We start from the raw sequence: 57,671 nt of genomic DNA, 5'->3' as shown, positions 1-57,671 counted from the left end.
GATTTATATCAGCAAAATCCTGATTTAGTGGGGATTTTGGAGGTAGTAGATACAGACATCAACTACCCTGTGATGCAGACAGTAAGCGAACCAGAGTATTATTTGAGACGGGATTTCTATGGAAAGAATAGTACAAAAGGTACTTTATTCGTTGATTATCGTTGTGACATAGTAAATCCTACTACAAACACCATCATTTACGGACACAATATGCGTTCTGGAGAAATGTTTGGTGGGTTAAAGCGTTTCTTGAAAGAGGATTACTATCAGTCGCATAAAACGATAATCTTTAAAACTCTATATGAAGAGCAGGAGTACGAAATTGTAGGCGTGGGCTTATCGGCGGTAGGCTATGATGACGATGAAAACTACAAATACTACAATTTCATCAACGCAGTAACAGGCAGCGAGCTTCAGGAGTTCCTAGACAATATCCAAAGTTTATCAGTTTATGACGAGACAATCGACATAAGTGCGACTGACAAGATACTGACTCTCAGTACTTGCAACACCTACACCGAGGATGGACGAATGTTTGTTGTGGCCAAGAGAGTCAGATAACAACACTAGCGTCTATAAACTTGGGTTAAGGGTGAAAGCTATGGTGAAAAAGGGATTTTTAAAAAAGACAGGATGTATTCTTATTAGCGCATCTATTATTCTCACAGGAGTCATGTTCTATGGCAGTTCTACCTCTGAGGCAGATTTAGAGGAAGAGCCTGTTTTGCAGGAAATTGCCGCTGAACCAGTTCCAGGGGCTGAGGTGATTGAGGAGAATTTAGAGCCTGAAAGAGAAATACTTGAGGAAGAGATACAAGAGGCTGTAGAGACACCTTCTGAGCCAGTAGTAGAGGAAGCTGTTCAGCAGCCAATAGTTAAAGCAGATGCTTCCGATAGTACAGAAGCAGAATATGAAGATGGAGGAGCTACCTTAAAGAAGGTTCCAGCAGGAGCAGGTGAGGATTTTACAGTGCCTGAAACTGTAACAAGAATTGCTCAGGATGCTTTCAGTGAAAGTAGTGTAAACGTTCTTCGTTTTGCAGGTTCAAGAGGTGGAGACCAGATTACATCATTTGGTACACAGGCAAATAAATGGCCAGCTAATAATACAGTGGTTTACTGCTTAGGATCCACAAGTCAGGAGCAATCAGTAGTTTCCCAGTTTTTCCTTGCAAGAGAGACAGAAACCAGACATATTACCATTTATTATTCAGAGTCAGATATAAATCCACCTACCCCAACTCCTACCGAGACTTATGCACTTCAATATAGATTAATAAAAGCAAGTGGTGAAACTAGTGGCACTATTGATGGAGGAACAACAACAGCAGTTCCAACAGCTCCAGTTTTAACAGTGCTGACAGACGAAAACGACATCACCTACAAATGGGATGAGAAGGCACCAGTTGTCACAGACAAGACCTACACATTTACCTTTGTTGAGCAGGCAAGCTCAAGTGATCCTTTGGTAACTATCACAGAGGAATTCTACGACAGCAAGGGCGTGACAAAGGTTTCGACTAATGTGGGTCAAGCTAATCATTACAAGGTAGGTATAATAATAATTCCTGTAACACATAATGGTTACAAGGTATTTGGTGATACTACAAAATATGAGGTTACAAGTGCAGCAACTCAGAATGTAACCTTCAAATATAAGGCAACAGGCTCTACTCCTGCACCAACACCTGGAGGAAATACTGAAGGCGGTAGCAGTAGTAGCAGTGCTTCAGCAACACCAGCAGTAACAGGTAATCAGCCAGTATTAAAGAGTGAGATTGATTCATCACTTATGGCTAAATACCAGGTTATTGAGGGAGCTAATCAGACAATAGTTAGAGAGAATGGACCAGTCAAGATTGTTTGCAACGGCGAAGTTAGCAAGCTTACAGGTATTTTCGTGGATCAGGTTAGAATAGATCCAAATAGATATACCATTGCTTCTGGTTCCACTATCCTTACTTTTACAGGAGGATTTGTTAAGCTGTTTTCCATTGGCGACCATATAGTCAGATTTGAGTATGTGGATGGATATGCAGAGACAATTCTTAGGGTAACAGAGGGCAAGACAACAACTACAGTTACCTATAAAGTAAGCAGTGATGGCTCTATTTCAGCTGGTCACGTAAAGGATACAACACCAAAAACAGCGGATGGCTTTGATAGCAGATATCTTCTTTGCCTTGCTATCTTTATGCTAGGTGCAGGTGCTATCCTTTTAGGTAATCAGAGAAAGCTTGAAGCAATAATATCAGGGAGGAACGATGACGAATAGTCAGGTGGAAAAATGATTATAGCAGAAACTATTATTTATGTAGCACTTATAATTGCATTATTTGCTGTATGTGATAATAGATATTCAAGGAGATACTACGTCCCTCTAAAGGTGGTGTGTAGCATCTCCTTTTTGGTGATTTTCTTTTTGAATTATTACTACAGTGAAAAGCTGGGACTTCTGATATGGGCCCTTTTAGCATGCTTTGTGGGAGATATTCTGATGGGCTTGTATAATACCTATCTTAGAAAGCAGTTTATGGTTCTTGGAATCATAGCGTTTATGTTGGGACATGTGGGTTTCCTTAATTATATGTGCAGAATTAGCGATAAAACCAGCGCCATGGTGTATATCTTCCCAATAGTACCATGTCTCATATTAGTAGGTATGAGGCATTGGTGTCATTTGCACATGGGCTCCCTATTTGTTCCATGCCTTATCTATTGCTATTTTGTATCTACAATGACCTTAAAGGCCGTAGAATGTGGCTTGAACGGGCTGCCATGGCTTGGAAGAGCAGGTGTGCTGTTTTTAATCAGTGATTTCACAATATTATTTTTATATTTCTATCATTTTAGTCATATAAAAAATAAGCGCGGGGTCCACTACCTGAACCTCGCGACTTATTATGTAGCAATATTATTATTTATCTATAGCCTTTAGATGAGTAAGTAATTAACAAGCTTTAATGATTCCTAAGCGAATAATCTATGAGCGTGGAATTATTAAGCTTGTTAATGTAACTTACGGACTAAATTATTTGATATAAGATACAAATACGTTTCCGAAGGTTGAGAAATATTCAGTGGCTTCGGTGATGCCCATTTTACCGACAGAGCTGGTAGTAGGATTGAAGTAGGAGATAGATGAAGCATCATATCCTACGATGAGCACTGCAGTGTCTTCACCAGTGTAAGCATATACCGGGATGCCCTGGTTTACGTAATATAGCACCTGTGTAAGGCTGGCACCAGTTAAATCTAAAATATCATAATCCTTAAGAGTCTTTCTTAGGATGGAGATAGGTGTTTCTCCAGATTCTAATAGTGTGTGAACCTGCACATTTTCCCCAGCATTTACAAGCATTGCCGATAGTGCCTTGGCAGAGCCTGAAGCCTCGGAATCGCTTGAGCCTACAGCAATATCTGAAATTGAATTCTGATAAGCCTTACGGCCTCGTTTCCATATATATTTAGGGGTATTATCTAATACTATTCCCATTTCTTCATCTGCAAGGGTAATTGCAGATAGTAAATCGTCTGTTGCGATGGCAACCTTATTTCCAACATATACATAGTACTGAGTTGAGCTGCTTGCTGAAGATACAGAGATGTTTCTGCCTGCATCAGCTAGCACAAGTCCTGTAATATCATAATCGATTCGGCCCAGCTTTTCGTCTTCAGCTAAAGGTGCCATTGTAAGGGTTACAATCTGCTGTTTAACATCATCTGTAGCAAGGGCTATATCAACAGCCTTGTTCTGTTCTCCGGCGCTATTTTTGATGGTATCAGGGTCTGCAGCAGTAATAATGCCATCCTGACCAATCTGGATTCTTTCCAGGTAAATAGTGTAGGAATCGATTGAAGTATCAGTAATATAGTAACCACGCTTCTGGTAGGTCATAAGCTCGCGACTGTTACCCTGAGAAACATCGGCAATGGTGAGCTTGTACATAGGGTAAATAGTAGAGCCTGCACCGTCAGTAGTAATATCGTTTTTATTTAGAGTACCGTATATTAAATCATCATCCAAAAATTCAAGTGGCTTTAGAAGCTGTCCGTTGCCTGCTGTAATATCGAAGGAAGAGCCAGTCTCCAAATCCATGATATGAATGGTATCGGACATGTTTTCCTCATCCATCCAGGCGAAATATCTGCGGGAGCCGGACACAGCATATTTAGCATCATCCAGGCCTGTCATAAGCTCCTTGGTGGTCAGCTCGTTTAGAGACATGTAAAGGAGTGTGCCGTTGACCATGATGTAGAAATCGTTATCCGCTGTTTCATACAAAAGCTCTGAGAAGTTGGCGTTCAAAATCTGGTAAGAGCTTGTAGAGGTGATGAAAACCTGCTCGGTAGAGGTATCCTCGATGGCATCATAGTGGAACAAATTGATACCGCATTCGCCTTCGTGACTGCCTGAATTCATGTATCCGTATACGACGTAATCCATGGTTCCGCTTTCATCTATATTTAATAGAAGAATCTGATGCTGGTCGTAAACGGAACGGATATCAGTGGCATCATCAATAAAGCTGAAAATCTGCTTAATCTTGCGGTCTGTCTGATTGTATTCGTAAAGTGAGCCGTTCTGAACGAAGGAAACAATAGTACCTGTTTCGTTTGAAAGATACTGTAAATCAGGATTGGTAATGCCGATTGATAGCACATTATCGGCAAAATCCACAGAATTGGCATCCAAAATCTGATTCATGGTTCTGTCGTAGGCCAGCAGATAAATTCTATCGGAGGTGTAGCGAATACGGAAGTCTTCTGAGCAAGAATAATATTCCTTCTTATCAAAATTGTCTCTTGATAACACATAGGAAAGAGTAAGGCTTACGTAATTGGTACTGATATCGGTGAGGGCGATGTTGCAATCACCTACCTGCTGTCCGTCAAAGGTACCGTAGGAAACCTGAGATAGATTTGAATTAATGGTTACATGGTTCAAATCATTGCTTTCAGTAGATTTTGGCTCGATATAGGTAGCAAGGTCTGTAGCGTCCTCTGAAAGGGCTGTATTATGGAAATACTGGGCGAAATCAAGTATCTCTTCCTCGTGGCATCCGTCTGGCTGCATTATACGGGTGTAATAGTAGATTTCCTTGTCTCCACTGGTGAGAGTAATGATAAGAAGATACTCTTCATTCTTTTCGATAAGATTTTCCGCCTGGAAGCTGGCTGTGATTATGCCATCTTCGGTGGTGTAATCTAAATCGTTGTTGGAGATGTTTCGCTGAGTATCAAGTGAGCGTATTTCATAGGAAACATTATCTATATCGTATTTTTTGGCGTCTATAGATAATGAAACTGTACGATTGGCATCCAGTGGGATTATGGCATCACGCATGTAAGCTGGGTCCATTTTTGAAACATAGCCGTGAAGCTGACTGGAAGCATCCTGCAGATAATTAACAGAAACAATAGGAAGGGAAGGCTTGGCTAGCTTGGTAACCTCCTTTGTTTCAGTAATGTTTGTGATTATTTCAAAGAAGATTACGGCACAGATAAAAATGGCAAATAAAATGCCAGATCTTTTGATAATTTTGGTAGGTATGCCTTTTTTATAGAACTGTAATTTCATATAATCTCGCTTTCTTGCTTATTAAAAAATAAAGTGTTATAATCCGTTAGACTTTCGATATTTATTAAATCGGAGTAAATTTTATTGTAACACTATTTTTTCATACTGTCTTAGGTTTTACGGAGGATTCATGAAAAAATTATTAACGAAAATCAAAACCGGCTTTAGCTGGTTGGGGAAAGTTATAAAAATACCTTTTGTAAAATTTGGTAATTCCAAGTTGGTGCAGGGCTATCTTAATAGCAAGTTACACAAGACATGGATGATGCTTTGGAGCGACTACGCCTTCCCAATGCACATACCACTTGCTTTACTCATAATATTTGTTATGGAATGGATGTCCAGACACTCATTTGCAGCAGCCTGCGGATTCGTGGTAGACCACACAGGTCCTTACCTATTTAATTCATATTGCGTGTTTGTTGCATTATCAATTGTCTTTCTTAGCAAAAGGCGAGGCTGGTGGCGAGTATTCGTCAGTATGTTCTTTATAATACTTGGTATTATAAATTGCATCATTCTGTTGAATCGTGTTTCACCATTCGGTTACACCGACCTCTACATGATTGGCGATTTGCTTACAATGCAGGATTCTAATTACTTCTCTGCACAGGAAGCCATGATAGCGGTCATTGCGCTTGTTATTTACATTATATTAATGTCTATTTACATGGCAAAGGGTCCTAAGAAGGCCAATCCAAAGCCATTTTGGCAGAGGCTTATATTAGTAGCAGCATTGTTCATATCTCTCTATCCATCAACAATATTGCTTAGACAGTCAGGTATCATGACATCCTACTTCGGCAATCTTGCTCAGGGATATTTGGATTACGGATATTTGTATGGCTTTTCAACATCAGTCCTTGATAGAGGAATGAACAGACCATTTGGATATTCAAAGAATAAGATTGACGATATCATAGAGAAGGATGCTTCCTATGTAAACACTATCGAGATTCCATCGGAGGATAAGTCACAGCCTAACATCGTAGTTATGTTGCTGGAATCCTTCTACGATGTATCTGAATCAGAGTTTTTGGAGACAAGCGAGGATCCAATCCCATTCATCCATTCGTTGGAGCAGAATTATTCAACAGGTCACTGTATCGTGCCTGTAGTTGGAGCTGGTACATGTAATTCTGAGTTTGAGGTGCTTACAGGTATGAGCTGTAGCTTCTTTGGACCAGGTGAGTATCCACAGAAGACCATCATCAAGGAAACAGATTGCGAAAGCTACGCCGATGTTCTTTCCGACAATGGCTATAGCACTCACGTAGTTCACAATAATGGTGGTAATTTCTATTCACGTGCCAACGCCTTTTCAATGATGGGCTTTGATACCTTTACATCTAAAGAGCTTTTGGATATTACAGATTACACACCACTTGGCAACTGGCCTACAGACGACATCCTAATCGATGCCACTGTAGATGCTATGGATTCAGATGATAATCCTGATTTTGTGTACACTATCACAGTTGAGGGCCACGGCGCTTATCCTACTTATCCTGTAGAAGAGGACCCAGTCATCAAGGTTAATGCAAAGGGTAAGACAGAAGAAGAGCAGAATGCTTGGAGCTATTACATTAATCGTATCTACAACGTAGACGATTTTGTTAAGAAATACATCGAAGCACTTGATGCAAGAGGCGAGGATACACTTGTAATCATGTTTGGTGATCACCTTCCTACAATGGGACTTACAGATAGCGAGGTAGCTACTGGTGATCTTTACAAGACAAAATACTTCACCTGGAACAACTTCGGTATGGAAAAGGTGGATGAGGATTTAGCTGCATATCAGCTTGTATCAGAGTTTTTAAATCGCCTGGATGTACATAATGGTAATATAAACGCTTACCACCAGACAGCTATGGCAGAGGGTAAGAAATATGGTTCTAGCGACTATATGAACAATCTTAAAATGCTTCAGTATGATATCCTATACGGAGATAGATATACTTATGAGGACGGTACTAAGTACGAGCCATCAGACCTTGTGATGGGCGTAAATGATGTTGTAATTGATAGCGCATACTTCTTTAATGGAAGGCTGCACATATACGGTGATGAATTCACCAAATGGTCTAAAGTATTTGTAAACGGCGAACAGGTGCCTACAAAATACGAAAGTGGCCAGGTACTTTCAATAAACATTTCTGATGTAGCTAATGGGGACACCATTGAGGTATGTCAGATGGGAAGCTCTAACACAGTATTTAGGGAGTCAAACGAATATAAGGTTTACGATCCTAATTACGTGGAAGAGGAACCTGAAATAGAAGAAAGTGAAGAAGATGCAGAAGAATAAAAAAAGGCTTCTCCCTATGGGAGAAGCTGTCACCGAAGGTGACTGATGAGGGAACACCTCATCCGACCCTTCGGGCCACCTTCCCCTCGAGGGGAAGGCTTTTTTAATATTCGCCGTTTTTGTAACGAGTAATAAGCTTTTCGATACGTCCGTATGGATTGAGAAGCTCTGAAATTGAGCACTCATGATTAAGAGTATCGATGATGTAAGCGATGTACTTAGACATATCGCACTTGATGAAGTAGTCCTTATTCTGAACTTCTTCTGGAAGGTATGTAAGGTTTGTTGTAACAACGCGGTAAATGATACCGTCTTCAACAGCCTTATCGAATTTAGCCATACCATTTGTGAAGAGTCCGAATGTAGCTACTACGAAGATACGATTAGCATTACGCTTCTTAAGCTCTGTAGCAACATCTATCATAGACTCGCCTGAAGAAATCATATCATCAACGATGATTACGTCCTTACCAGCAACATCATTTCCAAGGAATTCGTGAGCGACGATAGGATTACGTCCATCTACGATACGGCTGTAATCACGACGCTTGTAGAACATACCAACATTAACACCTAAAACAGATGCCATATATACGGCACGCTTTGTACCACCTTCATCAGGTGAAATAATCATAAGGTTATCATTATCAAGCTTTAAGTCCTTGCAGTTCTTAAAGATGCCCTTAAGGAACTGGTATGTAGGTGAAACTGTCTCAAAGCTGTGAAGAGGAATCGCATTCTGAACACGTGGGTCGTGAGCATCAAATGTGATGATGTTATCAACACCCATGTTAACGAGTTCCTGAAGTGCCATAGCACAATCAAGGGATTCACGAGCACTTCTACGATGCTGTCTTCCTTCATAAAGGAATGGAATAATAACAGTGATACGCTTTGCTTTTCCCATAGCTGCAGCGATGATACGCTTAAGGTCACAGAAAATATCATCTGGACTCATGTGGTTCTCATGGCCACAAACAGTGTAAGTGAGGCTGTAATTTGTTACATCAACAAGGATGTATAAATCAAGTCCACGAACAGACTGTTTAATAATACCCTTTGCTTCGCCTGAACCGAAACGTGGGCAATCAGCATCAACAATGTAGGAATCACTACGGTAACCTGCTAAAGTGATGATAGACTGGTCGCTTTTGCGCTCCTGTCTCCACTTAAGAAGGTAGTCATTAACTCGCTCCGAGATGGCTGTACAGCTCTTGTGTGGAATTAATCCAAGCTCAGCCATAGGTGGTGTGTTTTCCAACACGATTTCATTATTTGGCATGTTTTGCTCCTTGATACTATTAAATTATTATTTTGATATTACTTTTTTCATACGAATATCATTACCTATGAGCTTAATCACATCATAGTTTGAAAATACTCGTGAAGTAATACGTTCGCTGTAAGTGTCTCTCAATTCTTTTAGAGAGAGATTTGTGGAAATAATTGTTGATTTGTTACGAAGTAATCTTTCGTTCAAACATTGAAATAGGCGGGCTGTAGTGAATGAATTCTGGAACTCTGTGCCTAAATCATCGATTATTAATAAATCGCAATCAAAAATATGATTGTGAAGCTCTGCTACGTTAGCATTCTTCTTAAATGTTTGTTCTTCAAAAACTCTAAACAGTTCGCTTGATGTGAAATAAATAACCGAGATACCCTGGTCTAGTAGAGCTTTTGCGATGCAGTTAGACAAGAAGGTCTTACCACATCCTGTCTTACCAAGCAACAAGAGATTACCACCTTTTTGCTTAAAATTCTGCACAAAATTAGTGGCTCTTTCTAGTGCTATTTCAGCATTAGACCGAGCACTAAGCTCAGAATCTGGCTCATAATAGTCATCATCGTACATATTGAGGTCAAACGCCTCGAAGTTTTCTTTTGATAAAATGTTGCTGATATTAGACTGACCATAGACTATATTAATGGCAGCCTGCTTAAAGCAGTGGCAGCGCTTTCCATTAACATAGCCTGTGTCTTTACAATCTGGACAATCGTATGGAGGCTCAAGATAATCCTCTGGGAAACCAGCGGCCTTCATGAGCTCGATACGTTTATGTTTAAGAGCTTCAAGCTTTATCTTTGAATCGGCAGAAGCAGAAGCTACATCCTTGCCTTCAAAGATAGATGTGATAGAAGATATAGATACTTTAGAAACCTCTTCATCAAGTGAAGAGAGTGAAGGTACGGCAGAATACAATTCCTTAGTACGGAAAGATACAATTTGATTGTTTCTAGATTGCTTATGATTATATTCTCTCATAAGTGCATCATATTGCTCATTAGTGAGTGCCATATAGATACCTCCCTTTTAGTTTCCAAGTAATTTTTTCTCCAAAGCATTAAAGTCGTAATTCTGACGCTGTTCGAAGTTTAAAAACTTGTTGTTTGATTTAGCTCTGGCAGATGTATTGGCGTTTGAAGCAGCCTTTAATCTTGCCTCAGAGAGTCTTGCAACGGAAGCCTTTGTGAATTCCTGATCAAGAAGGGCAATATCATCAAGTGTTCTAACGGATGCCTTGTTCCAGCTTGATAAAATAGAATCTGCATATTTGAAGCTTGGCTTATTTGTAGCTGCAATAGTGCGTTCACAAGCCTCTAATATGATATCAAGGCTAAACATGTAGGTGTTTGCCCATTTGTCGATATAGTTGAGCTCAGACTCAACCAACTCTCTGTTTCCAATGCCAAGAGCCTTCTTGATAGAGTAAACAGTGTTTGTATGAGCGCTAGATGATTTTCTAGCATCCTCTACTGTGGTAATACCATCTTCAGTCCAATTTCTAGCAACGGTATCCATGTAATGGAAGCTTGTGTGTCCATTATCAAGGCATGTCTCGATGAGATACTGAATTAAATCAACAGACATGTGTAAACCGTCATACCAGAATAACAAGGTGTTTGTATCAGATGTTGAAAGTGGTCGTCCAAGGTAAGTCTGTGTGGCGAAGATTAAGTCTGATACTTCGTCCTCCTCCTTGAAGGCGTCCAATTCGTCTGGTGTGTAGCTTGGTTTAAATGGAACTGGTATTGGTATATTTGAAACTGCAGGCATAGTAGCAGTAATAGCAACGTATGGTGCTGCAGAATTGTTTACTGATGTGAATGATTTCTTGCCATTCACATCCACTAGACAGATTCCAGTAAGTTCATTGTCCTCAGAGTACTCAAGACGGAGCAATCCCACTTTCTCCCAATAAGTGAAAGCTCGCATGATATCCTTTTCTGTGTGGTCTAAGCAGTCCGCCAACTGTGAGATGGAAAAATCATAATCCTCTCGATTTAGACAACGCAGTAAGTAAAGGTAAATCTTTACGTACTCTCCATTGGCATCTTTCATGAAATCGTCAATAAAAGTATTAGAAATGCAAGTAAAACCAGAATTAGTACTGGTATGTAGCATGATGTCAGCCATAATTATTATCCTCTCCCTCAAAACTGAGTCAAATTATAGCAAAGTAGAATTGAAATGAAAAGAGGTCGAAGGGCCGGAAGCCTTGTAAATAAAGGGTTTGTGGCTAATGTGGATAATGTGGATAAATATTACGAGCCCTTGAAAAAATGGCAAAAAAAAATCCACACTTTTCCGTGAATAAAATCCGTGGAAAAATGTGGATAATGTGGAAAACTAGTTAGCTAATAGATGCTCTCCTACTAAATACACGTCTCCGGCACCCATAGTTATCAACAAGTCGTTGTTCAAAAGATTTTTTTGTAAAAATTTTTCGCAAGCCTCAAAAGAGCCTAAATAGTGAACTTCCGTTCCTATTTTTTCGATTCTATCGGCAATGTCTTTTGCACTTACACCATAAATGTCTGGCTCTCTTGCAGGATAGATATCTGCAAGTAATACTATATCAGCCACGCTAAGAGCCTGAGCGAACTCGTCAAGGAAGCTAAGTGTACGTGTGTAAGTATGAGACTGGAAGCAAACAATCAATCTGTTATGTGGATAGTTTGCTGCAGCTGCAAGGCTGGCAGAAATCTCTGTTGGGTGGTGTGCATAATCATCAATAACAGTGGCACCGTTGTAGGTACCCTTGTATTCGAAACGTCTGTGAGCGCCGCCAAATTTAGCGAGACCAGCAAGTATATTCTGGTAAGAAATACCCATCTCGATAGATAAAGCGATGGCTGCAAGAGCGTTTGAAATGTTGTGAACACCAGGTACGTTAAGGGTAACCTTATCGTAAGCCTTGCCGTGATATACAGGTACAAAGCTTGCACAGCCCTTTTCGTTGTATTCAATATCTGAAGGATAAATATCTGCATCCTTGTTAAGTGAGTAAGTGATAACCTGGCACTTAAGTCCTTCAGTAAAGTAAGCTACATCATCAATTTCGTTGTTAATAATCAAGATACCGTCATCAGCAGTGTTGCCTGCGAACTTCTTGAAGGAAGCGCGATAGTTCTCAAGATTCTTGAAGAAATCAAGGTGGTCTGCCTCTACGTTAAGAATGATGTTGTACTTAGGGAAGAAGGAGTGGTAGGAATTTGTGTACTCACATGCTTCTGTAATGAAAACATCACTGTCGCCAACATGAACATTGCTGTGGATGGCATCAAGAATACCGCCTACAGAGATAGTAGGATCATCAGCAGTTTCAAGTATAATCTGGCTAATCATTGATGTGGTAGTGGTCTTGCCATGTGTGCCTGCTACAGCGATTGAGCGGGCGTAGTTTTCCATAATCTCACCAAGGAGCTCTGCTCTTGTAAGCATTGGCTTGCCAGAAGCCTTGGCAGCTACGAACTCTGGGTTATCCTCATGAATTGCAGCAGTATAAACGATAAGGTCGATATCTTCAGTGATATTTGCTGCCGCCTGTGGATAATTTACGATGGCGCCGAGAGCTTCAAGATGTTTAGTAAGGTCTGAAGCGTCACGGTCAGAGCCGGAAATAGTAAATCCTGCACCAAGAAGGATTTCAGCAAGACCAGACATACTGATGCCGCCAATTCCTATGAAGTGCACATGTATTTTGTTGTTAAAATCGATTTTATACATAAGTGTTCCTTCTTTAATTATATATTTACAAAATTTTACCTACATAACTCTACCCCCAAAACGTGTCACATGCAAGTTGAAAAGACGAAATTGTAGAATTTGACAGTGAATTGTCAAACAATTAACAATGGTTTGGTAAAAATTATTAATAATATTGCAGTAAATAGTGGCATTTGCTATACTAATGTTACAAAGGGGAGTGCTATGGGTTATTTTATGGGCACATCCTTGACTGACACCACGAGAAAGGCAGATGATAGGATGATTAGAAAAGAAATGATCGCAATGCTTCTGGCTGGCGGGCAGGGAAGCAGACTAGGAGTATTAACCTCCGACGTAGCAAAGCCAGCAGTTTCTTTCGGGGGAAAGTATCGTATTATCGATTTTCCTCTTTCAAATTGTATCAATTCAGGCATTGATACAGTTGGCGTACTGACTCAGTATCAGCCATTAGTCCTTAATTCTCACATCGGAATTGGTATTCCTTGGGATTTGGACAGAAATAATGGCGGAGTAACCGTTCTTCCTCCATACGAGAAGAGCGATACAAGTGAGTGGTATTCTGGTACAGCCAATGCAATTTTCCAAAACCTTAAGTACATGGAGAACTATAATCCAGAGTATGTGCTTATCCTTTCAGGAGACCACATCTATAAAATGGATTATGAAGCCATGTTAGATTTTCATAAGGCTAAGGGTGCCGATGTTACAATCGCTGTTATTCCAGTTCCTATTGAGGAGGCATCACGTTTTGGAGTAGTTATTGCTGATGATGAAAAGCGCATCAGTGAATTTGAGGAGAAGCCAGCTAATCCACGAAGCAACCTTGCTTCAATGGGTATTTACATCTTTAGCTGGAAAGCATTAAAGGAGTCATTGCTAGCCCTTAGAGACCAAAGCAACTGTGATTTTGGTAAGCATGTACTTCCTTATCTCCACGAGAAGGGGGCACCAATGTATGCCTACGAATTCAATAGCTATTGGAAGGATGTAGGAACACTTGGATCATATTGGGAAGCCAATATGGAGTTGATTGATTTGATTCCAGAGTTTAACTTATACGAAGAATTTTGGAAAATATACACTAATCAAAATATCATCGAGCCACAGTTCATTGCTGGCACAGCGATAGTTGAAAAGGCTATTGTTGGTGCAGGAGCACAGATTTATGGCGAGGTTTATAATTCAGTTTTAGGCGCTGGCGTTGTGATTGATGAAGGCACGGTAGTACGTGATTCAATCATAATGGAAGGGGCTATCATCGGTAAGAATTGCGTAATAGATAAATCGATTATTGCAGAGAACACTGTTGTTGGTGAAGGAACAAAGATTGGTCAAGGCGAAGAAGCAGAGAGCAAGCTGAATGCAAGCATCTACTCATTTGGACTTGCAGTTATCGGAGAGAATTCCGTAATACCAGCAAACGTTACTATTGGCAAAAATACAGCTATCAAGGGCGAGACTAGCGAGGCAGATTATCCTGACGGACAGTTAGCTAGTGGCGGCTACATTATCAAGGCAGGTGATCGATTATGAAAGCATTAGGAATTATACTAGCAGGTGGTAACTCAAGCAGAATGCAGCAGCTTACAGAAAAGCGCGCTATTGCAGCGATGCCAGTGGGCGGAAGCTACAGATGTATCGATTTTGTTCTTTCAAACATGACAAATTCACACATCCAGACAGTAGCAGTACTTTCACAGTACAACGCACGCTCATTGAACGAGCATCTTAACTCATCAAAATGGTGGAACTTTGGTAGAAAGCAGGGAGGTCTCTTCCTTTTCACACCAACAGTTACTACTAATAATAGCTGGTGGTACAGAGGTACTGCCGATGCCATTTGGCAAAATATTGATTTCTTGAAGAAGAGACACGAACCTTATGTTATAATCGCAAGTGGTGATTGTGTTTACAAGCTGGATTTCAATAAAGTTTTAGATTATCACATCAAAAAGCAGGCTGATATCACAGTAGTATGTGCAAAGCTTCCTGAGGGAGACGACATCAACCGCTACGGTGTAGTAGAGATGGATAGAGACGGCAGAATCGTTGAATTTGAAGAGAAGCCAATGGTTGCAAATTCAGATATCGTTTCAGCAGGTGTCTATGTCATCCGCAGAAGAGCTCTTATCGATTTGTTGGAGGAATGCAATAGAGAGGGCAGATACAACTTTGTAACAGATATTCTCATTAGATATAAAAACATGAAGAAGATTTACGGCTACAAGATGGAAGGTTATTGGGCTAATCTTGCAGACGTAGATAGCTATTTCAAAGCTAACATGGATTTCCTTAGAAAGGATGTTAGAGATAGCTTCTTCCATACCGAGCCTGGCGTATTTTCCAAGACTCACGACCTGCCACCTGCTAAATTTAATACAGGTTCTAAGGTCACAAATTCACTTGTTGCTGGTGGTTGCATTATAAACAGCACAGTAGAGAATTCTGTACTATTTAAAAAGGCGTTTGTAGGAAACAATTCAGTTGTTAAAAACTGCGTCATTTTAAATGGAGCATACATTGGTGATAACGTACATGTAGAGAATTGTATTGTTGAAAGCCATGAGACATTGCTCAGCGGATCAACATATATTGGGGAGAATGGTATCCGCATCGTAACCGGTAACAAAAACAGATATGATATGCCAGTTGGGGAGGTATAACAAAATGCAAATTACAGACATTAGAATTCGCAAGATTGAGAAGGAAGGCAAGATGAAAGCGGTTGTTTCTGTAACAATCGACGAGGAGTTTGTAATTCACGACATCAAGATTATTGAAGGAGATAAGGGACTATTTATAGCAATGCCTTCAAGACGTGGTTCTGAAGGTGGTTACAAGGACATTGCTCATCCAATCCGTTCAACAACAAGAGAGCAGATGCAGACAATGATTCTTAACAAGTACAAGGAAGAGTTCCCAGAGTAAAGTTTTATGTATTTAATAGTTGGTCTAGGTAATCCAGAAAGAAAGTATGAAGGAACCCGACATAACGTTGGGTTTGAGGCGATAGACGCCCTTTCAAAGCATTTTGGAATTGATGTGAATCAAAAAGAACAAAAGGGCATTGTTGGAAAGGGCATAATAAATGGCCATAAAGTAATTTTGGCGAAGCCTATGACCTATATGAACCTTAGCGGTGAATGCGTACAGCCACTTGTTGATTACTATGATGTGGATCCAGAGACAGAGCTAGTCATCATTTCAGATGATGTATCTCTGTCAACAGGTAACATCAGAGTAAGAAAGAAGGGCTCTGCTGGTGGTCATAATGGTCTTAAAAATATTATTGCGAGACTAGATAGCAACGTATTCCCAAGAATCAGAGTGGGAGTAGGAGAGTGCGAAAACGGTGATATGGTAGCTCATGTTTTGGGTCGCTATAATGCCGAGGACCGTGAAAAGGTAGATGCATCATTTGACAAGGTAATCGGAGCGGTAGAGATGTTCCTTGAAGGAGACATGGATGCTGCAATGAATAAATACAATGTAAAAGAAAAAATTGATTAGAAAGTGGCCTGCATAGATTCTATGCAGGCTATTTTTTAATTTAGTTATTTACAATAACGTTTTGTTATTCTATACTAAAAAATGTAATGATATTGAACTATATTATATAAAATAATTAATAGAGAAAAAGGGAGAGCCATGTACGAACCAAATGTAATTTTTAAAGCTAATTTTTTAGGAACCGTGGATATTTCTTGTAAGGATGTACCTATCGTCTTAGAAAGAAATAACACAACAAAGGTTAATCAGCTATTCCAGATGTTACTTTATCATCAGAATGGAATAGCAAGAGATCAGGTTATCTATAATTTGTTCCACAACGAGGAAATAGCTGATGAGTCAAACAGCCTTAGAGCTATCGTGTTTAGACTTAGAAAGGCACTTCTTAGTATCGGAATCCCAGATGAGGATTACGTATATATTAAAAGAGGTACTTATCGAATTAATCCTAATGTAAAGGTTGAGTGTGATGCTGTACTTTTCGAAGAGACTGCCAAGAAGGCTCTTAGCGCAGAGGATGTTAGCGAGCAGCAGAAGCTTTTAGAGGAAGCTCTAGAGCTTTACAACGGTGATTTCCTACCTACACTTAGTGGGTACGAGTGGGTTGTTACCACACAGGTTAGATTAAAGAAGCTTTTCGACAGATGCTTAAAGCAGCTCCTTGAAATGTACAAGGTACAGAAGGATTATGCAGATATGTACAAGCTCAGCCATAAGGCTAACAAGATTTATCCTTATGATGGATGGCAGACATACGAAATGGAGGCTCTCATCGAAGAGGGTAACACAAAAGATGCTCTTAAGCTTTATGAAGATACAGAGACTCTTATGTTTGAGGAGCTTGGTGTATCTGTATCTGCAAGTATGGCAGAGCAGCTTGAGAAACTTGGCGAGCAGGTTAAGAATAATACAGATATGATTAGCGAGGTTAAGAAGAACCTTGATACTTCAAAGGAAGATATCGAGGGCGCCTTCTACTGCACATACCCTGTATTTGTTGAAAGCTACAGATATATAAAGAGAGTTATTCGCCGTTCAGGACAGGCTGCATGGCTTATGCTTTGCACAATCACTGATGGCAAGGGCTTTGCTCTTAACGAGTCAGACAGATTAGATACTCTTGCTGACGAACTATCTGAAGCAATCCGCACTTCTGCAAGAGGTGGCGATATGTATGCCAGATACAGCAATAATCAGTTTGTAGTACTCCTTCTTGATATCACTCAGGAGGATTGTGTATTGGTTCAGACACGAATCAACGAAAATCTTAGCAAGGAATCAAGAAAGAGATACATTAAGTATCATTTGGCGCCTGTTAATCTTGCAAGTGCAGGCACAGACAACGACACCGATGAGCTGCAGGATATTGTAAGAGGTGAGGAATAATGGCAATTTCAGATAGAATGAAAAGAATGCACAATTGTGTAGGTATTACTCTTAAGAATGAAGGCTTTAAGGGAGAGCTTTACAATTGCTACGAAAATGAGCCAGAAGAATTTAATGATGTAGATGATTTCTTTAATATAGTTAATTCTTTTTTGGACGCATTGGAATATCCTGCTCAGAAGATTAAGTATAGATCCTTCAAAAAGACCTTACCTACACTTAAGCTTGTAGATATTGATCCAAAGGAAAAGCTTTTTGACACAGAAAAGCTTTTGGATTTATGCAAGAGAAAGGCTTATATCATTATGGTTACAGGTAGAGATAACGCTACCTGGCAGGGAATGATTTACAGTAAATCAGAAGATAAGGAATATAGCTTTAACAGCGAAGTGGAGCTTGTTAGAATATTAAATAAATAAAACGGGCAGTGAGCGGAGGAAGCAAATGAGAAGATTACACTATTTGCTTTCACTGATTGTTCTGAGTCTTAGTGTGACTTCTTGTCAGGATAATGACGTGGCAGCAAAGATTAATGGCCAAACTGTCACGGAATCTGCATCCAATGAGGCGGTGGCTAAGGAATCAAGCGGCAAGCGAGGCAATGGTATCCAAGTATTGGTGCCAGAGGCCTCGGGAGTGGATGTGCACGGCAACAGTGATGCATCCATTGATTCCAGCAATGCCAAAGATGGATACGTGATGGTGAAATACACAGGAAGCGCAGCTAAGGTAAGAATGCTTATTGAAACGCCAGCAGGAAACACCTACAACTACCTGATGGATTTGGACGGGCAGTACGATGTTTACCCTCTATCAGAAGGTAGTGGAACCTACAAAATCGGCGTGTACGAGAACCTACATGATGACCAGTATGCAGCAGCATTTACTCAGTCAGTGAACGTAACCCTAAAAGATGAATATAGCATGTTCCTGTATCCAAATGCTTATGTTGATTTTAATATCAACTCAAAGGCGGTGCAGAAGGGACAGGAGCTGGCGGCGGGAGCCAACACTGATATTGAGGTGGTTCAGAACGTCTATCATTACATCACCAAGAATGTAACCTACGACTACGACAAGGCCGAAACAGTGCAGTCGGGCTACATTCCTACGGTTGATGAAACCTTGGCAACAGGCAAGGGAATATGTTTTGACTATGCATCCCTTATGGGAGCCATGCTTAGGTCACAGGGGATTCCTACCAGACTGGAAATCGGCTATGCGGGAACGGAATATCATGCATGGATTTCGGTATACACTAAAGAGACTGGCTGGATAGACAAGATTATCCAGTTTGATGGTAAGGAATGGACGCTGATGGATCCCACACTTGGATCTTATGCAAGTAACAGCACAGTTAAGAAATATAGGGAAGATGATACATACTATCAACTGAAATATAAATATTAAGGGTGTTATTATGGGTGAAAATATTAGAAAAAAGCTAACTTCAGAGGAGTTATACGCATTCTCGGACGAAATGGGAATGATGATTAGCAGTGGTGTTTCATCAATACAGGCAATCACTATGATGCTGGATGAGTCCCAGGGTGGAGAGGAGAAAGAGCTTCTCACACAGATGGAGCAGATTGTAGGAGAAACAGGTTCTCTTTCAAGGGCTATCGAGCAGGTGGAGGTTTTTCCAGATTATTTTGTAGAGATGGTAAAAATGGGAGAAACCACAGGTAAGATGGATACAGTGCTTACTAATCTGGCCGCTCATTATTCAAGAGAAATGGCTATCAGCAATGCAATACGCAGCGCTGTAACCTATCCTCTTATGATGGTGGTGATGATGCTTGTGATTATCATTGTGCTGGTTACAGAAATCATGCCAGTATTTAACAGAGTATTTAAGCAGCTTGGCGGTACCATGGATGGTCTGTCTGGAGGCTTTTTAGCTGTGGGATTGTTTATGAAGGCACATGGGGTGCTGCTTCTTATCATACTTCTCGCAGTGATTATATATGTAATCGCACTTAATAAGAGCGAATGGGGCAAGAGCAGAAGAATTACTCTTTTGTACAGAAGCCGTCGCTTCAAATCAATTCATTCAAAGATTTCTACCAGCAGATTTGCATCTGCCATGGCAATGACTTTATCAAGTGGTATGGATGTAATGCAGGCGCTTGATGTAAGTGGAAGAATCGTGGACGCCCCAGAATTTGAGACAAAGATTGAAAAGTGCAAGGATGCCTTTGCTGAATCAATGGATATAGGAAAGGCCTTTTCGCTATCAGGTATATTTGGTGGATTATATGGAAGAATGGCTATTCTTGGAGCTAAAACTGGAAATATGGAAACAGTTCTAGAGAAGGTAGCCAGCACCTATCAGGAGGAGGCTGATGATGAGATAAACGATTTCATCGCAGTGGTTGAGCCTACTCTTGTAATAATTCTTTCTGTAATCGTTGGTATCATTTTACTTTCAGTAATGTTGCCACTTCTTAACATTATGTCGGGGATGATTTAATATGGGAAGAACCAGATTTGGAAGCCTTGATGGCATTCATGAAATTAGAAAGAAATATGGTGTGGAAAGCACCATTATATCGGTTGTGATATTTATCATAATCTTCGTTATATTTTTGTTTGTGGTAAGTCAGACTACAAAGGGTTCCGCCAAGGAACAGCAGCAGAGTCTTTCAGATGCCATAGACAGGGCTATTGTGCAGTGCTACGTGACAGAGGGAAGATACCCACAGAGCTTTGATTATCTGAAGGAGCACTACGGCATTATATATGATGAAGAGCAGTTTAGAGTTGATTATGTAATCTATGGAAGTAATATGCGCCCAGAGGTCAGTATAATCAATTTGGATAGATAGTATATCGGAAAGGAGCAGCCTTGAAAAAGAACCAGCTAAGAAGACACAATATAGATATCGTGTTTTTGATGGTATTGTTTTTGATATTCACTTTTTCCGGAGTGAGTGTTCTTTTGATGGCTGTAAATTCCTATAAATCCGTAGTATACGCAAATGAAGAAAACGGAAATCTCAGGGTTGCAACCTCTTATATCAGGGAGCAGGCGAGGGCTCATGATGAGGCAGGTGCAATCACTATTGACACCATCGATGGCAAAGCATGTCTGAAGCTTGCAGAGGCAGATGGGGTAAGCCTTTATATATATGAATATGATGGCTATTTAATGGAGCTTACGGCCAAGGAAGGCTCGGAGGCTACAGCAGATTTTGGTAACAAAATTCTAAAGATAAACAATATGAAGCTAAGTTCTGATGATGATAAGATAGAAATCAACATTGAGGATACATCAGGGAATGCAATACCTGTCACTATCGGACTGAAGTCGGTGGAGGTGCCAGATGAAAAACAGGAATAATGGCTCTAGAATCTTCATGACTGAGCTGATGTTTTCGATTTTTTTCTTTATTATAGTTTCAGCTGTTTGCGTCCAGTGCTTTGCTGGAAGCTATGCTAAAAGTGGGCAAGCCAAGGAATTGACTGAGGCTGTTAATCTTGCCACTAATGCTGCAGAGGAATATCTTGCCACCTATAATTACAAGGGTGATACCTATTATTTTGATGAAAATTGGAATGAGGTGAGCGACGATAAGGCCTCCTATAAGGTTACAAGTATAGTGGTAGAGCCAGATAAAAGGGGCGATTGCCAGAGTATGCATGTGGTAGTATCAACTATTACTGACGAGGAAATATACGCACTTGAGGTGGAAAAGGCACTTAAATAGGTGAATCCATGGAGCAAAAGAAACGTGAAAGCAGGACAATAATAAATATTGGAACATCTCTGATGGTGGTTATTTTGATTAGTATGGCGTTTGCGGTTATAGCGGCGCTTGCCATATCCTCCAGTCATAATAACTACAATTTAAGCCAAAAGCTTAAGGAACACACTGATGAATATTACGCAGCTTCTAACGAAGCCTACGAGAAAATAGCGGCCTCTAATTGGGCTGATCAGGAATTTACAGTTGATATTAATGAAAATCAGGTGTTAAATGTCAAGGTGGATAAAGGTGAAATTGTTAGATTCACTGTGGATAACTCATCTAATTGGGAGGCAGAAAGTTCACAACCTGTCATAACAATAGATGATTAGAGGGGATTTGAGTATGAGTGTAAACATTGTAAGCTATTTGACAGATGCTGTTAAAAAATATAAGGCATCAGATATGTTCATAATCACAGGCCGTGAGGTTTCTTTTAGAGTAAACGATATGGTATTGACTCGCTCTGAATTGGAGGATGGATATGATGAAAAGTCAGAGCCAGACGATGGCGTAGTTAAGCCTGATAATGCCAAGGCCTTGGTAGAGCAAATATATGAGCTTGCAGGAAGAGACATTTCAAAGTATAAAGAATATGGCGATGATGATTTTTCATTCGCTATTAAGGATGTATCGAGATTCAGAGTGAATGCCTTTAAGCAGAGGGGTACCTATGCGGCAGTCATTCGCATAATCACATTTACATTGCCTGATTATCAGGAGCTTATGATTCCAGAGTCAGTTATCAAGCTGTCAAACGAATCAAAGGGATTAGTACTGGTTACTGGTCCTGCAGGAAGTGGTAAGTCTACCACTTTGTCTTGCATCGTTGATAAAATAAATAAAAATTATAATAAACACATTATTACATTAGAGGACCCAGTGGAGTACCTTCACAGACACGCCAAATCAATAGTGTCACAGCGAGAAATCCACTTAGATACAGAGAACTATGTGACAGCACTTCGTGCATCACTTAGACAGAGTCCTGATGTTATCTTGCTTGGAGAAATGCGTGATGCTGAAACCATTTCCGTTGCAATGACCGCGGCTGAGACAGGTCATTTGATACTGTCTACATTGCATACCATTGGCGCAGCAAACACCATCGACAGAATTATCGATGTTTTTCCATCAGAGCAACAACACCAGATAGCATTACAGCTTTCTATGGTTATAAAGGCGGTTGTATCTCAGCAGCTGGTGCCAACAGTAGATGGCACACTTGTGCCTGCATTTGAGGTTATGACAGTTACACCAGCCATCAGAAACATGATTAGAGAAAATAAGGTGCCACAAATCGAAGGTGTTATTTATTCTAGCGACACTGAAGATATGGTTTCTATGGACTCTAGCTTATTCAAGCTTGTTCAGGCAGGCAAAATTACAAAAGAAACAGCAATGGAGTATGCAGTTAATGCAGAAATGCTAGGAAGAAGATTAGGAGTTTGATTTAATGGAAAGTTTTAAACCTATGCTGTTTACTTGCATGAAAAATTATAGCAAGGAGCAGTTCTTTAAAGATTTAGTATCAGGAATCATCGTGGCAATCATTGCATTGCCACTTTCTATTGCCTTGGCGCTTGCGTCAGGAGTTGGCCCAGAGCCAGGTTTATATACAGCAATCGTGGCTGGCTTTTTGATTTCCTTCTTCGGAGGAAGTACAGTTCAGATAGCTGGTCCAACAGCTGCATTTGCTACAATCGTAGCAGGAATCATTGCCACAGATGGTATGGATGGTCTTATCATCGCAACTATCATGGCAGGTATCATTTTGATAATCTTAGGTATAGTAAAAGCCGGAGCACTTATCAAATTCATACCATACACAATCACAACAGGATTCACAGCCGGAATCGCAGTTACTATTCTTATTGGTCAGTTTAAGGATTTCTTTGGTGTAGATTTCCGTGGCGAAAAGCCAATCGAGACAATTGATAAGTTAAAAGTATTCTTTGCAAACATCGATTCACTCAACGTTCAGGCAATGATGGTAGGTATTATCTGCCTTGCAGTGCTTATTATCTGGCCTAAGTTTTTCTCAAAGATACCAGCATCTATCATCGCAGTATTTGTTAGTATCGCAATCGTTCAGGGCTTACACCTTAACGTAAATACAATCGGAACACTTTATCCAGATTTAAAGGCAGGACTTCCAAGCCTTTCAGTGCCACATTTCTCACTTGCAATAGTTAGAAATGAAATGCCTAATGCATTTACAATCGCAATCCTTGCAGCTATCGAATCACTTCTTTCTGCAGTAGTTGCCGATGGTATGGTAAACAGCAAGCACAGAAGTAATCAGGAGCTTATCGGTCAGGGTATCGGTAACATCGGCTCAGTTTTATTTGGTGGTATCCCAGCTACAGGCGCTATTGCACGTACAGCTGCCAACATCAAAAACGGTGGACGTACACCAATCGCAGGTATGGTTCATTCAATCACACTTTTAATCGTACTTGTAGTACTTATGCCTTATGCAAAGTTCATCCCAATGCCATGTATCGCAGCTATTCTTTTCCAGGTAGCTTACAACATGTGCCAGTGGAGACCATTCGTAAGACTTGTAAAATATGCTCCAAAGTCAGATATCATCGTACTTGTACTTACATTCATCCTTACAGTAGTATTCGACCTTGTTGTTGCTATTGAGTGGGGTATGATTGTTGCATGTATCCTTTTCATCAAGAGAATGAGCGAGGAGACACATGTAAGTGGTTGGACATATCAGTCAGACGACGAGGAATTCGTTGATGACCTTAGAGCAGTTGAAAAGGAAATCCGTGTATTCGAAATCACAGGACCTCTTTTCTTCGGTGTTTCAGATATGCTTGCAAATGATATCAATGTAAAGCGCTTCACAAAGGTACTTGTTATCAGAATGCGTTCAGTTCCAGCTATTGATGTTACAGCACTTAGAGCTTTAAGAGACCTTGTAGAGCGCGCTAAGGCTAAGGGCGTAACAGTAGTATTCTCACACGTAAACGAGCAGCCAAGACACATGATGGAGAAGGCTGATTTCATTAGCATCGTAGGAGAGGAGAACTTCGCACCAAATATTGATGCAGCACTTGATAGAGCAGAAAAAATTATAGGCAAATAATTATGAAAACATTTTTAGAACCATTTGAAAATTTAACAGCGGTGGAGTCTCTTCGTGAGGCTCTTTCTCGCCGCGGTAAAGTCTATGATATAACAGGGTGTGCCGATAAGGCGCACCTTATTTTTGGTATAGGCCATGACGTTGATTATAAGCTGATTATTACAGCAGATGAATTAAAGGCAAGGGAGATTGTGGAGGAATATCGTTTTTACGATGAAAATACGGTATTTTTCCCTGCAAAGGATTTCCTGTTTTACCAGTCGGATATCAGAGGTAACGCCCTTACACGCGAGCGTATGAGCGCCATAGAGGCAGTTATCAGCAATAATTCATGTACTGTAATAACCACCATAGATGCGTTAATGAATAAGCTGCCTGCACTTTCTTATTTCGAGGATGGTGTGGTTGCTATATCTGATACGGATACAATCGAGCTTGAGGCATTGCGCCGCAAGCTGGTTGCCATGGGCTATGAAAATGTGGGTACCTGCGAGCATCCAGGTGAGTTTGCAGTTAGAGGTGGAATCATCGATGTGTTCCCACTTACTTCGGATTTGCCAGTTCGTATTGAGCTGTGGGGTGACGAGGTTGATAGCATTCGTACCTACGATGCCAGCAATCAGAAGTCTATCGAAAATATAAATTCTGTTTTAATTTTTCCTGCGGTCGAGCTAATACTGGGGGCTGACGAGGTGGAGGCTGGTCTTCAGAAGATTGAAGCCGAACGAGATGAGCGCTATGAACAGTATCGTAAGGAAATGAAAACGGAAGAGGCATATCATCTGAAAACCTATGCCGACAGAGTTGTGGAGGAGACAAGAGAATGGGGATTATCCCAGGAGCTTGAAACAAATCTCACTTACTTCTGCGACAAGCTGGGTTCATTTATAGATTTCATGCCAAAGGGAACCTACGTGTTTATTGACGAGGTTCAGAAGGTAATAAACAAAGGCGAGGTTACAGAAACTGAATTTGCTGATGCCATGACACGCCGCGTTGAGGCTGGCTACATGCTAAAGGGCCAGATGGAAATGCTTTACAGCGTGTCGGAGATATTCGGAAGAATCGAAAAATACCCTACTACACTTATGTCTGTTTTGGATGCTAAAAATAAGTTGCTTAAATCAGCAGACCACTTCAGCATTGCAGTGCAGGGTGTTAATGCGTACAACGGTTCATTTGAGCTATTGACTAAGGAATTGCTCCAGTACAAGAAGCGTAAATACAAGGTGCTACTTGTGACCAGCTCATCCACAAAGGGGCAGCGTCTGGCACAGGATCTGTTAGATGAAGGATTAAACGCATATTTCACCACTGATTTAGATCATAAAATCAATCCTGGGGAAACAATGTTGTGTGTTGGAAATATTAAAAGAGGATTTGATTATCCTAATTCTGCCTTTGTAATGCTGTCTGACGGAGATATCTTTGGACATGTTCGTAAGAAAAAGCGCAGGGTAAAGAAATACGAGGGCGAATCTATTTCTTCATTCCAGGATCTTCACGTTGGAGATTATGTTGTTCATGAAAATTATGGATTGGGCGTGTACAAGGGAACCGAGCAAATGGAAGTGGACAAGGTAATCCGCGATTATATAAAGATTGAGTATGCTAAGGGCAGCAATCTGTATGTGCTTACTTCCCAGCTTGATATGATACAGAAATATTCTGGTCCTGATGGCAAGAAACCAAAGCTCAACAGTCTTGGTGCCGGCACTCAGGAATGGACCAGAACAAAGCAGAAGGTTCAATCGGCTGTTGGTGTAGTTGCCAAGGAGCTGGTGGATTTGTACGCACTTCGCCAAAATACAGATGGATTTGTGTATGGTCCTGATACCGTATGGCAGAAGGAATTTGAAGAAAGCTTTCCATACGAGGAAACAGAAGGTCAGCTTACAGCTATTGATGCCGTAAAGAAGGATATGGAATCAAAGAAAATCATGGATAGACTTATCTGTGGTGACGTAGGCTTTGGTAAAACAGAGGTTGCTATGCGAGCTGCATTTAAGGCTGTTCAGGAAGGCAAGCAGGTTGCATATCTGGTGCCTACAACTATCCTTGCGCAGCAGCATTATAATAACTTCGTTCAAAGAATGGGTGGCTATCCTGTAAACATGGGATTGCTATGTAGATTTAGAACCGCTGCGGAGCAGAAAAAGACTATTGAGGATTTGAAAAAGGGCATGGTAGATATCGTCATCGGTACACACCGCCTGCTTTCAAAGGACGTAGAATTTAAGGATTTAGGACTTCTTATCATAGATGAGGAGCAGCGATTTGGTGTTAATCATAAGGAGCGCATCAAGCAGATGAAAAAGACAGTAGATGTGCTGTCCCTTTCTGCTACACCAATTCCTCGTACACTTCACATGTCTTTGGTCGGAATCCGTGACATGAGTGTACTGGATGAGGCGCCAATGGAGCGTACGCCAATCCAGACCTTTGTATTTGAATACAACGAAGAAATGGTGCGTGAAGCCATTGTGCGTGAGATGGCAAGAGATGGACAGGTGTACTACGTATTCAACAGAGTGCGAGGCATTCAGGATATGGCTGCGGAAATAGAGCGCCTGGTTCCAGAGGCAACAGTGGGATATATCCATGGTCAGATGACCGAGGCAAAGGTTGAGGATGTCATGATGCAGTTTATCAATCACGAGATTGATGTGCTTGTAGCTACCACCATCATTGAAATAGGTCTGGATATTTCTAACGTAAATACGATAATCATTCATGATTCTGACAACATGGGATTATCTCAGTTATATCAGCTTCGTGGACGAGTAGGCCGAAGTAATCGTACCGCATATGCGTTTTTAATGTATAGAAGAGACAAGATGCTAAAGGAAGTTGCAGAGAAGCGTCTTGCCGCTATTAAGGAATTTACAGATTTAGGCTCTGGCTTTAAAATCGCCATGCGAGATTTGGAGATACGTGGAGCTGGAAATCTGTTAGGTGTGGAACAGCACGGCAACATGACTGCAGTAGGTTACGATTTATATTGCAAGATGCTTAACGAGGCCGTAAAGATAGAAAAGGGCGAGGTGAAGGAAGAAAACTTCAACACCTCAGTGGATATCAATATCGAAGCATATCTTCCAGATACCTACGTATCAAACGAAGAGCAGCGTATCGATATCTACAAGCGTATTGCTGCTATCGACAGCGAGGAAGCAAGAGATGATATGCTTGACGAGCTTGTGGACCGCTTCGGCGAACCAAAGCGATGCGTCCAGAATCTGCTTTGGGTGGCAATGCTTCGCGTGAAGGCTCACGATGCTTATGTATCAGCCATCGAGCAAAAGGGTGACATCATCCGCATCGTCATGTACGAAAAGGCCAAGATAGACGTGGTTCAGATTCCTGCTCTTTTAGAGCGCAACAATCCACACATCACCTTTGCGGCAGACCCTAAGAACCCGGCATTTATATTTAATACCAGAGCTAACACACGCATCAAACCATCCGAGGTTTTCGAGTACCTGCAGGACTTTTTGCTTGATTTGAAGACGCTGAAGGTGGAGGAATAAGGACGAAGCTACGTAAAACAGCCTTAATGCATGGCATGCCTTGTATAATTCACGAGGATTAATTATAATAAAAAGGCTTGAAAATATTTGGGTGGGGACACTCAGGAGGAATTTATAATGAATAAAAAAATGGTTAAGGCAGCAGGACTTACTGCATTATCAGCAGTAGTTATGATGACAGGCTGCAGTAAAATCAATCCTAACGAGACACTTGTAACAATTAAGACAGAGGATGGCACAAAGGATACTATTTCTCTTGGATATGGTAACTTTGCAGCAAGATATCAGCAGGCTATGTATGACCAGTATCTTCTTGCATATTACGGCGAGGATATGTGGAAGTCTGATATGTCAGGAAGTGGTTCGACACTTCAGGAAGACACAAAGGATGGCGTGCTTGAGGATATGGAATCTCAGTATCTTGCAAAGGTTCACGCTGATGATTATGGGGTAAAATTATCAAAGGAGCAGAAGAACGATATTGCAGAAGCAGCAAAGAAGTTCATTTCTGACAATGATAAAGAATCTCTTAAGGCAATGGGTGCTACAGAGGAATATGTTAAAGAATATCTTGAGTACAGAACTTACTATACACTTGTAAGCAAGGCTGCAAAGGAAGCTGCAGATCCTGATATAAAGGATGAGGATTGCTGGATGCGTTCATTTAGCTACGTGCTATTTGATACAACAGGCAAGACTGATGCAGATGGCAATAAGACAGACTTAACTGATGACGAAATTGCAGAAATGAAGACTCAGGCAAAGGAGCTTTCTACATCAGAGGATTTTGATGCTAAGGTTGAAGAGCTTGGTCTTACAACTCAGAACTTCTCTTACCTTAAGGGTGAGTCAGAGGATGAATCAATGGACATGTCCGTTATCAAGGAAGCTGAAAAGCTTAAAGAGGGCGAGCAGTCAGGCGTCATTACAGTTGAAGGAACTGGCATGTATGTAATTAAGCTTACAGCAGACCATGATGAGGATGCTTCACAGAGCAAGAGAGAGTCACTTCAGTCTGAAGCTTTTGATAAGCTCATGGATGAGTGGAAGGAAGCAATCACTTGGAAGGTAAATGATAAGGTTTGGGAAAAGGTTCAGTTCGATTCACTTTTCAAGGCTCCTGAAACAAAGGAAGAATCTACAGAAGAAACAGAAGATACTACAGCAGACGGGGAGACAGAGGAAACATCTGAAGAAACATCAGATGAGACTACTGAGGAAACAGAAGCGGAGTAATTTATGAGTTTTGTTTTAAACTATCTCAAAAAATATAAAATTAAGGCATTTTTAGCCCCACTCTTCAAAATGTTAGAGGCGGTATTTGAGCTTTTAGTACCACTTGTTATGGCATCAATCATTAACAAGGGTATCGCAACCTCGGACACCCACTACATCATTAAGATGAGTGGGGTTCTTTTATTACTGGCAGTTGTTGGCCTTATGTTTTCAATCACAGCCCAGTATTTCAGTGCTTATGTTGCAGTATTTACAGCAGCAGAAATAAGACAGGCATTGTTTGCAAAGATAATGTCCTTGTCCCAGGGCACAAAGGAAAAGATAGGTGAGGAAGTTCTTACCACTCGAATCACAAATGATATTAATCAGATTCAAAATGCTATCAACATGGTGCTGAGATTATTCTTGCGTTCACCATTTATAGTAGGTGGTGCCATTGTAATGGCATTTATAGTTGATATTAAATCAGCATTTATTTTTATATTAGTAGTAGCATTGCTTTCAATAATAGTGTATTTCATTATGCGCTATACACTTCCTAGATATAAAACAATCGCTGCCAGATTAGAAAAAGTGCTTCATGCTGTTTCCGAAAATTTGGAAGGCTCAAGAGTGCTCAGAGCCTTTTGCCAGGTGGAGCAGGAGAAGTCAGGCTTCGAAGCAAAGACTGGTGAGCTTGCTACTATGCAGATTAATACTGGTAAGATTTCAGCACTGCTCAATCCAGTTACCTATGTAGTAGTAAACCTTGGCATAGTTGTTTTAATCTATGTGGCAATGCACAGAGTTGATAATGGATTTATCCTGCAGGGTGATGTAGTAGCTTTGGTAAACTACATGAGTCAGATTTTGGTAGAGCTGATTAAGCTTGCCAACCTAATCGTACTTTTGATGAAGGCATTTCCATCAGCAGACAGAGTTCAGGAGCTTATGGAGATGAAGTCGGACGAAAGATATTTTGATAATAAATTAAATGACGGTTTAATTATAGGAGGCTCTAATAATCCTCAGGCAATCTCCATAAAAAATGTATCATTTAGCTACAATGGTACAGCAGATATGGACCTTGAGGATATTAGCTTAGAAATACCAGCAGGTTCTACCTTGGGCATCATAGGTGGTACAGGTTCGGGTAAGAGTACACTTCTTAAATTGCTAAATCATACTTATGATGTTACAAAGGGTGCTATCGAAATTGGGGGCACAAATGTAAATCAGTTTGATGATAGCTACTTGGCTAAATGCTTTGGTATAGTTCCACAGAAGGCCTATCTTTTTAGTGGCACTGTTAGAAGCAATATGGAAATGAATGGTTCTGAGCCAGATGATAGAGAAATTAAATCGGCACTTAATATAGCGCAGGCGCTTGATTTTGTTGAGGCAAAGGATGGCGGCATCGATACAGAGGTTAAAGGCAAAGGCGCCAACTTCTCCGGAGGACAAAGACAGCGTCTTACAATTGCAAGAGCTCTTGTGGGGCAGCCTAAATATATTATGCTGGACGATTCAGCCAGTGCCCTTGATCTTGCTACAGAAGCAAAACTTAAAAAGGCACTTATGAATCTGCCATGGCATCCAACACTTATAATAGTTTCTCAGAGGGCATCATCAGTGCTTGAGGCAGATCAGATATTAGTGTTAGATGATGGTAAGTGTGTTGGACTTGGAAATCATGACAAGCTTATAAAGGACTGCGAGACATATCAGGAGATATATTATTGTCAGTATCCTAGAGAGGAGGCTGTAAATGAATAATAAATCTCAAGCAAATATATTAAATCGTGTTTTAATAGAATTAAAAAGCTATGGTATACAGATAATCCTTTCTATTATCTGTGCACTGGCAACCGTATACCTGACACTTAGAATTCCTATTCTTACAGGTAAGGCAGTGGATTGCATTGTTGCACCGGGAGAGATTGATTACGATAATCTTATAGCTGTATTACAGCAGATGGCTGTGACAGTGGCTGCAACCTTCTTTACACAGTGGATTATGAACAGGGTGAATAATGCCATTACCTATAGCGTTACAAAGAGCCTTCGAGACAGAGCCTTTAAAAAGCTGCAGCACATGAAGCTGTCTCAGATAGATTCACATCCACATGGCGATTATGTAAGCCGTATCGTTTCAGATGCTGATACATTTGCAGATGGTCTTTTGATGGGCTTTACTCAGTTCTTCACAGGTGTGCTTACAATACTTGGTACTATCTATTTTATGTTGATGATTTCAGTGAAAATAGCTTTGATAGTAATAATAGCCACACCATTATCGCTATTACTTGCAAAATTTATTTCTGAAAAGACCTATAAGTTTTTTGGGGAACAGGCAAAGCTTAGAGGAACTGAAACTTCTTATATAGAAGAAATGATTACTGGCAAGAATATTGTCAGAAATATGGACTATGAGTCCAGAGCAATAGAAGAATTTGAGACTATGAACAATAGCCTGAGAGATGCATCTATGAAGGCAACCTTTTATTCTTCTACAGTTAATCCAAGCACAAGACTTATCAACAACATTATCTATGCAGCTGTAGGTGTGTTTGGAGCCATTATGGCAATCGCTGGTGGTATTACAGTCGGTGGACTTACAAGCTTCTTATCATATGCCAGCACTTATGCAAAGCCATTTAATGAAATATCAGGAGTTATCACAGAGTTTCAAAATGCCCTTGCCTGTGCAGCAAGATTGTTTGAAATGATTGATGCTGAGGTAGAGGTTGATGAAGGGGAACAGTCCTTAAATGAAATAGAAGGAAACATTGAATTCAAGGACGTATTCTTTTCTTATGATAAGAATAAGAAGCTTATCGAGAATCTCAATCTTTCAGTAAAGAGTGGACAGCGAATTGCCATTGTTGGTCCAACTGGTGCAGGAAAAAGTACAATCATTAATCTTCTTATGAGATTTTATGATATTGATAAGGGCCAAATCCTTATAGATGGTGTTGATATTAGGGATATTCCGATTAACGATTTGCGTCAAAGCTTTGGAATGGTACTGCAGGAGACCTGGCTTAAGAATGCCAGCGTAAAGGACAATCTAAAGATGGCAAATCCAAATGCCACTGATGAAGAAATAATGGAGGCTGCGAAGGCTACTTATGCTCACAGCTTCATAAAAAGGATGCCTTATGGGTATGATACAATCCTTTCTTCAGTGGGTGTATCATTATCCCAAGGACAGATGCAGCTGTTATGTATTACAAGAGTAATGCTTAACATCCCACCGATGTTAATATTAGATGAAGCTACTAGTTCAATAGATACAAGAACAGAACAGAAAATACAATCAGCATTTAATAAGATGATGAAGGGCAGAACTACTTTTATAGTAGCCCACAGACTATCAACTATTAGAGAAGCGGACGTAATTCTCTTTGTAAAAGATGGAAGTATAGTTGAGCAAGGAAGTCATAAGGAATTGTTGCAGAAAAACGGCTTTTATGCTAAATTATATCAGAGTCAGTCTAAAGAGGAATCAGCGTAGCCGATTCCTTTTTAATGACTCGTTTCTTAAGTTAGAGGTTATAGGAGATAAAATGGAACAGTATGTGATTAAGGGCGGCACAGCGCTTTCAGGAGAGGTAGAGATAAGCGGTGCCAAAAACGCAGCACTTGGTATTTTGGCTGGTGCCATTATGACAGACGAGACTGTTACAATAGAAAATCTGCCAAATGTTAAAGATATTAATGTTTTGATTGGCGCTATTGAAGACATTGGTGCAAAGATTAACCGTGTGGATGATCATACAGTTGAGATTAATGGTTCAACCATCAATAGACTTTCAGTAGATTACGAATACATCAAAAAGATTCGTGCTTCTTATTATTTAATGGGAGCACTATTGGGCAAATATAAAAGTGCAGAGGTTGCACTTCCAGGCGGTTGCCTTATAGGATCACGTCCAATCGATTTACACGTAAAGGGACTCAAGGCTCTTGGAGCAAATGTTGATGTATCTTACGGACTTTGGTCTGCTAGAGCAGACAAGCTTGCAGGTAGCCATATTTACCTTGATAAGGTATCAGTAGGTGCTACTATCAATATCATGCTTGCTGCTGTACTTGCAGAAGGTAAGACTACTATCGAAAATGCAGCAAAGGAGCCACACGTTGTTGATGTCGCATCCTTCCTTAACAGTATGGGTGCTAATATCCGTGGTGCTGGTACTGATGTTATCCGTATCGTAGGCGTACAGAAGCTTCACGGTACTACATACGCTGTTATTCCAGATCAGATTGAGGCTGGTACATATATGTGTGCTGCTGCGGCTACACACGGTGATGTTCTTATTAAGAATGTTATTCCTAAGCATTTGGAAGCTACTTCAGCAAAGCTTATTGAGGCAGGCTGCGTAATCGAAGAATATGATGATGCTGTTAGAGTTATTGCTAAGGGACGTAAGCTTACACATACACACGTAACTACACTTCCATATCCAGGTTTCCCAACAGATATGCAGCCAGAGATTACAGCTGTGCTTGCTATTGCAGAGGGAACCAGTACAGTTACAGAATCTATTTTTGAAAACCGTTTTAAATATGTAGATGAGCTCGCAAGAATGGGAGCCAACATCAAGGTTGAAGGTACTGTTGCTATCGTAACAGGTGTTGAGAAATATACAGGTGCACAGGTACAGGCTCCAGACCTTCGTGCTGGTGCAGCTCTTATTATCGCAGGACTTGCTGCAGATGGTATTACAGTAATCGATGATATCAAGTATATCCAGCGTGGATACGAGGATATCGTTGGCAAGTTCACAAAGCTAGGCGCAACCTTCGCCGAAGTCGACAGTGAACACGACTTACAGAAGTTCAAACTAAAGGTAGGTTAAAAATTTAAGTGAGCAACTATAGTTAACAATCTATAATTTTTCTGGAAGTCACATTAGTGACTGGAAGAAATATTATGATTGTGAACGTAATAGTTGCGGACTTGGAGCATATATGGAACATTATAAATTCTTTCAGAATAGAGAGTGTGAATATTTTCCTTGCCATGAGACAGATAAACCAGAAGAGTTTAACTGTCTCTTTTGTTATTGTCCACTTTATCATTTGGGCAAGGAATGTGGTGGCAATTTTTACTACACTGAAAAGGGGATTAAATCCTGTGTAAATTGCCTTAGACCGCACATGAAGGACAACTATGAAGAAATAGTGAAAAAATTAAGAAGTTAGATAAATTAACAGGAATATAACATTTTTAGTCTATGATGAACTCAAATTCACTAGAACGCAGATGAGGGGATTCTGCAATTAATTAGGAGGGCGCCATGGCTAAAAAAGAAAATGTAACAAATTCTGCTATGAAAGTTAAGCGCGGAATAGGGAAAACATTGTTGCTTTATCTATTACCAATTATTCTTATTGGTATTATATGCATTATTGTGTTTATTTCCTACAACGCACGTCAGGTTATCACCGAAGTTTCCCTTATGGATTTAAAGGCTGAAGGGCAAGCCAATGCTAGTGATTTAGGCGCAGTATTTGAAATGCTTACAGCCAAAGATGGACAGTATTGTGATACTTTAGAAAGTGTTGTTTTTGAAGATCATAATGCGATGCTTAAGTATGTTGAGCCTTCTGCTGATTATAATACAGTTGAAAATACAGGTATATACATTGGTTTTTCTGATGATACGTATTTCTTTGCTAATCATCAGAAGCAGCCAGCTGATTGGAGACCTACAGAGCGTGGATGGTATAGCGTGGGCAAAGATCAAGAAAACTTTATCTGTACAGATTCATACTTAGACGCTGCAAGAAATGAGCTTTGCGTTACATTTGTACGTTCTGTTGACTGTGCAAATGGCGAAAAGGGTGTTGCTGCTGTTGATGTATTTCTAACAGATCTTCAAGAGAAGGTTAATGCTCTTACACCTATGAAGACTGGTGGTTCAATGGTACTTGACGGAGATTTTATTATTTCTTATTTTGATACAGCACTCAATGGAACTTTAGTTTCTGAGTCTGGAAGCAAGTATTTACAGGATGTAAAAGCTCTTGTTGAAAACGGTAACACAGATGTAGTTATTATTAATCAGGATTCTACAAACACAGACTATTATGTATGTGTATCAGCTATTCCTGGAACGCCATGGTCGCTTATTTCATCAGTAGCAGTTGATGATGTAATGGCGGAAGCAAACCACTTTATGGTTGTATCTATTATTGCAATGCTTCTGTTAATAGCTGTAATTACAGCAGTTATCCTTATTACAATCAACAAGGTTATTACAAAACCAGTATCTGGCCTTTCAAGCAGCATTCTTAAGATTTCCGATGGTGATTTCACAACAAGAATGCCAGATGATAGAGGCGATGAGATTGGTCTTATCAGTAAGGAAATGCAGCGTTTCGTACAGATTATGAATGGAGCTATTGGTTCTATTCAGGGCCGTGCAGAACAGCTGCAGGAGGATTCTGAGACCTCTAAGAATGCATCTAGCAAGATGAGTACAGAGGCTGGCGACCAGTCAGTATCAATGGGTCAGATTCAAGAGACTATGGACGATATTTCAAACGCTGTCGGCGAGCTTGCTGAGAACGCAACAAATCTTGCTCATGCAGTTTCAGATTTGACTGATAATGGAAATAGCACAAACGAAACCATGATTGCCTTAGTAGACCAGGCCAAGATTGGTCAGGAGGATATGACTGAGGTTCAGCGCAGTATGGACAAGATTAATGAGTCTATGAGCGAGATGAACGATGTTGTAGTTACTGTAGGCGATTCTGCTAAGCAGATTACAGATATTGTTCAGATGATTGATTCTATTGCAGAGCAGACAAACCTGTTGTCTCTTAACGCTTCTATCGAGGCTGCCAGAGCAGGTGAGGCAGGCAAGGGCTTTGCAGTTGTTGCCGATGAAATCGGAAAGCTAGCTCAGAACTCTCAGGATGCGGCAAAGGAAATCGGCGATATTATCAAACAGATTACAGGACTTATCTCTGATTTGGCAGAAAAGTCACAGAATAACATGGATTCAATTAATGCCAGCGGTGAGGTAGTAGAAAAGGCTGGTACAAGCTTCAGCAAGATTTACGATGACCTTAACGAAGCTGCAAGCGTAATGAAGAACATGATTAGTATGATGGGCGAGGTTAATGATATTGCATCGTCCGTAGCAGCTATTTCAGAGGAGCAGTCAGCTAGTTCAGAAGAAATCACTGCAACAATCTATACACTTACAGAAAGTGCTAACCAGATTGCAACAGAAAGCCAGGGCGTAGAAGATGTAGCAAATTCTGTTTCAGATTCAGCTCTTGCTATCAATGATGAACTTTCTAAGTTCAAGATTGAGTCTGATAATCCACAAGTGTAGTAGCGCTACAATAATATATAGAAGGGGCTGCGGCTGATATTCAGTCGTGGCCTCTTCACATTTATATGGGAAATTAGTCTTATGAATCTTTTGTGAAGTTTCTGCAAATTCACATTATTTTCAAAAAAATGTGGTTATACTTAGTGTAATGACGAAAGTATCCAGCGGAAAATATGATGAGATATATGGAGGGCATCAATTATGAATGAAGAAGCTGAGAGAATTGATATCAAAACCAAGCAGATGCTTGAAAAGAACCGTTTGGCCAGATATTGCGGTACAATCACATGTATAGCGTTGATATTTTTTGCTGTCAGATCACTTATAATGGACGGCGTTAATCCGCTAGATTTAGTGCGTTTAGTTTTAGCAGTTCTTGATATTATATTATTCCAGGTATGTTATATGAGCTTTGGCGAGCAATATCGTTATAAGTTCTGCATCACATTATCTATGGTTGCGATGTTTTTGTTGAATATATATGTACCTAGTGATAACCATATGTACTTGTTTATGTATCCTATTATACTTATCGTTATGATTTATGGAGAGGCTGGCACGGTAAGGATAGGATGTATAATTGCCAATGTATGTCTTATAACCTCGGGCTTTTTAGAGATTCGCAAAGGACATATTTCTGGCCGTGATTTAATGACAGAATTAGGTTTTAGTATTATAGCCTGCACAATAGCAGTTGTAGTATGTAAACAGCAGAGAAGACAGACTACAGAAGCTCTTGATACAATCAAGGATCATGCAGAAGACCTTAAAGAGACATCTGAAACAATTGTTGATTTGGCAGAGCAGCTGAATAAGAAGTTTGAGGAGGCTAATGAAGTTTCTACAGCACTTAATAATTCAATGGAAACTGTACATCATTCTGTGGCAGAGATTGTAGAGGGAACAAGAAATACAGCCGAGGCAGTTGAAAATCAGACTAGTAAGACAGCTGTTATTCAGGAAAGCATTCAGACTGTTGGTTCAGAGGCTAATAATATTGATGATGTTTCAATGAGAGTTGAGGAATCGGTTAATGAAGGTGTGGACCTTATTAATCAGCTTAAGAGCCAGGCCGAGAAGGTTGCTAATATTAACATCGAAACAAGTGAAACAACACAGGCCCTTAATGAAAGTATCCAGGATATTCAGGGTATCACAGAAACTATCCTTGGAATTTCCAGCCAGACAAATCTTCTTGCACTTAACGCTTCAATCGAGGCAGCAAGAGCTGGTGAGGCTGGTAAGGGATTTGCCGTTGTTGCTGATGAAATCAGAGCACTTTCTGAGAGCACCAGAGAGGCTACAGAAGAGATAGCAAAGATTATCGAGAGACTTACATCAGATGCACGTTCAGCAGCATCTGCAATGTCAAAATCAGCAGAATATGCTAACAAGCAGAACGAGCTTATTTCTGAGACAGGAACAAAGCTTGATAACATTAAAGAAGGTACAGATGAGCTGAGAGAAGGCGTTGTTCAGGTTAAATCATCAGTTGATGAGGTAATCGCAGCAAATACTCAGATTATGGACAATATCACAAATCTATCAGCTACATCACAAGAGGTTGCAGCAGCTACAGATACAGTTGGTGCTGTAAGTGATGACGCAATGGATGCTCTTACAAACATGAATGAGACTCTGGATGTAATTAATAAAATTGCCAGAGAGATGGAAGAGATGGCGCTCAAGTAAAAAAACGTGTACAATAGAAAAAGGTAGCAGGGGGTGTAGCAAATGCTGCACCCCTTTTTATCGGATTTTATTGTTAAGGAGTTTTGTAATGGATATTTCAGAAAAGATTGAATTACATGACTGCCCTATCTGCGGTGGGGCAGGTATTTTAGAGGAAGAAGACATGGGCTTTTATGTTGCGTGTTTAGATTGTGGTAGCTATACAGGAACAGTTGGCTACAAAAACGAAGATGGAAAGCTCACAGCAGCAGAAAAGTCTGCTATGCTTTGGAATACAGGTAAAGTAATTAACAGCGCTCCAGGAGAGTAAGAAAGAAGGCTAATTATGAAGCAAACTCAAGATAAGGCTCGTAACCTTACAATGATGATGGATGAGTATGAGCTTACAATGGCTAATGCTTATTTTAACGATCCTACAATTGACAATAACACAAGGGTAAGCTTTGATGTTTTTTATAGAGTAAATCCTGATGGCGGTGGTTTTGCTATTTTTGCAGGCTTGCAGCAGGTAAAGGATTATCTTTTAAATATGCATTTTACAGACGAGGATATAGAGTACCTTAGAAGTGTGGGACATTTTACAGAGGAATTTCTTGAATATCTTAAGGATTTCAAATTCACAGGTGATGTGGACGCTTTTCCAGAGGGAACTATCATGTATCCTAATGAGCCAATCATCACAGTAACAGCCCCAATCATCGAGGCTCAGCTGGTGGAGACAGAGATTTTGGCTCAGGTAAATCATCAGTCACTTATTGCCACAAAGGCCAGTAGAATAGTCAGGGCTGCAGCAGGGCGAGCAGTATCAGATTTTGGTGCAAGACGTGCCCATAACAATGATGCAGCTATTTATGGCGCCAGAGCAGCTTATATCGGCGGAGCAAGCGGAACAGCAACTGTTTCAGCGGGCCAATATTTCGATATCCCTATCGGTGGCACAATGGCTCACAGTTACGTTATGTATTTTACATCTGAGGATAATGATTATCGTAAATCAGAGCTTCAGGCATTTAGAAGCTTTGCCAAGAGCTATCCTAACAACTGCATCCTTCTTGTAGATACCTACAATGTTTTAAAATCTGGTGTACCTAACGCTATAAAGGTATTCAAGGAGATGAAGGAGGCTGGTATTCAGTCTAAGAGCTACGGAATCCGTATTGATTCAGGAGATTTGGCTTATCTTACAAAGAAGGCTAGAAAGATGTTAGATGATGCAGGATTCAACGAAGCTAAAATCATCGTAAGTAACTCCCTTGATGAGTATACCATCACTTCTATTTTGCAGCAGGGTGGTCAGGTCAATTCCTTTGGAGTAGGCGAGAGACTTATCACTGCAAAATCCGAGCCAGTGTTTGGTGCAGTATATAAGCTTTGCGCTGTGCAGGATAGCAAGACAGGGGAGTTTATCCCAAAGATTAAGATTTCAGAGACTGTGGAGAAGATTACAAATCCAGGTCTTAAGGACGTATATCGTATAAAGGATGAGGCAGGTAGAGCTGTTGCAGATTTGCTAGCTATTAAAGGCGAAAAGGTTGATATGAGTGCTGAGGGCGGATACAAATTTGTAGATCCTGAACAGCCATGGAAGAGCACACATATCTTTGAAAACTGCACTGCTGAATTGTTACAGAAGCCGCTTATCGTAGGCGGAAAGGCCGCTTCTGAGGATGAGGATATGCAGACCATCCGTGCAAGAGTTCAAAATCAGTTGGAGACAAGTGTATGGCCAGAGGAGCAGCGTTTCGAAAATCCTCATAAGCACTACCTTGATATGACTCCTAACTATTACAACATGAAGATGGATCTTCTTCGCAAAGAGGACAAATAGAATTGATATCAAAGGAACTTATAGAAAACTATAATTTAAAGCTCGCAGATAAGGGGTTGGCTCTGATTCAAACAGATGATGGGCTCAGCCTTAGCTCTGGCGAGCTTTCTATAATGGCGGATTTTAGGGATATGCTGCCAAGGATTAAAAAGAGTAATCTGGAGCGAGAAATGCTGGTAAAGGCGGCAAGGATTAAGGGGCAGCCTATGCCTCAGACTCTAATCGATGCAACCGCTGGCTTTGGGGAGGATTCCCTGATTCTTGCAGCAGCAGGCTTTGAGGTGCGTCTATACGAAATGGACGAGATTATTGCTGTACTGCTTCAGGATTGCATGGAAAGAGCCCTTGAAATTCCCGAATTAAAGGACGCTGTAGGGAGGATGACATTAGTCTGTGGCGATAGTGTAAAGGCTATGAAGAAACTGGATTATAAGCCTGATATAGTGCTGTTAGACCCAATGTTTCCTGAGCGACAGAAGAGTGCTTTGATTAAGAAGAAGTTTCAGCTCCTTCAGAAGCTGGAAAGTCCATGCTCTATGGAGGAGGAGCTTTTAGAATCAGCCGAGGCGGCCGAGCCAAAAAGAATTGTAATAAAACGTCCACTAAAGGGACCATACCTTGCTGGCAGAAAGCCTAGCTACAGCTTGGAGGGCAAGGCAATCAGGTACGATTGCATGGTATACGCAAGGTAATGTGTGTGAATGGTAAATTCATCAAATGGCATGCTTTTTTCACGGAAAACCCTTATTTTTATACTATCATAAATGATATATAACACATGTAGTGTGTCTTTATCTGAAAGAGGGGAAAACATGAAGAAGACCAAGCGTACTACGGTTAAAAGCAGAATAACGAGACATGTAGTAGTTGCCATAATAATTACCATTAGTTTTATGACTATTGTAAATCTTATATATCTTTCCCGCCGTATTATTGAGCAGCAGGAAATGAAGCTAGAGCTTGCAACACAGGTCAGTGCAAATGAAGTGGATGCCTGGATTCGAGGTATGGCTACTGTTACAGAGGATATGGCTAGCACACTTACAGCTTTAGGTGATTTGGATCAGACCACTGTTAGGGCTGTAGTTGATAGGGTGGCACTTAATCATCCTGAATTATATTTTGTTTATTTCTCTGATAAATTGGGAAATATGACCATGGCGCGAGGCGTTAATTTTGCGCAGGGAGTTGATCCTAGGGAACGAGTATGGTATAAAAAAGCAGCAGCCGCTGGACATACAGTTGTAATCGACCCCTATTCTAGTGCAACCAGACCGGATGTTATGATGGTAACCGTTGCAACTCCTGTATATTGGGGCACAATGATGGTTGGCGTTGTGGCAGTGGATGCCGATATCGAATCTATTCAGAATTTCATGGGTACCATAAATTTTGAAGAAGGTTCCTATGGATTCCTTTTAGATAGTCAAGATAACATAATCGTTCATCCAAATACACAGTACAATCCAACAGCAGAGAAAATAACAGCTGCATTTGAAGTAATGCCTGAGCTTAAGGAAGTGGTAGATGCCAAGGACGATGGCTATGTAACAGCAAAAGATTATACTGGTACCAGTATGGTTTATTCGGCTGTAACGCTGGAGAATAGCCGATGGACAGTGGCAGTGGCATATCCAGAATCGAATTTCTTAAAACATGTGGATAGAGGTATTAGAATAAGCATATTCGTGGCTATTATTTGTATCATCCTTGCACTGGGCGATATAACATATACAGTCAGAAAAGTGTTAAAGCCTCTTGATAAGATGAATCCTGCAATGGATAGAATTATGGAAGGTGATTTTTCTACTAAGCTGAATTTTGCAACGGCTAATGATGAAATAGGGGATATGCAAAATAAGCTAGCAATATCTCTAGAGGAGCTTTCAAAGGTTATCCAAAAGCAAAAGTACGTATTGTCAGAGATGGAAAAGGGAAATCTTGTGGTGGAGGACATTGAGAACTTCCCTGGCGAATTAAATGAAATTGCAGAATCTGTTAATTCCATCAAGGCATCCTTTAATGATATTATCAGTGATATTCAGTTTTCAGCTATAAACCTACAGAGCTTTGCAATGGGTATCAACGAAACCAGTGATTTAGAGGAGATGCGCTCTGTTTTCGAGGAGCTTTCAGCAGAAGCAAATATATTGATGGAAAAGACCTCTCATTTTAAAACAATGTAAAATATGTTAAGCATAGAAAGTCTTCACAAGATGTGGAGACTTTTTTTGTTTGATTTTTACGAAAAGTGCGCAACCGATTGCAATCAAGAGAATATTGTGCTAACGTTAGAAATTAGAAAGAAAAGGGGATGATTATGGGTCATACATTAGATTCAATTGCAAAGGAACTGGGGTTAAGTAAAACAACAGTTAGCCGTGCGATTTCGGGAAAAGGCCGAATTTCCGAGGAGACTAGAAAAAAGGTAAATGAATATATAAAGGAAATCAACTATAGACCAAGTGCAGTAGCCAGATCTTTAGCGGCAAATCGTACTTTTAACGTGGGGCTTGTAGTACCGCAGGATTCTGCTTTAGGGGAAATGCCATATTTCCAGACACTTATGACAGGTGTATGTGATAGGGCTATGGAATACGAGTACGATGTGCTTATCATTTTGGCTGATAATGATGGTATTGCTGCCTTAAGACATGCTGTTTCTAATAAAAAAATCGATGCAGTTGTAGTTAGTAGATGCGAAAGAGATTCTAAGGTAATCAACTTCTTAAAGGAGTCAGATATACCTTATATTGTGGTGGGAAATCCTATGGATGAGGACGTTCCTTATGTTGATCACGATAACGAGGGCGCAGCCACAAAAATGATAGAAAACCTGATAGATACAGGCATTACAAGGATGGCATTAATTGGCGGTGGTGAGAATATTAATGTTACTCACAGTCGTTTGGCAGGCTATAGAAAAGGATTTTTAAACAAGGGTTTAAAGGCTGATGAATCCTTGATTTTCTTAAATATGCATAAGAGTGCAAGGATGGATTCTGTGCTGAAGGAATCTATTTCGGAAGGGGCAGAGTGTATTGTTTGCATGGATGATATGCTTTGTAATTCGGTGCTTAATTGCCTGCATAACGATGGAATTTCAGTGCCTGAGGATATTAAGCTTTGCTCTTTTTATGATTCAAACTTGCTATCTACATCAAAGCCATCAATCACTAGCTTATATTTTGATGCAAAGAAGCTTGGGGCACAATGTATCGAGATTTTAATGCGCAACTTGGATGGAGAAAGTGTCACAAATGAGATACTTACAGACTACAATATCCAGATGAGAGACAGTACTGTTTAGTAAAATTAACAAAATTATAAGATAATACTTGTACAATTTGCTATGTTGACGAAAAACGATTATAGAGATAGGATTATTTATGTAGAACAACCGGTTGCACAGAACGGCGCAACCTGGGAGTATAAATAAAAGATTTTTATGAAAAAATGGAGGAGTAAAAATGAAGAAAAAGATTGTTTCAGCACTTCTTGTTTCTACAATGGTTGCTTCAGCATTCGTTGGATGCGGTTCTGCAGCAGAAGAGACAACAGACAGTGCAGCTACAGAAAGCACAGAGGCAACAGAGGGGGCTTCATCAGATGACGCTATCGCAAACCTCATTGCATCAACAGAAGGTACAGTAAACATTGATTTATGGTGCTCAGAGACAGAAGAGTATCAGACAGTTATGAAGAAGCTTTGCGATGATTTCGCAGCACAGTATCCAGACGTTGATTTCAATATCACACTTGGTGCTGTTTCAGAAGCTGATATGAAGGATCGTGTTCTTGAGGATGTTGAGGCAGCAGCTGATGTATTTATATTCCCAGATGATCAGCTTGAGGCACTTGTTAAGGCAGGCGCTCTTAACGAAGTAGCAGCTCAGTACACATACGACATGAACGATACAGATACAGCAGCTACAGTTGAGGCTGGACAGTACAATGGTAAGCAGTATGGCTATCCATTCACAGCTTCAAACGGATATTTCTTATACTATGATAAGAATCAGCTTTCAGACGAAGATGTAGCTTCTTGGGAAGCACTTACAGCAAAGGCTGAGGAGCTTGGTAAGGAAGTTGGTTGTGAGACAGCAAACGGCTGGTACTTATACGGATTCTTCAAGGGTGCTGGTTGCAACCTTACAGAGAACGAAGATCAGTCAAACAACTGTGATTGGAACAATGAGACAGGTCTTGCAGCAGCAGAGGCAATTCAGAAGATTGCTTCTTCTAAGGCATACAAGAGCTACGGAAACGATGATCTTCTTGCAAACCTTAATGATGGCAAGGTTGTAGCTTATGTTTCTGGTACATGGAACGTAAACGCATTCTCAGAGGCTTATGGTGATGGCTATGCAGCTACAAAGCTTCCTACATTCGAAGTAAATGGCGAAGCTAAGCAGATGGCTTCTTACTCAGGATACAAGTTCGTAGGTGTTAACGCATATGCAGAGAACACAGGTTGGTCAATGCTTCTTGCTGAGTACCTTACAAATGCAACATCTCAGGAAGCTGTTTACGAAGCAACAGGTGAGGGCCCTTCAAACACAGAGGCACTTGCTAAGGCTTCTTCTCCAGCACTTGATGCTCTTGCAGCACAGTCTGAGTTCGCACAGCTTCAGAGAGTTGGTGGTAACTATTGGACACCAGCAGAGTCACTTGGAAAGAACATTCTTGAGGGCAAGGTAAGCCAGCAGGTACTTGATGATGCAGTAGCAGGTATTACACAGCCTGTTGAATAATAACAAGCCTTCCCCCGCTGGGGGAAGGTGGCAGCGGAGCTGACGGATGAGGGTGTGTGTAAAAAATATAAGATGCTTAGCGTCTTTACATACATTTACCCTCATCAGTCACTGCGTGACAGCTTCCCCCAGAGGGGGAAGCCTTTTTATAAGAGGACAAATATGAAGAAAATAGGCAACTACTTTAAAGACTTTGGTCTAGCAATAGCTCACGGCGATATTTGGGTGAAGCTTTCATTAATCATAATGGGCGCAGGTTACTTTGGAAGAAAGCAAATTATGCGCGGTATATTGATGACATTACTTCAGGTTGGAGTGTTGGCATCGATTTTCGGTGTATTCGCACCATATATGTCAAAACTCAATACTCTTGGAACAGTTCAGAGAGAAGAAATTTTTGATATTGTAACTATGAAAAAAACTGTAAATGATTACGATAACTCACTCTTGATTCTTCTTTATGGAATCATTGGAATCCTTGTAATCATTGCATTTATCGCATTATATATTGGAAACATTAAGGCAACTTATCGTATCCAGAAGATGCAGGAGAATGGTGAAAAGCTAAATACATTTATGGATGATATTACTTCATTCAAAAATGAAAGATTTCACATCACACTCCTTACACTTCCAAGTTTAGGTGTAATTCTTATTAACATCATACCTATTTTATTTATGGTATGTATCGCATTTACGAATTATGATGAGAATCATCAGCCACCTACATATCTGTTTACATGGGTTGGTATTAAAAACTTCGTAAATCTATTTACAACAAGCCAGACAATCACATTTGGTTATGCATTTGTAAGAGTATTAATTTGGACTTTAATTTGGGCAGTTTTAGCAACAGCTACAACATTCCTTGGAGGTATCCTTCTTGCTCAGTTTATCAACCATGAGGACACTAAATTCAAGGGAATGTGGAGAACACTTTTTGTAATCACAATCGGTATTCCACAGTTCGTTACACTTCTTCTTATCAGTAAGATGTTTGGTGATAATGGTATCGTAAATACGTTTTGTTCAAATGTAGGAATCCTTGATTTCTTCAAGAATATTGGATTGCTTAATGCGGGAGATTCATTTATCCCATTTTTATCACGTCCAGGCTGGGCACACATAACAATTATTCTTGTAAATATTTGGGTAGGTATTCCTTACCAGATGCTTGTTGCTACAGGTATTCTTATGAATATTCCATCAGACCAGATTGAATCTGCAAAGATTGATGGTGCAAACAAGTTCCAGATTTTCTGGAAGATAACAATGCCTTATGTAATGTTTATTACTGGCCCATCACTTATTCAGTCAGTTATCGGTAATATTAATAACTTTAATGTTATTTATTTACTTACATACAATTACCAGACAACAAATATGGCTATGGCTAATTCACATGCCAACGAGGTTGACTTGCTTATCACCTGGTTATTCAGACTTACAAATGAGTACAGTAACTTCAAGATGGCATCAGTAATTGGTATTGTAACATTCGTAGTTTGTGCAGCCCTTTCACTTCTTACTTTCTCAAGAATGATAGGTGGAGATAAAGAGGGGGTATACAGATAATGAAAAAAACATGGAAAATAGTCGGAAGACATATTGTTCTTGCAGTACTTGCATTTATTTGGTTGATACCAGTATTTTGGTTGGTAGTAACAACATTTGGTGTGGAAAAAGGTATTAATACAAATCACTTTTTCCCATCACATTGGACACTTGCAAATTATCATCAGCTTTTCTTTGAGCCAGATGCAGCAGCAAATTTCCCTGCATGGTTTAAGAATTCAATGATTATAGGTGTCTTTAGCTGTCTTGTTTCATCAATATTTGTAATCATGACAGCTTACGCATTTTCATTTATTGAATTTAAGGGTAGAAAGAAGCTTATGAGCTTTTCACTCATCCTTGGAATGTTCCCAGGCGTACTTTCAATGATTGCTATGTATTTCATTTTGAAGATGCTTGGACTTACTGATAGTGTAGTAGGACTTATTATCCTTTATTCAGGTGCATCAGGTCTTGGTTACCTGATTTTGAAGGGATTCTTTGATACAATTCCTACTTCACTTCACGAAGCAGCAAAGCTTGAGGGTGCATCAGAGGCAACAATATTTGCTAAGATTGTTGTGCCACTTTCAAAGCCAATGATTGTTTATACAGTCATCAACTCCTTCCTTAATCCTTGGATGGACTTCGTAATGGTAAGACTTATGATTAAGTCAAAGAATGCAGCTGACTGGACAATGGCTTTAGGACTTTTCAACTTACTTCAAAGAGCACTTGTTAACCAGTATTTCGCATACTTCTGTTGCGGTGGTTTGATGATTGCGGTACCTATTTCAATCCTATTCATCATCATGCAGAAGTTCTATGTTGAAGGTGTTACAGGTGGTGCTGTAAAGGGCTAAAATCGACCTATAATGTGGTTTGGTTGTGAATTTAACCTCACGGAAATAGGCTATTTACTAATATTTCATAGATTATGCTTACTATATACACAATTATGTTGTAATATATTTCCATATAACGGGAGAGCTATGAATCCTAAAAGGAGGATCCCTATGGGCAATGAATTTAAAGAATATATTACATTTGTGGTTAGCACCAGAGATGGCGACGAAGTAGAAATGGCAGTCGTAGATCAATTTGAATTCGAAAATAAAGCATACGTTGCAGCAGCATTAGTTGAAGGCGACACGGTTAGTGATGAAGGGTGTTTTATTTATCGAATAAAGGTTGGCGAGGATGACTTCAAGGTTGAGAAAATCACCAATCAGATTGACTATAATAGAGTCGCCGAGGCGTATATGGATATGATATGACATGATAATAAAAAGGACCAGTATTTCTACTGGTTCTTTTTGTTATCCACGACGCACCTCGCGCGCAGCGCATTTAAATAGGTGCGTCTTCCCGTTTTATGCTATAATAATCTCACCTAGGAGGAGGCTTACATGGATTTTGCAAATTTGGATTTTGATAGAAAAAATCGTACAGGATTTCCAGAGGTAATCTTCTGTGAGAGAAAGCCCGATGAGTTTTTGGAGGACATATATAAAAAGATGTATGAAAGAGATGGCCAGGTTTTTGGGACAAGAGCTACGGAGCATCAGTATGAGATAGTGAAGGTAGCTATCCCAGAGGCAACCTATGATAAGGTTAGCAGGATTCTGAAGGCTGTTTCGCCAGATGCCAAACTACCAGAGCTTGTAGGGGAAATCGCAGTAGTTACAGCAGGTACAGCTGATATCCCTGTTGCAGAAGAGGCGGCTCAGACAGCTGAATATTTCGGCAGCAAGGTTAACAGAGTATTTGATGTGGGCGTTAGCGGCATTCATCGTCTGCTTGAAAATGTGGATGTATTGAATCAGGCTAATTGCGTGGTGGCAGTTGCAGGAATGGAAGGTGCATTGGCATCAGTTGTTGGAGGCCTTGTAAAGGTTCCTGTTATCGCAGTTCCTACAAGTGTAGGCTATGGGGCAAACATGGGCGGAATCTCGGCACTTCTTACCATGATTAATTCATGTGCTAATGGAATTTCCGTGGTAAATATTGATAATGGCTACGGGGCAGGTTATATTGCAACGCAGATAAATAGATTGGCAGTAGGAAGTAGAAATGAAGAGTAAGAAAAAAAGAAGAATAATAGTAGGTGTGGTAATCCTTGCTGTAGTGATTGCCTGTGTGTGGAAATGTTTTAGTTATGTGAATAACTACTATCTGGCAACGGATGAAGCGTGGAAATATATCAGCGAACCAGCTGAGGGAGTAAAGGTTGAAGATATTGATAATACGATTTTGTTTGAGCCTGAAAATCCAGTTGCTGGATTTATCTTTTATCCAGGTGGATTGGTAGAGACAGAGGCTTATGCGCCACTTATGGAGCAGCTTGCAGAGCAGGGAGTCTTTGGCGTGGTGGTTAAAATGCCACATTATCTGGCAATGCTTGATGCTAATGGAGCTAGAGGAATTCAGGCAAAATATCCTGAGATTGATAAGTGGTACATTGGTGGACACAGCCTTGGCGGAGCAATGGCTTCTCTATACGCAGACAGACATCAAAGCGAATACGAAGGATTGATATTGCTTGCAGCATATTCTACAAAGGATTTGACTGATGAGCCTGCAGTAAATACTCTTTCCATCAGAGGTTCTGAGGACGGAGTCCTAAACATGGAAAAGTATAATGAGTGCAAAAAAAATCTTCCATCAGATTTCGAGGAAGTAGTGATAGATGGTGGTTGCCATGGGTATTTTGGAGATTATGGAATGCAGGATGGAGATGGAAAGCCTTCCATCAGCGTGCAGGAGCAGACTAGCGAAACTGTTAGTGAAATAATAGAATTCATTAATGAATAACAGGATTATTCGTCTTCCTGGCCTACTCCCTGAGTCATCATTCCCGACAATGATACGAAGCATTGCAGGAAGTACCAGCCCCAGGCTGGGAAGATAGAAAGTAGACCAATATGGAATGGGCCGTTAGTGAGGAACAGTTGCAAATAATGGACTGCAGCAAAACCGCCTACCCAGGCCATGACGATTATTATAATTGAATATTCGTGTTTTACAGCAATCAATGCTGCTAAAAGAGCTAGTGCAAGGGCAAATAACACAGAAAAGTATGGATATATCTGAGGGGATATGTCCATTTTTTTTGCGATAAATTCAACCACAATAGAGGCAAGATAAATATAAACAAAGTCAAATACAACCACGAATAAGCCTAGCTTTCTAAGAAGCCAGGATAGCATCATAAGTGCAGCACCAAAGAGTATCTGTAGAAAAAGCATTTGCTTATCATTTACATTCACATTAAAGAATTCTAAAAGCTTGTGAACATTGGAAAAGCCAACCCAAAAGCCCAATACACCAAGGGCAAACTTATATACTGTATATCCATTGAAGCAGATGTATACAGCCAGTAAGAAAATAATAATATAAACGATGTTATTGTTGATTTTTAGGTTTGCAACCTTGCTAATAATATCTTCCATGTGTGTAATATAGCATGGTTTTATGTATTAGCTGTGAAAAGGGAGTTGCAAAGAAAATTCGCAACATTCTGTGAACAAAAGTGTATTTTTAGACAGAAAGCGGTAAAATATAGTGGTATTAGTGTAGGTATAGGAATACTGGGAGGCTTAGGGATGAGAAAGTATAGGTTCAAACAGGTAGAAAATTATATCGCATTATTTAGAAAGCTAAATGAGGGGGTATTCGCGGCTTTATCAAAAGACGGGGCTGGTATGGACAAAGCTTTGGAGTATCTGGAAATCTGCCAGCAAAAAGCCATTGATTTAGGAGAATACATAGAGGCAGAAGAGGGCGAAGGCCATGTGACGGTAAAGCATTTGGAGGAGTTTTGCGAGGTGATCTTTCAGATTCATCAGGAGCTGCAAAGTGAGAGAGGACTTGCGGCGGAATCGGCAAGGGGCAGATTAGATCACAGCATAAATGAGATAGAAAAAAGCGCAAAGAACGACATTGTTGTAAAGCGTTTATTTGTGTTTTTACCATACAAGGCATCCATGTGGGACAGCATGGAGTCTATTTTTAAAGCAGCCAGATCAGATGAGAACTGTAGGGCCCTTGTAATTCCAATTCCTTATTTCGATAAAGATTCTCAGGGGGATTTTGTAAAAAAACATTATGAAGCGGACCTTTTCCCAGAGGATATCCCTATCACAAAATATGATGAATTCGATTTTGGATTAGAACATCCAGATGTTATTTTCTTTCATAATCCTTATGATCAATATAATTACGTTACAAGTGTACATCCATTTTTCTACTCAGATAAGCTAAAGGAGTATGGAGATTGCCTGGTTTATGTGCCTTATTTTGCAACAGCAGGAGGCATGGGGGAGGGACAGGCTTATCTTCCAAGCTATGACAATGCAGACTATCTGGTAGTTCAGTCAAAAAAGATTATTGATTACTATAAGAATGTGCCAAGGGAAAAGTTTCTTCCGCTGGGCTCACCTAAGTTTGATGCGGTGATAAAGAAGTGCGAAAATCCGCCAGAGGCTCCAGCTGAATGGAAGGATAAGATGGTTGGCAAGCGGGTGTTTTTCTACAACACCAGCCTTAGTGGCATGCTTGATAATCCAAAGAATTTCATGGAGAAGATGAGCTATGTATTTAATACATTCAGGGAAAGAAAGGACGTGTGCTTAATCTGGCGTCCACATCCTCTGTTTGAATCTACCCTTGAATCCATGGAACCGGGATTTCTGCCTATCTATCACGATATCAGGGATAGGTATATCAGAGAGGGCTGGGGAATCTATGACACTACACCAAATATCGAAAATACGATAGCCATATCAGATGTGTATATTGGCGATTCGGGCACCAGCGTAACATCACTGTTTGGTGTGGTTGGTAAGCCTATGTTTATTCTTAATAATAGCCTGAACGAGCTACCAGAGGAGGATGATTGGAAGGCGTCATTTTATCAAGGGCACATGGCTACATTTGATGGAGAGAGGCACAACAAATATTTTGTGAGTCCATATAACGAGCTGTATGTATCGCCAAATGATGATATGCATTTTGAGTTCTTCTGCAAGCTATTGGACTACAGCAGCGGCGGTTACTATCAGCGCGCTATTGAATATAAGGATAATATCTACGTGTTGCCATATGTGGCGCAGGATATATTAATCATTGATAAGAAAAAGAACATTAGAAAGATTGAGCTTGAAAAGCGAGTAGCCCGGGGTGTTGCCTTTTCAGGATTCTACTTGGAAAAGAATTACATCTATCTGTGCCCAGACAGATACGGCAGCATGATTAGGCTGAATATGGATAACAATGAAATTGCAGTGCTTAGTAATGTGGCTGATTTTAACATCCTTCAGACCATGGAAGGGGAGCGGATAATATCTGCCAGATGGTCAAATAGAGATTCAATCTATATCCTGTCAGTGGACGGTAGTCTGCTGCTTAAAATAGATAAGCAGACAATGGCTACGGAGGTGACAGATACAGGATTTACAGGGCTATACACGGCTGGAGGTATGGAAAGTGTAGACACAGATGAAGTGTGGCTATTTCCCTATGAGGGCACTGTATTTAGGCTGTTTAATTTTAAGAATGGCGGATTCAAGGATTATGATTTGGCAGTGCCTGGCATTAATGGATACGATAGGACTAAGAAATGTCAGGCTAATAAAAGATTGTTTGCTAGCATGGCATTTAATGGAGATGAAATTATATTTGCTCCATATTGGGGCAATGTGTTTGTTTGCCTAAACAGGGTCACTGGTGAAGTGAAGCCATGGGATAGCCCATTTACGGTTACATTTGAGGACAAGGACAGGTATGTGCCAAACTATGGGGCAGGCTATTTCATCCGTAGATGGGATGTGGATAAGAGCTGCTATAGTTATTTCGATGCAATTAACAGAAAGCAATATCATATCGATTTAAATACAAAGGAAATCTCTCTTGAAGACCAGTATTTCGATAAGGAAGAAATTTACAGTCATGCGAAGGGCTTTACCAATTCATCACATCTGCAAAGATATTGTTGTAACGAGGATTTGTTCAATACGTTAGTTGATTTGATTGATAACAACATCCACGGAAACCAGTTTGATAAGGAAGAGCAGCTAAGGCAATATGCCATGGTGAATGCTTCGCCAGCTGGTGACTGTGGTGAGAAGGTGTACGAGTATTTAAGGTAGGGAGTACAGAAAGTATCACGGGTGAGCTTATGAAAAAGGTTATTACGTACGGCTCCTTTGATTTGTTTCATGAGGGACATTACAAGCTGTTACAGCGTGCAAAGGCTCTGGGGGATTATCTAATTGTTGGAGTTACAACTGAACATTTTGACACCATGCGAGGAAAGCTGAATCTGGTGGACCCAATCATGACACGTATTGAAAATGTACGTGCCACAGGGTTTGCGGATGAAATCATCGTAGAGGACCACGATGGTCAAAAGATAGAGGATATCCAAAAGTATGGGGTGGATATCTTTACAGTGGGCTCAGATTGGACAGGCAAATTTGACTATCTAAATGCATATTGCAAGGTGGTCTACCTGGAGCGTACGCCAGATATCTCTTCTACCATAATACGGGAGGGAAGAGGTTCTTTAATCAGAATAGGAATAGTTGGAACAGGCCGTGTGGCACCACGTTTCTTCGAAGAATCCAGTTATGTATCTGGTGCCGAAGTTGTGGCAGCCTACAATCCGGATGTGGATTCTGCCATGGAATTTAATAGAATCTATCAGCTGCCTACCTATGTGGAGAATTTTGATGAGTTTTTAGGCAAGGTGGATGCAATATACGTGGCATCGCCAAACGAAACTCATGCGGACTATGTGCGAAAAGGCTTAGAATCTGGAAAGCACGTGCTGTGTGAAAAGCCGATGACCTTTACTTTTGCGGAGTCCCAGGAACTATATAACATGGCAAAATCAAAGGGCCTAAAGCTGATGGAAGGAATCAGGGCGGCATATCTACCGGCCTTTCAGCAGATAATCGCAACTGCAAAATCGGGGACAATCGGTAGAATTTGCAATGTGGAAGCCTGCTTTTCCCGACTTCCGGTGGTGGGCTCTAGAGAGCAATATGATTACAAATATAGTGGCGCATTTTTGGAGTATGGAAGCTATGGAATGCTGCCTATATTCAAGCTTCTGGGGGTGGATTATCAGTCGGTGGAAATTGAATCCATACTCGGGGAGAATGGAATCGATATCTATACTGAGGCTAGGTTCAAATACGATGGATGTTTGGCTACGGCCAAGGCTGGCGATGGTGTTAAATCCGAAGGCCAGCTTATAATCGCCGGAACTGAAGGATATATTTTGGTGCAGTCACCATGGTGGCTGGCCGACAGCTTTGAGGTGCGCTACGAGGATCCTTCGCGAATTGAGCGTCACAAGGCAGAATTCCAGGGAGGAGGCTTTAGATACGAGATTTCGGAATTCATTAACAAAATCAGGGATCCCGAAAGCGTGGACTACAAGCTGACAGCTGGGGAATCCCGAGCTATGGCTAAGGTCGTAGAAAAATTTATGGAGCAGAGAAAGCAGATACAAGGAGAGTAGTCGTGATTAAATTTGGAATTATTGGAACTGGAAGAATTGCTAGGAGATTTTTGAAAGAGATAGAGCATGTGGATGGAGCATCAATATCAGTTGTTTACAATCCACATGGGGGAAGTGCAATGGAATTCGTTTCAAGGCTGCAGGATGATATAGTTGGCTTGATGCCTTCCGCAGTGCTTGGACTTAGTAAATATTCCCTTCCGGAGCCTGTGGACAAGGTAGAGGATATGTGGGATAAGGTGGATGCCGTGTACATCTCAAGTCCTCATGGCACACATATTGAATACGCCAAAGAGGCTTTGGAACATGGTAAGCATGTATTGTGCGAAAAGCCGCTAGCATTAAGTGGCAAGGAGGCAGAAAAGGTATTCAAGTTGGCAAGGAAGAAGAAGCTGGTGGTAATGGAAGGATTGAAGACAGCCTACATGCCTGGGTTTAAGAATCTATGTGATACCGCTAGAAGTGGCATGATTGGGGACATCGTTCATGTGAGAGCCGCATTTACCAAGCTGGTACCAGAGGATAGCAGGGAGTTCACCGATAGTGATGTGGCTGGCAGCTTTAGGGAGCTGGGCAGCTATGGAATGCTTGCAGTGTTTAGCTTGCTTGGGCTTGATTATAAGAGTGTTTCCTTTGAAACCATGCGAAATAAAGATGGCGTGGATATCTTTACAGTGGCTGATTTCAAGTTTGCCGGTGCTTATGGCTCGGTTACTACTGGAATCGGTGTAAAGAGCGAGGGAAGCCTGGTGGTATCTGGCACGAAGGGCTATATTGTGGTGCCTGCACCATGGTGGCTGACCAAGCATTACGAGGTTCATTTCGAGGATCCGAATCGTATCATTTCCTACGACGAGGAAATGGAAGGGGATGGCTTGCGCTATGAGATTAGGGAGTTTGTTGACAGAGTGAATGGCGCACCAGCCAGTGTTGAGCTGGAGGGGCTGTCTATTGCTATGGCCGAGGTTATGGAGAAGGCGTAAAGCTGGTTGATTTTATTTATAGTAGGAGGTGTGGCTCTTTGCGTTGATTTTGCGGCGCAGGGAGCCTTTTTTGGGCGTTTTTTTTGTTGTTTTGATGGTGTGGATTGATTTGTCGGCGTTATATTTGATTTACAATATCACTTGCATGTGATAATATATAACTCAACTTCAATAATTCTCTTTAATTGCTGCTATGAACGAGCAAGTGCTACTTCATTCGCGGCTAAAAACTCCTTTTTTATTGAATTTTATACGCGTGAGACGATGGCTTTGAAAAGCGCGCGCAGATAAAATTGCAAAATAATGAGATTTTTATACGCGCGAAATCAGGGATTTTGGCTAATCTAGGTGATTTTACACATATAAAAATTGGTTAAATGTGGAAAATTATACGCGCGAAAGTTTTTAAACGCTGCTATACGCGTATAAAAATAGGTAATGCAGCGGAAATTATAGTAAGGAGATAAATGAAAGATATAAACAAACTTGGTGGAAGTAATATAATGAATGCCGGAGTGGATTTATCTGATGTAGGTTTTAGAGATAGCATAGTTAAGAGAAAAAATGGCATAGATAATTTGGTGGATAGGCTGAAGCTGGAACTAGATAACGCTCCCGATGGGAGCTTAAGAATTACAAATAGGAAAAGCTATGTTCAGTATTATTGGCGAAAGGATGCCAAGGATACAAATGGTGCTTATATACATAAAGAGGATATGGATATCGCAAAAGCCTTGGCGCAGAAGGAATATAACAAGAAGCTGTTGAAATGTGCTTTGAAGGAGCAATGTATTGTTAATGACTATAGCTCTATGCTTGAGGAAGAGCTATTGGTCAAAGCATATGATGATATGCATAGTCTAAAGAAAGAATTAGTGACACCATTTTATGATGATGATATTACATATAAAGAAAAGTGGAAGGCCGAGTCTTATGAACCAATGGGGTTTAGCGATAATACAGATTATTATTCTGGCGATGGCGTTAGGGTGCGTTCAAAATCGGAGCTGATTATCGCTAATCTTTTAGAGCAGTATGGTATCCCTTATAAATACGAGAAGCCTATTGTGCTGGACGGCCTTGGTCAGGTAAGGCCAGATTTCGTGTGCTTAAATATCAGAACCCGCCGGGAATACGTGTGGGAACATTTTGGAATGATGGACAACGCGGGTTATGCAAACAAGAATATCAGTAAAATGAATGTGTACCAGCAGAACGGCTATTACCTGGGCAAGAATATGATAGCAACCTTTGAGACCTCAGCTGTTCCCTTAAGTTCTAGGCAGCTTAAGGGGATTATAGAGGAGTATTTAGTATAGTTGGTGTTGGACGTTGCTTGTTCTGGTTACTGGCGGGCCTTTATGTGGAGCTCATGCGCGGATAAAAACCTTAGTTTTAGTGAATCTTATACGCGTGCCTTTTAATTGCTAAAACATTAATTACGGAAGAATAATAGTTTAGTGAAAATGAGATAATATAACATCTCATCTTTATGTAGAAAAATGAAATTAGAAAAAATTAAAATCCGAATTTACTAAAATAAAAGTGCCGAAAATACTAAAATGAAAGAGTCTAAAATATGGGAGCTATTAGAAAGGTTGGTTATGGAACCTTGTAGAAAAATATATCAGTACATAAATAATTTATAGTACAATAAAGATTAGAAAACAAAAAGAACTACCAAATTTCGATAGAGGATATATGCTAATAATTGTGAGCAATTATGTTATAATCGTATAAACGAAATAATGGAGAAATGAAGAATGGGATTGAATAAAAGAGACGATATCTTTATGCTTCAAGTGAGATTGTTTAGATTAGCACAATTAAAGTGGGATAAGTCTGCTGAGGAGTGTGAGCAGATTTTTAAAAAATATGGATTAAATGAGTATATTGAAACTTGTTATGAGGAATATCATGTTCAGTGGGATGAGGCGAATCTAGCAGATTTGGAACATTATCTTAAAGTGAAGGGATTATCAATATGATTCTTGAAGAAGGAGACAAGCTAATGAAGGTTAGCAAATACGAATATACAATGCAACTTTTGGCAGCTATGGCATCAATTAATATAGCTAGGGAACAAAAAATATCTAGAACAAAAGCATTTTTTCGCTTCATGAAGTCTCAAACAGCGGCTATGCTATTCGATGAAAGTACAGATATGTGGATGAATGGACCTGATTATATTGCTGATGAATATAGAAGAGAACGTTTGGCAAAAACAGTTGGAAAAGGGGATAATCAAAGTTTTTGAGGGTTTGCCAAAGTTTATGAGGGTTTGTCGTGAGGGGCAAGCCCTTTTTTAGTGGGAGTTTTTGAGGGTATGGTTTGAGGGGCTGGTTTGAGGGTACGGTTTGAGGGGCACTTTTGAGGGGCTGGACAAGCCAGCCCCAATGATTGTTTTAGAAAAAGTATGGATATGAAATATTGTTTTCTTTAAGAAGTTCTTGGAGCTCATCGATGTATTCATAAAGTCGCTGGATTTCAATCCAGTTCCCATGGCAGAGCTCATCCAATTCTTGTAATTCTTCCTTGGTAAATTCATAATCATCCCATTTAACACATTTATGGT

General features: G+C 40.4%; 50 protein-coding genes (1 of these 50 running past the window's edge). 43 read left to right on the top strand and 7 right to left on the bottom strand.

Annotated features, from left to right (window positions below):
• The 3 genes in view from BM097_RS08195 to BM097_RS08185 are tightly spaced (at most 40 nt apart) and all read left to right on the top strand, a layout consistent with a single transcriptional unit that may run on beyond the window.
• Nucleotides 1-561, top strand: the 3' portion of a protein-coding gene (locus tag BM097_RS08195; protein WP_090547945.1) for a class B sortase. 618 nt of this gene lie to the left of the window's left edge; the window shows 561 of its 1,179 coding nt (coding positions 619-1,179); the start codon falls outside the window, past its left edge; it ends in the stop codon at nt 559-561.
• A gap of 40 nt (nt 562-601) precedes the next feature.
• Nucleotides 602-2,275: a hypothetical protein gene (locus BM097_RS08190; RefSeq protein ID WP_090547942.1), complete on the top strand. Its 1,674-nt coding sequence runs from the start codon at nt 602-604 to the stop codon at nt 2,273-2,275.
• A 12-nt stretch (nt 2,276-2,287) separates the two neighbouring features.
• Nucleotides 2,288-2,938, top strand: coding sequence for a lysoplasmalogenase family protein (locus tag BM097_RS08185; protein WP_090547939.1), 651 nt, complete (start codon nt 2,288-2,290; stop codon nt 2,936-2,938).
• A gap of 93 nt (nt 2,939-3,031) precedes the next feature.
• Here the strand turns inward: BM097_RS08185 and BM097_RS08180 are convergent, their stop codons facing one another.
• The gene (locus BM097_RS08180; RefSeq protein ID WP_090547936.1) at nt 3,032-5,581 is read right to left on the bottom strand and encodes a hypothetical protein; all 2,550 of its coding nucleotides are present in this window, start codon (nt 5,579-5,581) and stop codon (nt 3,032-3,034) included.
• 130 nt (nt 5,582-5,711) lie between these two features.
• Here BM097_RS08180 and BM097_RS08175 point away from each other — a divergent pair, with 130 nt between their 5' ends.
• Nucleotides 5,712-7,892, top strand: coding sequence for an LTA synthase family protein (locus BM097_RS08175; RefSeq protein WP_090547932.1), 2,181 nt, complete (start codon nt 5,712-5,714; stop codon nt 7,890-7,892).
• Between the two features lie 103 nt (nt 7,893-7,995).
• On the opposite strand, the gene BM097_RS08170 is transcribed toward BM097_RS08175, so the two are convergent.
• The 4 genes from BM097_RS08170 to murC all read right to left on the bottom strand — a co-directional run bounded on the left by BM097_RS08170 (nt 7,996) and on the right by murC (nt 12,903).
• Nucleotides 7,996-9,174, bottom strand: coding sequence for a ribose-phosphate pyrophosphokinase (locus BM097_RS08170; protein ID WP_090547929.1), 1,179 nt, complete (start codon nt 9,172-9,174; stop codon nt 7,996-7,998).
• 27 nt (nt 9,175-9,201) lie between these two features.
• On the bottom strand, nt 9,202-10,191 hold the full coding sequence (locus BM097_RS08165; protein ID WP_090547926.1) for an ATP-binding protein: 990 nt from the start codon (nt 10,189-10,191) through the stop codon (nt 9,202-9,204).
• 15 nt (nt 10,192-10,206) lie between these two features.
• Nucleotides 10,207-11,310 (bottom strand): DnaD domain protein, encoded by a 1,104-nt coding sequence (locus BM097_RS08160; RefSeq protein WP_090547923.1) that lies wholly within the window; start codon nt 11,308-11,310, stop codon nt 10,207-10,209.
• Nucleotides 11,311-11,523: 213 nt separating this feature from the next.
• Nucleotides 11,524-12,903 carry a UDP-N-acetylmuramate--L-alanine ligase gene (gene murC / locus BM097_RS08155; protein ID WP_090547921.1) on the bottom strand — a complete coding sequence of 460 codons (1,380 nt, stop codon included), beginning with the start codon at nt 12,901-12,903 and terminating at the stop codon, nt 11,524-11,526.
• 261 nt (nt 12,904-13,164) lie between these two features.
• Here murC and BM097_RS08150 point away from each other — a divergent pair, with 261 nt between their 5' ends.
• The 33 genes from BM097_RS08150 (at nt 13,165) to BM097_RS07990 (ending at nt 49,399) form a co-directional block, all read left to right on the top strand.
• Complete coding sequence (locus BM097_RS08150) at nt 13,165-14,439, top strand: glucose-1-phosphate adenylyltransferase (protein WP_090547986.1); 1,275 nt, start codon at nt 13,165-13,167, stop codon at nt 14,437-14,439.
• The gene (glgD, locus tag BM097_RS08145) at nt 14,436-15,569 is read left to right on the top strand and encodes a glucose-1-phosphate adenylyltransferase subunit GlgD (protein WP_090547919.1); all 1,134 of its coding nucleotides are present in this window, start codon (nt 14,436-14,438) and stop codon (nt 15,567-15,569) included. The genes BM097_RS08150 and glgD overlap by 4 nt, the downstream gene beginning before the upstream one ends.
• Before the next feature lie 4 nt (nt 15,570-15,573).
• Entirely contained in the window at nt 15,574-15,834 is a 261-nt protein-coding gene (gene spoVG, locus BM097_RS08140; protein WP_028235339.1) for a septation regulator SpoVG, read from the top strand.
• Between the two features lie 6 nt (nt 15,835-15,840).
• Nucleotides 15,841-16,416, top strand: a complete 576-nt coding sequence (gene pth / locus BM097_RS08135) for an aminoacyl-tRNA hydrolase (RefSeq protein WP_090547916.1) — start codon at nt 15,841-15,843, stop codon at nt 16,414-16,416.
• Nucleotides 16,417-16,554: 138 nt separating this feature from the next.
• Nucleotides 16,555-17,802 (top strand): AfsR/SARP family transcriptional regulator, encoded by a 1,248-nt coding sequence (locus BM097_RS08130; protein ID WP_090547913.1) that lies wholly within the window; start codon nt 16,555-16,557, stop codon nt 17,800-17,802.
• Nucleotides 17,802-18,221, top strand: a complete 420-nt coding sequence (locus BM097_RS08125; protein ID WP_090547910.1) for a hypothetical protein — start codon at nt 17,802-17,804, stop codon at nt 18,219-18,221. The genes BM097_RS08130 and BM097_RS08125 overlap by 1 nt, the downstream gene beginning before the upstream one ends.
• Nucleotides 18,222-18,246: 25 nt before the next feature.
• Nucleotides 18,247-19,212 (top strand): transglutaminase-like domain-containing protein, encoded by a 966-nt coding sequence (locus tag BM097_RS08120; protein WP_090547906.1) that lies wholly within the window; start codon nt 18,247-18,249, stop codon nt 19,210-19,212.
• Nucleotides 19,213-19,222: 10 nt separating this feature from the next.
• Nucleotides 19,223-20,275 carry a type II secretion system F family protein gene (locus tag BM097_RS08115; protein WP_090547903.1) on the top strand — a complete coding sequence of 351 codons (1,053 nt, stop codon included), beginning with the start codon at nt 19,223-19,225 and terminating at the stop codon, nt 20,273-20,275.
• A gap of 1 nt (nt 20,276) precedes the next feature.
• Complete coding sequence (locus BM097_RS08110) at nt 20,277-20,630, top strand: hypothetical protein (protein ID WP_242944681.1); 354 nt, start codon at nt 20,277-20,279, stop codon at nt 20,628-20,630.
• A gap of 20 nt (nt 20,631-20,650) precedes the next feature.
• On the top strand, nt 20,651-21,145 hold the full coding sequence (locus BM097_RS08105) for a DUF4860 domain-containing protein (RefSeq protein ID WP_090547901.1): 495 nt from the start codon (nt 20,651-20,653) through the stop codon (nt 21,143-21,145).
• Nucleotides 21,129-21,512 (top strand): hypothetical protein, encoded by a 384-nt coding sequence (locus BM097_RS08100; RefSeq protein ID WP_090547898.1) that lies wholly within the window; start codon nt 21,129-21,131, stop codon nt 21,510-21,512. Before BM097_RS08105 ends, BM097_RS08100 begins: the two co-directional genes overlap by 17 nt.
• 8 nt (nt 21,513-21,520) lie before the next feature.
• Nucleotides 21,521-21,883, top strand: a complete 363-nt coding sequence (locus BM097_RS08095) for a hypothetical protein (protein WP_090547897.1) — start codon at nt 21,521-21,523, stop codon at nt 21,881-21,883.
• Nucleotides 21,884-21,896: 13 nt separating this feature from the next.
• On the top strand, nt 21,897-23,003 hold the full coding sequence (locus BM097_RS08090) for a type IV pilus twitching motility protein PilT (protein ID WP_090547894.1): 1,107 nt from the start codon (nt 21,897-21,899) through the stop codon (nt 23,001-23,003).
• A gap of 4 nt (nt 23,004-23,007) precedes the next feature.
• Nucleotides 23,008-24,654 carry a SulP family inorganic anion transporter gene (locus BM097_RS08085; protein WP_090547892.1) on the top strand — a complete coding sequence of 549 codons (1,647 nt, stop codon included), beginning with the start codon at nt 23,008-23,010 and terminating at the stop codon, nt 24,652-24,654.
• A gap of 2 nt (nt 24,655-24,656) precedes the next feature.
• Nucleotides 24,657-28,184 carry a transcription-repair coupling factor gene (gene mfd, locus BM097_RS08080; RefSeq protein WP_090547890.1) on the top strand — a complete coding sequence of 1,176 codons (3,528 nt, stop codon included), beginning with the start codon at nt 24,657-24,659 and terminating at the stop codon, nt 28,182-28,184.
• A 117-nt stretch (nt 28,185-28,301) separates the two neighbouring features.
• Nucleotides 28,302-29,420, top strand: a complete 1,119-nt coding sequence (locus BM097_RS08075) for a hypothetical protein (RefSeq protein WP_090547887.1) — start codon at nt 28,302-28,304, stop codon at nt 29,418-29,420.
• Between the two features lie 3 nt (nt 29,421-29,423).
• On the top strand, nt 29,424-31,175 hold the full coding sequence (locus tag BM097_RS08070; protein ID WP_090547886.1) for an ABC transporter ATP-binding protein: 1,752 nt from the start codon (nt 29,424-29,426) through the stop codon (nt 31,173-31,175).
• Nucleotides 31,168-32,916, top strand: coding sequence for an ABC transporter ATP-binding protein (locus BM097_RS08065; protein WP_090547883.1), 1,749 nt, complete (start codon nt 31,168-31,170; stop codon nt 32,914-32,916). The genes BM097_RS08070 and BM097_RS08065 overlap by 8 nt, the downstream gene beginning before the upstream one ends.
• A gap of 52 nt (nt 32,917-32,968) precedes the next feature.
• On the top strand, nt 32,969-34,264 hold the full coding sequence (locus BM097_RS08060) for a UDP-N-acetylglucosamine 1-carboxyvinyltransferase (RefSeq protein WP_090547880.1): 1,296 nt from the start codon (nt 32,969-32,971) through the stop codon (nt 34,262-34,264).
• A gap of 112 nt (nt 34,265-34,376) precedes the next feature.
• On the top strand, nt 34,377-34,610 hold the full coding sequence (locus BM097_RS16930) for a cysteine-rich small domain-containing protein (protein WP_090547877.1): 234 nt from the start codon (nt 34,377-34,379) through the stop codon (nt 34,608-34,610).
• A gap of 95 nt (nt 34,611-34,705) precedes the next feature.
• Complete coding sequence (locus tag BM097_RS08050; protein ID WP_090547874.1) at nt 34,706-36,757, top strand: methyl-accepting chemotaxis protein; 2,052 nt, start codon at nt 34,706-34,708, stop codon at nt 36,755-36,757.
• A gap of 201 nt (nt 36,758-36,958) precedes the next feature.
• Entirely contained in the window at nt 36,959-38,449 is a 1,491-nt protein-coding gene (locus BM097_RS08045; protein ID WP_090547871.1) for a methyl-accepting chemotaxis protein, read from the top strand.
• Between the two features lie 88 nt (nt 38,450-38,537).
• The gene (locus BM097_RS08040) at nt 38,538-38,759 is read left to right on the top strand and encodes a Lar family restriction alleviation protein (protein ID WP_090547869.1); all 222 of its coding nucleotides are present in this window, start codon (nt 38,538-38,540) and stop codon (nt 38,757-38,759) included.
• Between the two features lie 15 nt (nt 38,760-38,774).
• Complete coding sequence (locus tag BM097_RS08035; protein WP_090547867.1) at nt 38,775-40,277, top strand: nicotinate phosphoribosyltransferase; 1,503 nt, start codon at nt 38,775-38,777, stop codon at nt 40,275-40,277.
• A gap of 2 nt (nt 40,278-40,279) precedes the next feature.
• Entirely contained in the window at nt 40,280-40,969 is a 690-nt protein-coding gene (locus BM097_RS08030) for a class I SAM-dependent methyltransferase (RefSeq protein ID WP_242944680.1), read from the top strand.
• 120 nt (nt 40,970-41,089) lie between these two features.
• Nucleotides 41,090-42,463: a cache domain-containing sensor histidine kinase gene (locus BM097_RS08025; RefSeq protein WP_177197412.1), complete on the top strand. Its 1,374-nt coding sequence runs from the start codon at nt 41,090-41,092 to the stop codon at nt 42,461-42,463.
• A gap of 134 nt (nt 42,464-42,597) precedes the next feature.
• Nucleotides 42,598-43,587, top strand: coding sequence for a LacI family DNA-binding transcriptional regulator (locus BM097_RS08020; RefSeq protein ID WP_177197411.1), 990 nt, complete (start codon nt 42,598-42,600; stop codon nt 43,585-43,587).
• Between the two features lie 160 nt (nt 43,588-43,747).
• The gene (locus tag BM097_RS08015; protein ID WP_090547855.1) at nt 43,748-45,031 is read left to right on the top strand and encodes an extracellular solute-binding protein; all 1,284 of its coding nucleotides are present in this window, start codon (nt 43,748-43,750) and stop codon (nt 45,029-45,031) included.
• 162 nt (nt 45,032-45,193) lie between these two features.
• Nucleotides 45,194-46,606, top strand: coding sequence for a carbohydrate ABC transporter permease (locus tag BM097_RS08010; RefSeq protein WP_090547852.1), 1,413 nt, complete (start codon nt 45,194-45,196; stop codon nt 46,604-46,606).
• On the top strand, nt 46,606-47,448 hold the full coding sequence (locus tag BM097_RS08005; RefSeq protein ID WP_177197410.1) for a sugar ABC transporter permease: 843 nt from the start codon (nt 46,606-46,608) through the stop codon (nt 47,446-47,448). Before BM097_RS08010 ends, BM097_RS08005 begins: the two co-directional genes overlap by 1 nt.
• Before the next feature lie 153 nt (nt 47,449-47,601).
• Nucleotides 47,602-47,862: a DUF1292 domain-containing protein gene (locus BM097_RS16345; protein ID WP_177197409.1), complete on the top strand. Its 261-nt coding sequence runs from the start codon at nt 47,602-47,604 to the stop codon at nt 47,860-47,862.
• A 132-nt stretch (nt 47,863-47,994) separates the two neighbouring features.
• Nucleotides 47,995-48,669: a nickel pincer cofactor biosynthesis protein LarB gene (gene larB, locus BM097_RS07995; RefSeq protein ID WP_090547844.1), complete on the top strand. Its 675-nt coding sequence runs from the start codon at nt 47,995-47,997 to the stop codon at nt 48,667-48,669.
• Entirely contained in the window at nt 48,659-49,399 is a 741-nt protein-coding gene (locus BM097_RS07990) for an alpha/beta hydrolase (protein ID WP_090547841.1), read from the top strand. Before larB ends, BM097_RS07990 begins: the two co-directional genes overlap by 11 nt.
• A gap of 5 nt (nt 49,400-49,404) precedes the next feature.
• Here the strand turns inward: BM097_RS07990 and BM097_RS07985 are convergent, their stop codons facing one another.
• Nucleotides 49,405-50,037: a TM7S3/TM198-like domain-containing protein gene (locus tag BM097_RS07985; RefSeq protein WP_090547838.1), complete on the bottom strand. Its 633-nt coding sequence runs from the start codon at nt 50,035-50,037 to the stop codon at nt 49,405-49,407.
• Nucleotides 50,038-50,190: 153 nt separating this feature from the next.
• Here BM097_RS07985 and BM097_RS16340 point away from each other — a divergent pair, with 153 nt between their 5' ends.
• The 6 genes from BM097_RS16340 (at nt 50,191) to BM097_RS07955 (ending at nt 57,353) form a co-directional block, all read left to right on the top strand.
• On the top strand, nt 50,191-52,734 hold the full coding sequence (locus BM097_RS16340; protein ID WP_177197408.1) for a hypothetical protein: 2,544 nt from the start codon (nt 50,191-50,193) through the stop codon (nt 52,732-52,734).
• Nucleotides 52,735-52,763: 29 nt separating this feature from the next.
• On the top strand, nt 52,764-54,113 hold the full coding sequence (locus tag BM097_RS07975) for a Gfo/Idh/MocA family oxidoreductase (protein WP_090547836.1): 1,350 nt from the start codon (nt 52,764-52,766) through the stop codon (nt 54,111-54,113).
• Between the two features lie 2 nt (nt 54,114-54,115).
• Nucleotides 54,116-55,096, top strand: coding sequence for a Gfo/Idh/MocA family protein (locus BM097_RS07970; protein ID WP_177197407.1), 981 nt, complete (start codon nt 54,116-54,118; stop codon nt 55,094-55,096).
• Nucleotides 55,097-55,563: 467 nt separating this feature from the next.
• Entirely contained in the window at nt 55,564-56,415 is an 852-nt protein-coding gene (locus BM097_RS07965) for a hypothetical protein (protein WP_090547832.1), read from the top strand.
• Nucleotides 56,416-56,859: 444 nt separating this feature from the next.
• A complete protein-coding gene (locus BM097_RS07960; RefSeq protein WP_090547830.1) occupies nt 56,860-57,084 on the top strand; it encodes a DUF3791 domain-containing protein in 225 nt (74 codons plus the stop codon).
• Complete coding sequence (locus BM097_RS07955; RefSeq protein ID WP_090547827.1) at nt 57,081-57,353, top strand: hypothetical protein; 273 nt, start codon at nt 57,081-57,083, stop codon at nt 57,351-57,353. The genes BM097_RS07960 and BM097_RS07955 overlap by 4 nt, the downstream gene beginning before the upstream one ends.
• A 148-nt stretch (nt 57,354-57,501) precedes the next feature.
• On the opposite strand, the gene BM097_RS16925 is transcribed toward BM097_RS07955, so the two are convergent.
• Nucleotides 57,502-57,671: mobility-associated LCxxNW protein (locus BM097_RS16925; protein WP_143084968.1), on the bottom strand; the 170-nt coding region annotated here is incomplete at its 5' end.

This window comes from Pseudobutyrivibrio sp. OR37 (genome assembly GCF_900113655.1).
Classification (GTDB): Bacteria; Bacillota; Clostridia; order Lachnospirales; family Lachnospiraceae; genus Pseudobutyrivibrio.
This window is presented reverse-complemented; position numbering and strand designations above follow the sequence as displayed.

Coding starts and splice junctions, on each gene's coding strand:
- BM097_RS07955 (WP_090547827.1), top strand. CDS start 57,081: ATGATTCTTGAAGAAGGAGACAAGCTAATGAAGGTTAGCAAATACGAA.
- BM097_RS08010 (WP_090547852.1), top strand. CDS start 45,194: ATGAAGAAAATAGGCAACTACTTTAAAGACTTTGGTCTAGCAATAGCT.
- BM097_RS16930 (WP_090547877.1), top strand. CDS start 34,377: ATGGAACATTATAAATTCTTTCAGAATAGAGAGTGTGAATATTTTCCT.
- BM097_RS16345 (WP_177197409.1), top strand. CDS start 47,602: ATGGGCAATGAATTTAAAGAATATATTACATTTGTGGTTAGCACCAGA.
- BM097_RS08120 (WP_090547906.1), top strand. CDS start 18,247: ATGAGAAGATTACACTATTTGCTTTCACTGATTGTTCTGAGTCTTAGT.
- BM097_RS08020 (WP_177197411.1), top strand. CDS start 42,598: ATGGGTCATACATTAGATTCAATTGCAAAGGAACTGGGGTTAAGTAAA.
- BM097_RS08065 (WP_090547883.1), top strand. CDS start 31,168: ATGAATAATAAATCTCAAGCAAATATATTAAATCGTGTTTTAATAGAA.
- BM097_RS07975 (WP_090547836.1), top strand. CDS start 52,764: ATGAAAAAGGTTATTACGTACGGCTCCTTTGATTTGTTTCATGAGGGA.
- BM097_RS07965 (WP_090547832.1), top strand. CDS start 55,564: ATGAAAGATATAAACAAACTTGGTGGAAGTAATATAATGAATGCCGGA.
- BM097_RS08125 (WP_090547910.1), top strand. CDS start 17,802: ATGGCAATTTCAGATAGAATGAAAAGAATGCACAATTGTGTAGGTATT.
- BM097_RS08025 (WP_177197412.1), top strand. CDS start 41,090: ATGAAGAAGACCAAGCGTACTACGGTTAAAAGCAGAATAACGAGACAT.
- BM097_RS08150 (WP_090547986.1), top strand. CDS start 13,165: ATGATTAGAAAAGAAATGATCGCAATGCTTCTGGCTGGCGGGCAGGGA.
- larB (WP_090547844.1), top strand. CDS start 47,995: ATGGATTTTGCAAATTTGGATTTTGATAGAAAAAATCGTACAGGATTT.
- BM097_RS08040 (WP_090547869.1), top strand. CDS start 38,538: ATGGATATTTCAGAAAAGATTGAATTACATGACTGCCCTATCTGCGGT.
- BM097_RS16340 (WP_177197408.1), top strand. CDS start 50,191: ATGAGAAAGTATAGGTTCAAACAGGTAGAAAATTATATCGCATTATTT.
- BM097_RS08180 (WP_090547936.1), bottom strand. CDS start 5,581: ATGAAATTACAGTTCTATAAAAAAGGCATACCTACCAAAATTATCAAA.
- BM097_RS08175 (WP_090547932.1), top strand. CDS start 5,712: ATGAAAAAATTATTAACGAAAATCAAAACCGGCTTTAGCTGGTTGGGG.
- glgD (WP_090547919.1), top strand. CDS start 14,436: ATGAAAGCATTAGGAATTATACTAGCAGGTGGTAACTCAAGCAGAATG.
- murC (WP_090547921.1), bottom strand. CDS start 12,903: ATGTATAAAATCGATTTTAACAACAAAATACATGTGCACTTCATAGGA.
- BM097_RS08100 (WP_090547898.1), top strand. CDS start 21,129: ATGAAAAACAGGAATAATGGCTCTAGAATCTTCATGACTGAGCTGATG.
- BM097_RS08035 (WP_090547867.1), top strand. CDS start 38,775: ATGAAGCAAACTCAAGATAAGGCTCGTAACCTTACAATGATGATGGAT.
- BM097_RS08045 (WP_090547871.1), top strand. CDS start 36,959: ATGAATGAAGAAGCTGAGAGAATTGATATCAAAACCAAGCAGATGCTT.
- BM097_RS08160 (WP_090547923.1), bottom strand. CDS start 11,310: ATGGCTGACATCATGCTACATACCAGTACTAATTCTGGTTTTACTTGC.
- mfd (WP_090547890.1), top strand. CDS start 24,657: ATGAAAACATTTTTAGAACCATTTGAAAATTTAACAGCGGTGGAGTCT.
- BM097_RS08075 (WP_090547887.1), top strand. CDS start 28,302: ATGAATAAAAAAATGGTTAAGGCAGCAGGACTTACTGCATTATCAGCA.
- BM097_RS07985 (WP_090547838.1), bottom strand. CDS start 50,037: ATGGAAGATATTATTAGCAAGGTTGCAAACCTAAAAATCAACAATAAC.
- BM097_RS08095 (WP_090547897.1), top strand. CDS start 21,521: ATGGAGCAAAAGAAACGTGAAAGCAGGACAATAATAAATATTGGAACA.
- BM097_RS08050 (WP_090547874.1), top strand. CDS start 34,706: ATGGCTAAAAAAGAAAATGTAACAAATTCTGCTATGAAAGTTAAGCGC.
- BM097_RS08115 (WP_090547903.1), top strand. CDS start 19,223: ATGGGTGAAAATATTAGAAAAAAGCTAACTTCAGAGGAGTTATACGCA.
- BM097_RS08015 (WP_090547855.1), top strand. CDS start 43,748: ATGAAGAAAAAGATTGTTTCAGCACTTCTTGTTTCTACAATGGTTGCT.
- BM097_RS07960 (WP_090547830.1), top strand. CDS start 56,860: ATGGGATTGAATAAAAGAGACGATATCTTTATGCTTCAAGTGAGATTG.
- BM097_RS08005 (WP_177197410.1), top strand. CDS start 46,606: ATGAAAAAAACATGGAAAATAGTCGGAAGACATATTGTTCTTGCAGTA.
- BM097_RS08070 (WP_090547886.1), top strand. CDS start 29,424: ATGAGTTTTGTTTTAAACTATCTCAAAAAATATAAAATTAAGGCATTT.
- BM097_RS08170 (WP_090547929.1), bottom strand. CDS start 9,174: ATGCCAAATAATGAAATCGTGTTGGAAAACACACCACCTATGGCTGAG.
- pth (WP_090547916.1), top strand. CDS start 15,841: ATGTATTTAATAGTTGGTCTAGGTAATCCAGAAAGAAAGTATGAAGGA.
- BM097_RS08165 (WP_090547926.1), bottom strand. CDS start 10,191: ATGGCACTCACTAATGAGCAATATGATGCACTTATGAGAGAATATAAT.
- BM097_RS08185 (WP_090547939.1), top strand. CDS start 2,288: ATGATTATAGCAGAAACTATTATTTATGTAGCACTTATAATTGCATTA.
- spoVG (WP_028235339.1), top strand. CDS start 15,574: ATGCAAATTACAGACATTAGAATTCGCAAGATTGAGAAGGAAGGCAAG.
- BM097_RS08190 (WP_090547942.1), top strand. CDS start 602: ATGGTGAAAAAGGGATTTTTAAAAAAGACAGGATGTATTCTTATTAGC.
- BM097_RS08110 (WP_242944681.1), top strand. CDS start 20,277: ATGGGAAGAACCAGATTTGGAAGCCTTGATGGCATTCATGAAATTAGA.
- BM097_RS08130 (WP_090547913.1), top strand. CDS start 16,555: ATGTACGAACCAAATGTAATTTTTAAAGCTAATTTTTTAGGAACCGTG.
- BM097_RS08085 (WP_090547892.1), top strand. CDS start 23,008: ATGGAAAGTTTTAAACCTATGCTGTTTACTTGCATGAAAAATTATAGC.
- BM097_RS08060 (WP_090547880.1), top strand. CDS start 32,969: ATGGAACAGTATGTGATTAAGGGCGGCACAGCGCTTTCAGGAGAGGTA.
- BM097_RS07990 (WP_090547841.1), top strand. CDS start 48,659: ATGAAGAGTAAGAAAAAAAGAAGAATAATAGTAGGTGTGGTAATCCTT.
- BM097_RS08090 (WP_090547894.1), top strand. CDS start 21,897: ATGAGTGTAAACATTGTAAGCTATTTGACAGATGCTGTTAAAAAATAT.